At 63.2% G+C, this 52,312-nt stretch carries 41 protein-coding genes, 1 tRNA gene and 1 pseudogene; 14 read left to right on the forward strand and 29 right to left on the reverse strand.

Features of this window, described 5'->3' with window-relative positions; translation table 11 throughout:
- The first annotated feature begins 93 nt into the window (after positions 1-93).
- Together J7E24_RS02610 and J7E24_RS02615 are read left to right on the forward strand one after the other, a co-directional pair.
- Complete coding sequence (locus tag J7E24_RS02610) at positions 94-1,122, forward strand: asparaginase (protein WP_251046988.1); 1,029 nt, start codon at positions 94-96, stop codon at positions 1,120-1,122.
- A 382-nt stretch (positions 1,123-1,504) separates the two neighbouring features.
- A tRNA-Ser gene (locus tag J7E24_RS02615) sits at positions 1,505-1,591 on the forward strand.
- A 93-nt stretch (positions 1,592-1,684) separates the two neighbouring features.
- Here J7E24_RS02615 and J7E24_RS17820 read toward each other — a convergent pair.
- Positions 1,685-5,164 carry a class I SAM-dependent DNA methyltransferase gene (locus tag J7E24_RS17820; RefSeq protein ID WP_215134842.1) on the reverse strand — a complete coding sequence of 1,160 codons (3,480 nt, stop codon included), beginning with the start codon at positions 5,162-5,164 and terminating at the stop codon, positions 1,685-1,687.
- Between the two features lie 404 nt (positions 5,165-5,568).
- Here J7E24_RS17820 and J7E24_RS02625 point away from each other — a divergent pair, with 404 nt between their 5' ends.
- Positions 5,569-6,042, forward strand: a complete 474-nt coding sequence (locus tag J7E24_RS02625) for a transposase (protein WP_215134844.1) — start codon at positions 5,569-5,571, stop codon at positions 6,040-6,042.
- A 357-nt stretch (positions 6,043-6,399) separates the two neighbouring features.
- Here J7E24_RS02625 and J7E24_RS02630 read toward each other — a convergent pair whose 3' ends face one another.
- The 3 genes from J7E24_RS02630 to J7E24_RS02640 form a co-directional block, all read right to left on the reverse strand.
- Positions 6,400-8,619 (reverse strand): tetratricopeptide repeat protein, encoded by a 2,220-nt coding sequence (locus J7E24_RS02630; RefSeq protein ID WP_215134845.1) that lies wholly within the window; start codon positions 8,617-8,619, stop codon positions 6,400-6,402.
- 131 nt (positions 8,620-8,750) lie between these two features.
- Positions 8,751-9,221: a hypothetical protein gene (locus J7E24_RS02635; protein ID WP_215134847.1), complete on the reverse strand. Its 471-nt coding sequence runs from the start codon at positions 9,219-9,221 to the stop codon at positions 8,751-8,753.
- Between the two features lie 325 nt (positions 9,222-9,546).
- The gene (locus J7E24_RS02640) at positions 9,547-9,987 is read right to left on the reverse strand and encodes a hypothetical protein (RefSeq protein ID WP_215134849.1); all 441 of its coding nucleotides are present in this window, start codon (positions 9,985-9,987) and stop codon (positions 9,547-9,549) included.
- A gap of 428 nt (positions 9,988-10,415) precedes the next feature.
- Between J7E24_RS02640 and J7E24_RS02645 the strand changes: the two genes are divergently transcribed.
- From J7E24_RS02645 to J7E24_RS02675, 7 genes are all read left to right on the forward strand, one after another.
- Positions 10,416-11,036 carry a (2Fe-2S)-binding protein gene (locus J7E24_RS02645; RefSeq protein WP_251046989.1) on the forward strand — a complete coding sequence of 207 codons (621 nt, stop codon included), beginning with the start codon at positions 10,416-10,418 and terminating at the stop codon, positions 11,034-11,036.
- A gap of 235 nt (positions 11,037-11,271) precedes the next feature.
- Entirely contained in the window at positions 11,272-12,258 is a 987-nt protein-coding gene (locus J7E24_RS02650; RefSeq protein ID WP_215134851.1) for an FAD binding domain-containing protein, read from the forward strand.
- Positions 12,259-12,390: 132 nt separating this feature from the next.
- On the forward strand, positions 12,391-14,715 hold the full coding sequence (locus tag J7E24_RS02655) for a xanthine dehydrogenase family protein molybdopterin-binding subunit (protein WP_215134853.1): 2,325 nt from the start codon (positions 12,391-12,393) through the stop codon (positions 14,713-14,715).
- Between the two features lie 212 nt (positions 14,716-14,927).
- The gene (locus J7E24_RS02660; RefSeq protein WP_215134855.1) at positions 14,928-16,121 is read left to right on the forward strand and encodes an XdhC family protein; all 1,194 of its coding nucleotides are present in this window, start codon (positions 14,928-14,930) and stop codon (positions 16,119-16,121) included.
- A gap of 33 nt (positions 16,122-16,154) precedes the next feature.
- Positions 16,155-16,760, forward strand: a complete 606-nt coding sequence (locus J7E24_RS02665; protein WP_215134857.1) for an NTP transferase domain-containing protein — start codon at positions 16,155-16,157, stop codon at positions 16,758-16,760.
- Between the two features lie 76 nt (positions 16,761-16,836).
- Positions 16,837-18,282 carry an MFS transporter gene (locus tag J7E24_RS02670; RefSeq protein ID WP_215134859.1) on the forward strand — a complete coding sequence of 482 codons (1,446 nt, stop codon included), beginning with the start codon at positions 16,837-16,839 and terminating at the stop codon, positions 18,280-18,282.
- 212 nt (positions 18,283-18,494) lie between these two features.
- Positions 18,495-19,010, forward strand: a complete 516-nt coding sequence (locus J7E24_RS02675) for a DinB family protein (RefSeq protein ID WP_215134861.1) — start codon at positions 18,495-18,497, stop codon at positions 19,008-19,010.
- Positions 19,011-19,089: 79 nt separating this feature from the next.
- Here J7E24_RS02675 and J7E24_RS02680 read toward each other — a convergent pair whose 3' ends face one another.
- Positions 19,090-20,751: an amidohydrolase gene (locus J7E24_RS02680; protein WP_215134863.1), complete on the reverse strand. Its 1,662-nt coding sequence runs from the start codon at positions 20,749-20,751 to the stop codon at positions 19,090-19,092.
- 203 nt (positions 20,752-20,954) lie between these two features.
- On the reverse strand, positions 20,955-21,728 hold the full coding sequence (locus J7E24_RS02685) for an AMP nucleosidase (protein WP_215134865.1): 774 nt from the start codon (positions 21,726-21,728) through the stop codon (positions 20,955-20,957).
- 254 nt (positions 21,729-21,982) lie between these two features.
- Between J7E24_RS02685 and J7E24_RS02690 the strand changes: the two genes are divergently transcribed.
- On the forward strand, positions 21,983-22,360 hold the full coding sequence (locus J7E24_RS02690) for a type I restriction enzyme HsdR N-terminal domain-containing protein (RefSeq protein ID WP_317195611.1): 378 nt from the start codon (positions 21,983-21,985) through the stop codon (positions 22,358-22,360).
- A gap of 145 nt (positions 22,361-22,505) precedes the next feature.
- On the opposite strand, the gene J7E24_RS02695 is transcribed toward J7E24_RS02690, so the two are convergent.
- The 12 genes from J7E24_RS02695 to J7E24_RS02750 all read right to left on the reverse strand — a co-directional run bounded on the left by J7E24_RS02695 (position 22,506) and on the right by J7E24_RS02750 (position 32,480).
- Complete coding sequence (locus tag J7E24_RS02695; protein ID WP_215134869.1) at positions 22,506-23,645, reverse strand: aminotransferase class I/II-fold pyridoxal phosphate-dependent enzyme; 1,140 nt, start codon at positions 23,643-23,645, stop codon at positions 22,506-22,508.
- 73 nt (positions 23,646-23,718) lie between these two features.
- Entirely contained in the window at positions 23,719-23,982 is a 264-nt protein-coding gene (locus J7E24_RS02700; RefSeq protein ID WP_215134871.1) for a hypothetical protein, read from the reverse strand.
- A 195-nt stretch (positions 23,983-24,177) separates the two neighbouring features.
- Entirely contained in the window at positions 24,178-25,191 is a 1,014-nt protein-coding gene (gene bioB / locus J7E24_RS02705; protein WP_215134873.1) for a biotin synthase BioB, read from the reverse strand.
- 160 nt (positions 25,192-25,351) lie between these two features.
- On the reverse strand, positions 25,352-25,789 hold the full coding sequence (gene yiaA / locus J7E24_RS02710) for an inner membrane protein YiaA (RefSeq protein WP_215134875.1): 438 nt from the start codon (positions 25,787-25,789) through the stop codon (positions 25,352-25,354).
- A gap of 371 nt (positions 25,790-26,160) precedes the next feature.
- A complete protein-coding gene (rluF, locus tag J7E24_RS02715; protein ID WP_215134877.1) occupies positions 26,161-27,288 on the reverse strand; it encodes a 23S rRNA pseudouridine(2604) synthase RluF in 1,128 nt (375 codons plus the stop codon).
- 160 nt (positions 27,289-27,448) lie between these two features.
- Positions 27,449-27,787, reverse strand: coding sequence for a hypothetical protein (locus J7E24_RS02720; protein ID WP_215134879.1), 339 nt, complete (start codon positions 27,785-27,787; stop codon positions 27,449-27,451).
- 20 nt (positions 27,788-27,807) lie between these two features.
- On the reverse strand, positions 27,808-28,206 hold the full coding sequence (locus J7E24_RS02725; protein WP_215134882.1) for a hypothetical protein: 399 nt from the start codon (positions 28,204-28,206) through the stop codon (positions 27,808-27,810).
- Between the two features lie 43 nt (positions 28,207-28,249).
- The gene (locus J7E24_RS02730; protein WP_215134884.1) at positions 28,250-29,314 is read right to left on the reverse strand and encodes a proline iminopeptidase-family hydrolase; all 1,065 of its coding nucleotides are present in this window, start codon (positions 29,312-29,314) and stop codon (positions 28,250-28,252) included.
- Positions 29,315-29,404: 90 nt separating this feature from the next.
- Complete coding sequence (locus tag J7E24_RS02735) at positions 29,405-30,466, reverse strand: serine hydrolase domain-containing protein (RefSeq protein ID WP_215134886.1); 1,062 nt, start codon at positions 30,464-30,466, stop codon at positions 29,405-29,407.
- A 184-nt stretch (positions 30,467-30,650) separates the two neighbouring features.
- Positions 30,651-31,385 carry a YebC/PmpR family DNA-binding transcriptional regulator gene (locus tag J7E24_RS02740; protein WP_215134888.1) on the reverse strand — a complete coding sequence of 245 codons (735 nt, stop codon included), beginning with the start codon at positions 31,383-31,385 and terminating at the stop codon, positions 30,651-30,653.
- A gap of 165 nt (positions 31,386-31,550) precedes the next feature.
- Positions 31,551-32,006, reverse strand: coding sequence for a hypothetical protein (locus tag J7E24_RS02745; protein ID WP_215134889.1), 456 nt, complete (start codon positions 32,004-32,006; stop codon positions 31,551-31,553).
- 57 nt (positions 32,007-32,063) lie between these two features.
- A complete protein-coding gene (locus tag J7E24_RS02750; protein ID WP_215134891.1) occupies positions 32,064-32,480 on the reverse strand; it encodes an STAS/SEC14 domain-containing protein in 417 nt (138 codons plus the stop codon).
- A 180-nt stretch (positions 32,481-32,660) separates the two neighbouring features.
- Here J7E24_RS02750 and J7E24_RS02755 point away from each other — a divergent pair, with 180 nt between their 5' ends.
- Both J7E24_RS02755 and J7E24_RS02760 read left to right on the forward strand, forming a co-directional pair.
- Positions 32,661-33,575 (forward strand): arginase family protein, encoded by a 915-nt coding sequence (locus J7E24_RS02755; protein WP_215134893.1) that lies wholly within the window; start codon positions 32,661-32,663, stop codon positions 33,573-33,575.
- A gap of 48 nt (positions 33,576-33,623) precedes the next feature.
- Positions 33,624-34,535, forward strand: coding sequence for a DUF4097 family beta strand repeat-containing protein (locus tag J7E24_RS02760; protein WP_215134895.1), 912 nt, complete (start codon positions 33,624-33,626; stop codon positions 34,533-34,535).
- A 323-nt stretch (positions 34,536-34,858) separates the two neighbouring features.
- Here J7E24_RS02760 and J7E24_RS02765 read toward each other — a convergent pair whose 3' ends face one another.
- Positions 34,859-35,848, reverse strand: coding sequence for an MBL fold metallo-hydrolase (locus J7E24_RS02765; RefSeq protein WP_215134897.1), 990 nt, complete (start codon positions 35,846-35,848; stop codon positions 34,859-34,861).
- 168 nt (positions 35,849-36,016) lie between these two features.
- On the opposite strand from J7E24_RS02765, the gene J7E24_RS02770 reads away from it, so the two are divergent.
- Positions 36,017-36,520, forward strand: coding sequence for a phosphoheptose isomerase (locus tag J7E24_RS02770; protein WP_215134899.1), 504 nt, complete (start codon positions 36,017-36,019; stop codon positions 36,518-36,520).
- Positions 36,521-36,843: 323 nt separating this feature from the next.
- Here the strand turns inward: J7E24_RS02770 and J7E24_RS02775 are convergent, their stop codons facing one another.
- From J7E24_RS02775 to J7E24_RS02815, 10 genes and pseudogenes are all read right to left on the reverse strand, one after another.
- Complete coding sequence (locus J7E24_RS02775; protein WP_215134901.1) at positions 36,844-39,819, reverse strand: M16 family metallopeptidase; 2,976 nt, start codon at positions 39,817-39,819, stop codon at positions 36,844-36,846.
- Positions 39,820-39,907: 88 nt separating this feature from the next.
- Positions 39,908-40,978 carry a PLP-dependent cysteine synthase family protein gene (locus J7E24_RS02780; RefSeq protein WP_215134903.1) on the reverse strand — a complete coding sequence of 357 codons (1,071 nt, stop codon included), beginning with the start codon at positions 40,976-40,978 and terminating at the stop codon, positions 39,908-39,910.
- Between the two features lie 55 nt (positions 40,979-41,033).
- On the reverse strand, positions 41,034-43,274 hold the full coding sequence (locus J7E24_RS02785; protein ID WP_215134905.1) for a protein-disulfide reductase DsbD family protein: 2,241 nt from the start codon (positions 43,272-43,274) through the stop codon (positions 41,034-41,036).
- Positions 43,275-43,444: 170 nt separating this feature from the next.
- Positions 43,445-44,635 (reverse strand): TlpA disulfide reductase family protein, encoded by a 1,191-nt coding sequence (locus J7E24_RS02790; protein ID WP_215134907.1) that lies wholly within the window; start codon positions 44,633-44,635, stop codon positions 43,445-43,447.
- A gap of 156 nt (positions 44,636-44,791) precedes the next feature.
- Positions 44,792-46,120, reverse strand: a complete 1,329-nt coding sequence (locus J7E24_RS02795; protein ID WP_215134909.1) for a RagB/SusD family nutrient uptake outer membrane protein — start codon at positions 46,118-46,120, stop codon at positions 44,792-44,794.
- A gap of 12 nt (positions 46,121-46,132) precedes the next feature.
- On the reverse strand, positions 46,133-49,249 hold the full coding sequence (locus J7E24_RS02800; RefSeq protein WP_215134911.1) for a SusC/RagA family TonB-linked outer membrane protein: 3,117 nt from the start codon (positions 49,247-49,249) through the stop codon (positions 46,133-46,135).
- Positions 49,250-49,427: 178 nt separating this feature from the next.
- Positions 49,428-49,880 (reverse strand): annotated as a pseudogene (locus tag J7E24_RS17530) (STN domain-containing protein); the annotation flags it as partial.
- A gap of 29 nt (positions 49,881-49,909) precedes the next feature.
- Positions 49,910-51,178, reverse strand: a complete 1,269-nt coding sequence (locus J7E24_RS02805) for a FecR family protein (protein WP_215134913.1) — start codon at positions 51,176-51,178, stop codon at positions 49,910-49,912.
- A gap of 168 nt (positions 51,179-51,346) precedes the next feature.
- Entirely contained in the window at positions 51,347-51,940 is a 594-nt protein-coding gene (locus J7E24_RS02810; RefSeq protein ID WP_215134915.1) for an RNA polymerase sigma-70 factor, read from the reverse strand.
- Between the two features lie 127 nt (positions 51,941-52,067).
- Positions 52,068-52,312, reverse strand: a 245-nt coding sequence (locus J7E24_RS02815) for a hypothetical protein (protein ID WP_215134917.1), incomplete at its 5' end; no start/stop codon positions are given.

Consider the following 52,312-nt stretch of genomic DNA (forward strand, 5'->3'; position numbering starts at 1 on the left):
GGACAAGCCCCGCCCCTACAACGTGCTTACAGCGCCGTACTGGCCGCATCGTTCCCTTCCCCTCACCTCCCACCTTCCCACCCAATCCCCTCCTTGGAAACCTCCATTCTTGTCATCTACACCGGCGGGACGGCCGGCATGGCCTACAACAAGCGCGGCGAGCTGGTGCCGATGAAATTTGAGCAGATCCGGCGCAAGATGCCCGAGCTGCGCCAGCTAAACATGGCGGTGGACGTGGTGAACCTGGGCGAGCCCATTGATTCGAGCAACGTGGCGCCCGCCGACTGGCTGCGCATGGCCGCCCTCATTGCCGAGAAATACGACCTCTACGACGGTTTCGTGGTGCTGCACGGCACCGATACCATGGCCTATTCGGCGGCGGCGCTCAGCTTCCTGCTCGAAAACCTGGGCAAAACGGTGGTGTTCACCGGGGCGCAGGTACCCGTGGGCGGCATCCGGACGGATGCGCGGCGCAACCTGGTAACGGCACTGGAAATGGCCGCCGCCCGCCACCCCGTGGGCAACGCGGTGCGCGTGCCCGAGGTATGCCTGTTTTTCAACGACCTGCTGATTCGGGGCAACCGGGCCAAGAAGGTGGAAAGCCAGCAGTACGACGCTTTCCGCAGCGAAAACTACCCGCCCCTGGCCCAGGCCGGCATCGAGCTCATGTTCCACGACCGGCACATACGGCCGCTGCCGGCCGGCCGGCTGCACGTTCATCAGCGCCTCGATGAGCGGGTGGCCCTCATCCGGCTGTTTCCGGGCCTGAGCGAGCGGGTGCTGCGGGCCCAGCTGGAGCTCGACGATTTGCGCGGCTGCGTGCTCGAAACCTACGGCTCGGGCAACGCGCCCACCACCCCCTGGTTTTTGCAGTGCCTGCGCGAGGCTTCCGACCGGGGCGTGCTGCTGTTCAATGTCAGCCAGTGCGAGGAGGGCCGGGTGCTGCAGGGCCGCTACGAAACCAGCGCCTACCTCTCCGACATTGGCCTGGTGGGTGGCGACGATATTACGGTGGAAGCCGCCATTACCAAGCTCATGTTTGTGCTCGGGCTGGAGCTGGCACCCGCGCAGGCCCGCCGCCTGATGGCCCAGGACCTGCGCGGCGAAATAACGCTGCTTTAGCGCCATTAGAACAAGCACGCCCGAACGGCCACGCCCGAACGGCCACGTCCGAACGGCCACACCCGCACGGTGTAGGGGCGGGGCTTGTCCCCGCCCGCCGTTGAACGATTGTCGGTAAACGATTCCCGTTCGCGCCGCTACAACGGTTTTGTTCAATGGGAGTCGTTCAACGGCGGGCGGGGACAAGCCCCGCCCCTACACCGTGCGGGTGTTCCTGTTCGGGTGGTGTCGTTCAACGGCGGGCGCAGCTAAGCCCCGCCCCTACGTCGTTCGGCCGTGTCCGTTCGGGCGTGGCTGTGGCACTACTGGCGCATCTAAAGCGGCGGGGGCTTGCGTTTCCGGAAAATCGGGTGTTATTTTGCGCCACCAAACCGCATCACCCAGAGAGGTGTCCGAGTGGTTGAAGGAGCACGCCTGGAAAGTGTGTATGGGTGCAAGCTCATCGTGGGTTCGAATCCCATCCTCTCTGCAAAAAGCCCCGTTTCTGTCTCAGAAACGGGGCTTTTTTCGTTTGTTGCGGTACGTGCTTTTACTACTGGGGCTGGCTTTCGGCCTTCGTGCCCTACCCGGCGTACAGCCCCTCCTCCGTTTCGCGGAGCAGGCTGAGGGCGACCAGCGTGGCCAGCAGGGGCTGCACTTTGGCGGCGGGCGTGCGGCGGAAGCGGGCCGCGACCTGGGCGGCGCTCAGGGGCTGGCCGGCCTGTTGCACGGCGTCGCGGAGGGCCTGCATTTGGGCGGCCAGCTCCGGGGGCCAGGGCTGGAGGCTGGTAGCGGCGGTGGCGGCGGGGGCTTTGGCGGCGCTGCCGGGCAGGGCCAGCGCCTGCTGCTGCAGCTCGGGGGCCTGGTAGGCGGGGCGCAGGTACCGTACGTGGCCGTGCTGCTCCTCGCGGGCGCGCTCGTGGTTGAGAGCCACGAGGCGGGCCAGCAGCTCGGGCTCGGGCAGGGTGGCGGGCCAGTTGTAGGCGGCCGCTACGGCGACATCGAGCTGCTGGTGCAGGCTGAGCACCACCGAGGCCAGGCCCTGCTGGTTAACGGTGTGCTCCTTGGGGGTGGTGAGGGGCTGGCCGGCGCGCAGCTTCTCCACCACGTTGTAGAGGTCGGTGAGGGTGAGGGTGGGGTGCAGGGCCTGCTGGCGCTTGCGGTGGGCGTCGAGCTGTTCGGCCAGCTCCCGGATGCGCGCCTGCTGCTCCGCCGTGGCCTCGGGGAAAGGAAATGGGTCGAAGGTGCGAGACTTGGCATAAACCGAATCATTCCCAACGCCTAAACGGCTACCTGCTGCCATTGCCCAAGCTACGTGAATTCGGCTTGAAAGAACACCCAAATGATAAGCATCATCCAAAGCAATTGCAACTAGCTTATTGTCCGGCAAAACATCTGCTGTGACAAATTGAAGAACACGATGCTTCGCAGTTTCAGCAGTGGCAATATACCGGTCAAGTCCTTTCAATGCAGGTCGAAAATTGGCTCGTGGCTCTCCAAAGAACCACCAATTATTCTTGTAGGAAGCTCTGTTATTTTGGTCGCGTTCTGGCTTGACATTTTCCAGAAGGTGTTGATAGGCTGCCGGGAATCGGGCCAGCACTTCGTCTGCCTTCAAACCGAAGAAATCAATGACCATGACACCACGCGGCTTATCGGTAAGGTCGCGGCCGTTCCGATAAGGGCGAATGTGCTTATCTAAACCTTCTACGGAGTCCAAGCCAAGCTCCTCAGCTCTTTCAGGCGAAACGATAAACCCTGCTCCCATCAACTGAACGCCTCGATTAGCCAAACCTGAATTGGCCTTGAGAATATCAGCGCTATCCAACGCGGCCCCAATTGACAAATCCGGCAGAATCCTTCCTTGCTGTTCTGTAAAAGTTACATCAGCCGCATCGTCGCCTTCCGCGGCGGCTTCGGTTTTCAGCGTCCATAGCAAGCCGGGGGCGGGCGTGGCCGGGGTGCGTTCGGCGACGGTCATGGCAATGCGCACGGCGGCTCCTTCGGCGGCATCCACCCAGGGGTGGTCGGGCACGGCGAAGGTGAGGGTGAGCGGGGCCGGGTCGCCTTCGAGGAAGGGCTGCATGACCCGGCGGTTGAAGGTTTGTTTGAGGCTGTTGGTGGTGATGAAGCCGAAGCGCTCCGAGTCGCCCCGCTGCACGGCGGCGGCGGCGTTGTACCACCAGTACATCACGAGGTCGGCCGAGTCGGGTACCTTGCCTTTGTAGGCTTTGCGCAGGGCTTCGGTGTAGCCGTCGCCGAGGGCGTCGCGCATGCGGGCCGGCCCCACAAACGGCGGGTTGCCCACAATGAAATCGGCCTGGGGCCACTCGGCGGGCCGGGGGTTGGGGTAGTCGAAAACGGGCGTGCGGGCGGTTTCGTCGGGCACGGGCTGGCCGGTGGCGGGGTGCAGGCGGGTGGTGCCGTCCCAGCGCGTTACGGGCTGGCCCTGGGCATCGAGGCGGGGCTGGGGCGCATCGTGCTGGAGGGCGGCATCCTGCTGGCGGATGTTCTGGTACTCATCGAGCAGGGGCTCGCGCAGCTCGGAGGGGCCGTAGGTGCGCAGGTGCCATTGCAGGTAGCCGATGCGCAGCACCACGTCGGCAATGGCGGCGGCGCGCGGGTTCAGCTCCAGGCCCAGCAGCTGCTGGGGGCTCACGGTGGTGCCGCCGCCCAGCTCCAGCAGGCCCGTCTGGCCGTAGCTGTTGATGGCGGCCAGCACCTCGCCTTCGAGCCGCTTGAGGTGTTCGAGCGTGACGTACAGAAAGTTGCCCGAGCCGCAGGCCGGGTCCAGAATGCGCAAACTGGTGAGGCGTTGCAGGAAGCGCACCAGCTCGGCGCGGGCTTCTTTGGGCTGGTTTTCGTCGAGGCGGCGGGCGGCGGCGGCCTGGGCGGCGCTCCACTCGCGGCGCAGCGGCTCGAGCACCGTGGGCAGCACCAGCCGCTCGACGTAGCGGCGCGGGGTGTAGTGGGCGCCCAGGCTGTGCCGCTCGCGGGGGTCGAGGGCGCGCTCGAGCAGGGTACCAAAAATAGCGGGCTCCACCTCCGTCCAGTCGGCGCGGGCCGATTGCAGCAGCAGCTCGGCCTGGGCCGCGCTCAGGGGCAGCGTGCTGGCCTCATGAAACAGGCGGCCATTGAAGCGGCGCAGGCGGGCCTTGAGGTCGGAGGAGTAGCCGCCGGCGTCCATGGTGCGCCACAGGTTGCCCAGGGCGTCGGGCAGAAACTCGAGCAGCTCGGGGCTGCCGTAGGCCTCCAGCATGCCGGTAAAGCTGCGCTTGGGTATCAGGCCGGTATCCTCGGAAAACATGGTAAACAGGCAGCGCATCAGAAACTGGGCCACCACTTCGGGGGTGTGGCCGGCCGCTTCCAGCTGCTCCGAGAGCCGGGCCAGCCGGCCGGCCAGCTCGCGCGTAACGCGGGCGGCGCGGCGGCTGGCATCGAGCTCGCGCGGGGCCAGCCAGATGCTGCGCAGCAGGGCCCGGGTGTTTTCGTCGGCCAGCGCCTCCAGCCGGATGCGGTAGCGGGTCTGGTCGGGGAAGGGCACAAACGAGTCGCCGACGCCGGCAAAGTTGCTGTACACATCGAGGCAGTAGCCCACGTCGGCCACCAGCACAAACAGGGGCCGGGGCTCGTGCGGGGGCAAGGCGCGCACGTAGCCGAGGGCCTGCTGGCGGGCGGCCTGCATCATTTCGGCCCATTTGGCGGTGTTGCGCACGGCGTGGCCCCGGCGGCGCCTGGCGGGCTCCAGGCCCAGCTCGGCGCGCTGCTGCTTTAGCTGCTGGTCGGGCGTATCGGTGCCCTGCTTGGTTTCGAGCACGAAGCAGCCGCGCTTGTACAGGTCGATGCGGCCGGTGCTGGTTTTGGAGCCGCTGCTGCCGCCACTACTGCCGGGGAATTGCACGGCGCGTTCCAGCACGTAGGCATCCTGGGCGGGGTCGTCGGTGGTGGGGTCGGGGCGGGGCACGCCCAGCAGGTCGCAGAGGTCTTGCAGAAACAGGCCGTAGTTGGCCCGCTCGGCGCCGCCGGAGTTCTTCCAGCGGGCTTCAAATTCGGGGTACGTCACGCGGGGGGTAGGATAACAGGATAATGGGGTGGGGAAGATAGGGAGTTTGCCGCGGTAGGGGCCACACCGGGAATGTGGGAACGGGAACGTAGGGACGATGTAGGGGCGGGGCTTGTCCCCGCCCGCCGTTCGCGCCGCTGCACCGGGAATCGTGCAATGGTAATCGTTCAACGGCGGGCGGGGACAAGCCCCGCCCCTACGTCGTGCGGGCGTGGTCGTTCAACGGTAATCGTGCTATGGTAACCGTTCAACGGCGGGTGGGGACAAGCCCCGCCCCTACGTCGTGCGGGTGGTTCCGTGCGGGTAGTACCGTTCAACGGCGGGCGGGGACAAGCCCCGCCCCTACATCGTGCGGGCGTTCCTGTTTTGAGGGGTATTTTGTATACTTATTCAACTGTATCCCTATGGAACCACTTCCCGAACGGCGCAGCATCCGCTACGCTGGCTACGACTACAACATGGCGGGCTACTATTCCCTGACGCTTTGTGCCCAGGGAAAGGCCCACCTGTTTGGTACGCTGCCACCCGATGCACCATTGCAGCCATCGGCGCTGGGAGAAACGGTTGTGGCCGAGCTACTGGCCCTGGCCGATTACTACCCCACCATTCGGCTCGATACCTGGGTGCTCATGCCCAATCATGTGCATCTGCTGCTGGCACTCACGCGCAACCGGGTAGTGGCCTTGAGCCAGCTGGTCGGGCGCTTTAAGTCGCGCTGCTATCAGGAGTGGCGCCGGGCATTGCTGGCCGCCGGACACACTGCCCCACCGTCCTGCTGGCAGCGCAATTACTACGAGCGTATCATTCGCTCGCCCGGTGAGCTGGAAGCCCACCGCCGCTACATTCTCGATAACCCCAGCCGTTGGAACTCCATGTAGGGGTAGGGCTTACTGCGCCGGTGAACAGAAACACCCGCACGATGTAGGGGCGGGGCTTGTCCCCGCCCGCCGTTGAACGACACCACCCGAACGCCCCCCGCACGGTGTAGGGGCGGGGCTTGTCCCCGCCCGCCGTTCGCGCCGCTGCCACGGAAATCGTGCAATGGTAATCGTGCAATGGTAATCGTGCAATGGTAACCGTGCAATGGTAACCGTGCAATGGTAATCGTGCAATGGTAATCGTGCAATGATGACCGTTCAACGGCGGGCGGGGACAAGCCCCGCCCCTACATCGTGCGGGTGTGTTCGTTCGGGCGTATCCGTCCATCCGTTACCGTTCTGGTGCCAGCCGCTGCATTACGCCGCAGTGGCAACCGGCTGCGGGGCGGGCAGCAGTTCGGCGGGGTGAGCCAGGGCCAGCGGCAGGCATACCACAAACTCCGTGTATTCGCCCTCGCGGCTTTCCACGCTCAGGGTGCCCCGGTGTCCCTTGGTCACAATGTCGTAGCTCAACGACAGGCCCAAGCCGGTGCCTTCGCCGGCGGGCTTGGTGGTGAAGAAGGGCTCGAACACATGCTGGCATACGGCCGGCGTCATGCCAATGCCGTTGTCGCGCACAACAATACGCACGCTGGTGGGCGTCTGCTGGGTGCGCAGGCACACTTCGGGCTGGAAGCTGGCCCCCAGCAGCCGCTGCTTTTCGCGGAGGGCGTAAAACACATTGGCCAGCAGATTGAGCAGCACCCGGCACACATCCTGGGGCACTACCCGCAGCCGGGGCAGCCGGGGGGCCAGGTGCAGGCTGAAGTGCGCGCTGAATCCCGGGTGCTCGGTGCGCCAGCTTTCATAGGCCCGGTGCAGGCAGTCTTCGGTCAGGGCATTGAGGTCGGTTTCCTGCACCTGGCCGCTGCTGGCGCGCGAGTGCTCCAGCATGCTTTTCACAATGCGGGCCGCGCGGTGGCCGTGTTGGTTGATGCGCACCTGGTCTTCGCGCAGCTCGGCCAGCAGCTCCGCGCTCAGGGCCCGGCCGCTGGCCGAGAGGGGCTCCTTGTCCAGCCCGGCCGCCAGCTCGTCGAGCAGCTCCAGGCTCAGGTCGGAGAAGTTGTTGATGAAGTTGAGCGGGTTCTGCATCTCGTGGGCCACGCCCGCCGTCAGCTCGCCCAGCGAGGCAAGCTTCTCGTGTTGCACCAGCTGCGCCTGGGTGGCCTGCAGCTCGGTCAGGGTTTGATCGAGGTGGTCGCGCTGGGCGGCAATCTGGTCGTTTTTTTCCTGCAGGCGGCGGTTGCTAGCCTGCTTGAGGTAGATGTTGCGCATCAGCAGCGCCGTTAGCAGCAGTACGCCCCCCAGGCCCGCCAGCAGGCCGTACACATGCTGGCGCTGGCGGTCGGCTTTTTGGGTCTGGAGCTGGCGGGTTTTGGTAAGCAGCACAATCTGGTTGCGCCGCTTGTCCAGCTCGTAGCCGTAGCGCAGGGCGCTGGTGCGGCGCTGCGTATCCTCCCCCGAAAGCGTATCGTCGTAGGCCAGCTGCAGCGTCCGGAAGCGGTAGGCCGCCCCGAATTTGCGCTGGCTGGCGTAGGTTTCGGCCAGCAGCTGGGCGGCCTCGCGGCTGATTCTGGTGTTGCTGTTGCTGCTGCGCTGGCTGAGTGCCAGGGCCGAATGCGCCAGCGCCAGCGTGCTGTCGGGCTGTTGCCGAAGCTGGTAGGCGCGAGCCAGCGCCAGCTGCAGGCCCGGAATGTTGTAACCGTCGTGGTGGGTGCGCACCAGCTGGCGGGCGCGCTGGCCGTGGGCCAGGGCCTCCAGGGGGTTGCCCAGTCGGCTGTACACTTCGGCCAGGCTTATCTCGGAACTGGCCTCGCCCTGCTGGTCGCCCTGCTGCCGGTTCAGGCGTAGCGCCTGCTGGTAGCAGCGTAGCGCCCGGGGCCAGTCGTGCAGCATCTGGTACGAGTCGCCGAGCGTACTCAGGGCCGTCAGCACCATTTGGTGGTCGGCGAGCTGGCGGCCGATGCGCAGCGTGGCTTTCAGGGCGGGCACGGCTTCGTCGTAATTGCTGGTCTGGTAGTACGTGGTCCCGATTACCAGCTTCAGGCGGTTCTGGGTTTGCAGGTCGTGGGCGCGCTCGGCCAGGGGCAGGCCGCGCAGGGCCGCTTCCAGCGTTTCAATGGGGTTAGACTGCACCATGGCCAGGGTGCTGAGCTCCAGCCAGGCCCGGCTTTCGCCCCGGTAGTGCCCCAGCCGGGCAAACAGCGGCTGCGCCTGCCGGGCATAGCGGTGGGCCATCGTAAACTGGTTCTGGCGTCGGTACAGGTTGCTGAGCGCCAGCATCGCCTCGCCCTGCCCCACCGAATCGGACAGGGCCCGGGCCAGCCGCAGGGCCTGGTGGCTTACCTGGATGGCCTGTTCGGCATCGGTGGTTTTCAGGAAATGGGACAGGGCCTGCAGCCGCCGCACGCGCAGGGTATCGGGCCGGCGCTGGGTGCGCAGCAGCTGCCGCAGGCTATCGGGGCCGGCCAGTTGGCCGAACACGGGCGGCACTGTTGCCAGCAGGCTTAGCAGCAGGGCAATCAGGAGGGGTTTCATGGCAGTAAGCTCAGGTATTCAGAACGGCGCGGGGCCGGCCACTGCCAGCCCCCAGGCCCCTGAAAAACGGCTGCTGCCGGTTACCTGTCGTCACCCGGGGCCTGAGTGGCGGTTTGGCCGGCCGGTTTGGCCTACCAGTTGGGGTTATGGATAACCCCAACGGTCGTATCGTCGGATGTAAGCTGTTGGTGTGTCTGGAACCGAATGATGCTCATGGTTATCATGGCCTGGTAACCATCCTGTGCTGAGAGGGGAAGCGCCCAGACAAGGGTTGGAGGAAGAACTAGTTTCGCACCCTGACTTGTGGCATAGCTAACGGCCGCTGTTACCAAATCGGGCTTGGCCAATGGTAAGTGCCAAATAGTTCGGGTGGCCTGAGTAGTAAGAAGCTTCGGGTCATCGGTTTTAATGATATATAATTCGACCCCTACGGCTAGCTGGAATATAGCTATAGGCGGCCCTGCCTGCTTGAATGATGCTGGTAAAATATGATTGTAAAAGCTGACGACTTGCATCCAGGTCGCTGGAGAGGTATATACCTCCCTGATATAGCCGTCGGCAGATTTTGAGTCGTGGGTAGAGAAGTCAGCGGGGGTGTCCATAACGTAGGGAGCAAATTGGCGGGGGGAAGTATTTTCGTTAGGGAATATAAGTTATTTTAAATTATAGTTAAATAAATTATAAATAAAGTTATATTTATGGGAATTCGTTATACATAGACCACAGCAGGGCTGTAGCGCGAAGCTCCCGCTTCGCGCATCGTTGCTGACTACCGGACAATTTGACTGCCGGACGATTCCGTTCGACGAAGCGCGAAGCGGGAGCTTTGCGCTACAGCACCAGTCGCAAACCTTCGTTTAGTGCCGCTGCTTGTGGCTGAATAGTGTGGAGCAGTACCATGCCGGGTGCCCAGCCTGCTGGCTTAAGCTAACGCGCGGCCCACTCGGCCAGGAGCGCGGGCACCTGGGGGGCGTCGTCGGTGAGCCAGTAAAGGGCCGTTTCGGGGTCGTCGAAATACTGCGAGTCGAAGCCGATGGCAGGCTGCACCAGGTCGTGGAGGGCATCGATGGCCAGCTGGTGGTAGGTCTGGTGGCTGCCAACAATAAGCACCAGCCGTTCGAGCGGCATAGCCAGCAGGGCAGGCATGAAGTGCGCACCCAGCCACAGCTCGTCGTACACTGTCAGTAAGGGCACAGTGCGCATATCGATGAGCAGGCGGCGAACGGTATGCGCGCGGGCCAGTGCCAGCAGGGCCGTTACATCGGGGCGGCGCAGTGCCGGTTCGGTACTCACCCGGTATTCTACCCGCAACAAGCCCGATTCCGCATCGGTTTGCAGGCAGAAAGCAGGAATATACTGATGTAGCATGCGTCGGGATTTTTCAGAAGCAGCCCGCAAGTGGCCCGTAAAACCGATAGCAAAGGCCGGCTACCTGCAAAGCAGCAAGTTAGGCGCGTAGCAAGCTAACTGAAAGAACTGGTTCTGGCCCGATGCAGGCAACATAGCGACGAAACCCGGGTTTTACCGATTAAACCAGCAATAGCTACCCGCATGGCGAACACACATCCGGCCGGTTACGTATGCCGGTAGTGCCCTGGCTTGCCCCGGTATAGCGGGTTTGCGAACGATGTACCCATTGTGCTGTAGAGACGCAGTATTTCGCGTTTCCTTGTTGAACGGCCGTGCCGCATACCAACCGTTAGCCACGACGCGACGCAGACTATTGCGTTTCTGCAACAGGGCATACCCTTCGCCAAACCGCCACAGTACACCTTCTTCTCCTTCGTTTCTGCCCTATGCCTGGCCCTACTACTCCTGCGCCGCTCAATCCCGACGGTTCGCGCCGCACCTTTATGAAACAGGCCGGCGGCTTTCTGGGGCTGGCCCTGGCCCCGCCCTTCCTCAGCCAGGCCGAGCGCCTGACGGCCCTCTCGAAGAAGGTGGAAGGCGTATCGACCATCAGCCTGAAAGTAAACGGCACCGTGCGCGCCATCCGGGCCGAGCCCCGCGTAACGCTGCTCGACGCCCTGCGCGAGTACCTGGACCTGACGGGCTCCAAAAAAGGCTGCGACCATGGCCAGTGCGGCGCCTGCACCGTGCTCGTAGATGGCCGCCGCGTAAACAGCTGCCTCACGCTGGCCGTGATGAGCCAGGGCAAGGAAATAACCACCATTGAGGGGCTGGCTAAAGAGGGCGGCGAGCTGCACCCCATGCAGGCCGCCTTCCTCAAGCACGACGGTTTCCAATGCGGCTACTGCACCCCGGGCCAGATTATGTCGGCCGTGGCCTGCGTGCAGGAGGGCCACGCCGGCTCCGAAGCCGAAGTACGCGAGTGGATGAGTGGCAACCTGTGCCGCTGCAGCGCCTACCCCAACATCACAGCCGCCATTCTGGAGGCCAAGGGCCAGATGGGGTAGGGGAGGACTATTTTCAGCAGTGTAAAAGAACGTCATGCTGAGCGAAGGCGCAGCCGCAGTCGAAGCATCTCTACCGCTTCGTTGCCACACCAACATTCACGTCAGGAGTAGCGCTGCGGTAGAGATGCTTCGACTGCGCTCCGCTTCGCTCAGCATGACAGTTCTTTTACGCTGCTAAAACCAGCCACCACCACCCGCCTACCCCTCATCCAACCCTCCCCCAGACCCTACTACCATGAATAACTTCTCCTATATCCAGGCCGATAAAGCCAAGGAGGCCACGGCCGCCAAGCGCGACGATAAGTCGGCGGCCTTTATTGCCGGCGGCACCACGCTGCTCGATTTGATGAAGCTCAATGTGGAAAACCACGGCCAGCTGATTGACGTGAATATGCTGCCCTTCCGGGGTATTGAAATGACCAAAGACGGCCTGCGCATCGGGGCGCTGGAACGCATGAGCGAGGTGGGCGCGCATCCGCTGGTGAAGGAGAACTTCCCGGCCGTGTCGGAGTCGCTGCTGCTGGCGGCTTCTGCCCAGCTGCGCAACATGGCCAGCATTGGGGGCAACGTGCTGCAGCGCACCCGCTGCGGCTACTTCCGCGACACGGCGTTTCCGTGCAACAAGCGCGAGCCCGGCACCGGCTGTCCGGCCCTGGAAGGCGACAACCGCAACCTGGCTATCCTGGGCACCAGCGAAACCTGCATTGCCACCAGCTACCCCGGCGACCTGGCAGTAGCTCTCATTGCCCTCGATGCCGTGCTGACGCTGGAAAATGCCAAAGGCAAGCAGCGGCAGGTGCCCATCACGAAGTTTTACCTGCTACCCGGCACCACGCCCCAGCGCGAAACTGTGCTCGAAGCCGACGAGCTGATTGTGGCCGTAACCATTCCGCAGACCGCGGCGGCGCGCAAGTCGAAGTACCTGAAAGTGCGCGACCGGTCGTCGTATGCCTATGCGCTGGTATCGGCGGCGGTGGGGCTGGAAGTGCAGGGCGGTACCGTTCGGGCGGCCCGCGTGGCGCTGGGCGCAGTAGGCGCCCAACCCTGGCGCTGCTTCGAGGTCGAAAAGGCCCTGGTAGGCCAGCCGGCCACCGAGGCCACGTTCAGGGCCGCGGCCGAGCTGGCGTTACGCGGCGCCAAGCCGCGCGAGCACAACGCCTACAAGATAGAAATGGCGAAGAATACGCTGGTACGGGCCTTAAGCGAGGTAGCGTCGGTGTAGGGGCGGGGCTTAGCCCCACCCGCCGGTGAACAGAATCGTTGAAGCGGCGCGAACGGCGGGCGGGGACAAGCCCCGCCCCTACGTCGCCCTGACATCCTCCGCGCTCCTCTGCGGGAAACCAATCTGAATCAAATGGAAACCAACCAGAAAGAAAACGCGCCCACCAACGTAGTCGGTAAACCCCTGGACCGCGTAGACGGCCCGGCCAAGGTAACCGGCGCGGCCCGCTACTCGGCCGAAATAAGCGTGCCCGGCACCGTGCATGGAGTGCTTAAAACCAGCACCATCGCCAAGGGCCGCATCACCGGCATCGATACTTCGCGGGCCGCCAAGGAGCCGGGCATACTCAACATATTCACTCACGAAAACCTGCCCAAGCCGGCCAAAACGCCCAAGCAGATTGAGAAGTGGCGGGCAGCCCAGAGCTACCTGCCCATGCAGGACAACCAGATTCAGTATGCCGGCCAGCCGGTGGCGCTGGTGGTGGCCACCACGCTGGAAGCAGCTACCCAGGCGGCGGCCCTCATCCGGGTAACCTACCAGGCCGAAACGCCCATCGACTCCTACCACGACCCCAAGGCCGAGCTGTTCGACCCCCAGAAAATCCAGCAGGGCAAGAAGGACGGCCACGTGGTGCGCGGCAACCCGCAGCAGGCCTACAACGGCGCGGCCGTGAAGCATGAGGCCACCTACGTACACGCCATCAACCACCACAGCCCCATGGAGCCGGCCGCCACGCTGGCTGTGTGGGAGGGGGCCGATAAGCTGACGGTGTACGAGGCCAGCCAGAACGTAACCATGCACCAGGGCAACCTGGCCGAGCTGCTGGGCATGCCCCGCGAGCAGATTCGGGTGGTGACCAAGTACATCGGGGGCGGTTTCGGCTGCAAGGGCTCGTTTTGGCCCCACACCATTCTCACGGTGCTGGCGGCCCGGGCCGTAAACCGGCCGGTGAAACTGGCTCTTACACGCCAGCAGATGTTTACCGGCGTTGGCCACCGCGAAGATCAGGAGCAAACCCTGAAGATGGGCGCTACGGCCGAAGGCAAGCTGGTATCGATAGTACACACAAAGAAAGCCACCACCTCGCCCTGGGACAACTACACCGAGTCGAATGGCAAGGTGATGGACATGCTGTATGCCTGCGAGAATTACTCGACGGTGTACGAGCTGGCGCGGGCCAACGTGATGACGTCGGTGTGGATGCGTGCCCCCGGCGAGGCGCCCGGTTCGTTCGCGCTGGAGTCGTCGATGGATGATCTGGCCAACCAGCTCAACCTCGACCCGCTCGAAATCAGGCTGCGCAACTACGCCGACTACGACCACAGCAACGGCAAGCCCTGGAGCAGCAAGAGCCTGAAGCAGTGCTACACTCGCGGCGCCGAGCTGTTTGGCTGGAGCAAGCGCAACCCCAAGCCCGGCCAGACGCGCCGGGGCAAGCTGCTAGTGGGCCACGGCATGGCCTCGGCTACTTACCCGGTGCACAGCTCGCAGGGCACGGCTCGCGTACGGCTATTCGCCGATGGCCACGCCGTAGTGGAAGCCGGCGCCACCGACCTGGGCACCGGTACCTACACCGTCATGACACAGGTTTCGGCCGACGCGCTGGGCTTGCCGCCCGAAAAAATCCGCTTCGAGCTGGGCGATACGCGCCTGCCTACGGCTCCTGGCTCGGGCGGTTCGGTGGCGGCCGGCACAGTGGCTTCCTCCATTATGGCCGCCGCTGAAGACGTGTGGGATAAGGTGGTAAAAATGGCGGTGGCCGATAAAAAGTCGCCGCTGTACAAGGCCAAACCCACCGATGTGAAAGTAGAGCTGGGCCGTATGTTCCTCAGCAAAGACCCCAAGAAGGGCGAGACGCTGCTGGCGGCTCTGGGCCGTAGCGGCCAGCCCGATATCGAGGGCAGCGGTACCGGTAAGTACGGGGCTGGCTACGAGGAAAAGAACTTCGGCCAGAACGGAGCCAACCAGAACGACGACAAGCAAAAGCCAGGCGGCCATTCCATGCACTCGTTCGGGGCGCACTTCTGCGAAGTAGAAGTTGACCCCGACTTGGGCACGATTCGCGTGACGCGCTGGGTGGGCGTGCACGGCGCAGGCACCGTGCTCAACCTGAAAACTGCTACCAGCCAGATGACCGGCGGCGCCATCTACGGCATCGGGGCGGCCCTGATGGAGGATACGTTCCGCGACCCCAACTTCGCCCGCTACACCAACGCCGACCTGGCCGGCTACCACGTTCCCGTCAACGCCGATATTCCTAACATTCAGGTGGAATTTGTGCCCGAAACGGACCCCTACATCAACTATCTGGGCGTAAAAGGTATTGGCGAGCTGGGCATGGTAGGAGTGGCCGCCGCTGTGGCCAATGCCGTGTTCAACGCCACCGGCCGCCGCCTGCGCAGCCTCCCGATGACGCCCGATAAGGTACTGGAAGCCCTGCGGCTGCCAGCGTAGCCTATGCTGAAGAGCAAATATATCAGCCCGACGTAGGGGCGGGGCTTGTCCCCGCCCGCCGTTCGCGCCACTGCCACGGTACTCGTTCAACGACAACCGTTCAACGGCGGGCGGGGGCAACCGCAGGACAGCGCAGCTAAGCCCCGCCCCTACACCGTGCTTGTAACTTGAGTTATCCTAACGAAAAGCTAACAGCCAACAGCTCAAAAGACATGACTGAACTCGAACGCCTGCTCCATGCCTACGACCAGCACCGCGCCGCGGGGCGGGCCTGCGCGCTGGCCTCGGTGGTGGATGTAGCCGGCTCGGCCTACCGCCGCCCCGGAGCCCGGATGCTGGTAACCGACGAAGGCCAGCTGACCGGGGCCATCAGTGGGGGCTGCCTCGAAGGTGACGCCCGCCGCCGGGCCCGCCGCACCATCCGCCAGGGCCGCCCCGCCTTGGTCACCTACGACTCGACCGACCCCGACGACGACCTGCAGTTCGGGGCCGCGCTGGGTTGCCAAGGCATTGTGCAGATTCTGCTCGAACCCCTCGACTTTACCGACCCCGACAACCCGCTGGAACTGCTGCGGCGTTGGGCCGAGGCCACTGCCCACAACCCGGCCGTAGTAGCCACCGTGTTTGCCGGAGTAGGCCCCGAAGAGGAAGTACAGGTTGGGCAGCGCCTGCTGCTGCTGGCCAACGGCCGCGTCGAAAGCACCCTGCCTGCCACAGCTGCCTTCCGGGCGTCGCTGCTAACCGACGCCCGCGCCGCACTGGCCTCCGGCCGACCCGCCACTCGCCACTATCCGGCCGGCTCGGGAGCCGTGCGCGTCAGCCTGGAAATCCTGCGCCCACCCGTGCGCCTGACCGTGTATGGCGCCGGCAACGATGTGCAGCCGCTGGTGCGTCTGGCGGCCGGACTGGGCTGGCGCGTAACAGTAGTCGATGGCCGGCCGGCCCAGGTGCAGCCAGGCTGCTTCCCCGAGGCCCACGCCGTGCGGGTGCTGCCGCTGGAAAAGGTAGCAGAGCAGCCTTATGATGGGAGCTTCGCGTTGCTGCTGACGCACAACTACTACTACGACTTGGCGGTGCTGCGCCACTTGCTGCCCGATGCCACCACGCCCTACATCGGGCTGCTGGGCCCGCGCAAAAAGTACGAGCGGCTGCTGCAGGATTTGGTAAAGGAAACGCCCGATGCCGCCGCGCAGCTGCACAGCCGCCTACACAGCCCCATCGGCCTGAACCTGGGCGGCGAAACGCCCGAGGAAATTGCCCTTTCTATCGTGGCCGAAATCCAGGCGGTGCTCACGGGCCGCCCCGCCGGTTTCCTGCGCGACTCGCCGCACCCCATCCACCCCACCCTGCACGCCGATGCCCCGTTGGTGCCCGAGGGCAGAGTAGAAGCGGTCTGCGAGCTGTAGCAACCCATTTCTACCTAGCTCAATTCCCACCACATGCCTGCCATCATTTTATTGGCGGCTGGTGCCTCCAGCCGCTTGGGCCGCCCCAAGCAGCTACTTGCGTACCAGGGCCAGACGCTGCTGCGGCGGGCCGCCGAAACGGCTGTGGCTGCCGGCGCGCCGGTAGTGGTGGTAACCGGGGCGCAACACGAGGCCCTGCTACCCGAGTTGGCCGGCCTGCCGGTGCAGGTAGTGCGGTGCCCCGATTGGGCTGCGGGCATGGGTGCTTCCATAAAATGTGGCCTACAGCAGCTTGAAAGCCTAAGGGCTGATTTTACGACGCTGACGGTCATGCTCTGCGACCAGCCCCACGTAACGTCCGCGCTGCTGGGGCAGCTGGCCGAAACCCATGCTGCCAGCGGCCGACCTATAGTGGCAAGCCAGTACGGCGACACGCTGGGCGTGCCGGTGCTGTTCGGCTCCGAGGCCCTTCCGCTGCTCCGGCAGCTACCCGATTCGGCCGGGGCGGGGCAGCTGCTTAAGCAGCACCCGGCGCTGGTAGCCGCCGTGCCTTTCCCGGCGGGGGCCGTTGATGTGGATACGGAGGCCCAGTATGCGGCGCTGCTGGCGAGTGAGTCGGGGCGTGCTGCCGGAACGTAACCGTTGCCGGGCTTCCACAACCACAGCCGTGAAATCCCGTTATCTTGCCCGCACTACTGCCCAAGCCCCTGCCTGTATGAGCGACGCTACCGCCGCCGTTACGTCCGCCGAACCCGGCGTGCAAACCATTCCCAAAGACGACAAGCGCATCACCCGCGGCTGGACGTTCTACGACTGGGCCAACTCGGTTTATCCGTTGGTTATTACCAGCTCCATCTTCCCCATTTACTGGGGCTCGGTGGTGAAAAGCCTCACGGGCACTGATAGCGGCAAAACGCCCGTCGAGTTCCTGGGCATGAGTGTTCCGGGTACTTCGCTCCAGAACTATTCGGTGTCAGCGGCCTTCCTCATCATTGCCCTCATCAGCCCGGTACTCACGGCCCTGGCCGACTATTCGGGCCGGCGGAAGCTGTTTCTGCAGATTTTCTGCTACCTCGGGGCGGCCTCGTGCGCGGGGCTGTATTTCTTCGAGGCCAGCACGTTCACGATGGGGGTGTTCATCTTCATCATGGCCACGGTGGGCTTCTCGGGCTCCATTGTGTTCTACAACTCCTACCTGCCCGATATTTCGTCGGAGGAGCAGTTCGATTCGCTCTCGGCCCGCGGATTTTCCATGGGCTACATCGGCTCGGTGCTGCTGCTCATTCTTTGCTTGGTACTCATTCAGGGGCCCACGCTGTCGGGTACGCCGCTGTTTGGGCTGACCACCGAAAAGGCAACCCGCCTGAGCTTCCTGCTCACGGGCATCTGGTGGGCCGGCTTTGCCCAGATTCCCTTCGCCACCCTACCCGCCGACCCCGGCCGGCCGGCCGGCGCAACCAACGATTCGGGCTGGCTGCTCAACGGTTTCCGCGAGCTGGGCAAAGTCTGGGAAGAGACCAAGCAACAGCCCAACCTCAAGCGGTTTCTGCTGGCCTACTTCACCTACAACATGGGCGTGCAAACGGTGATGTACGTGGCCACACTCTTCGGTGATGAGGAGCTCAAGCTCGATACGACTTCGCTCATCATCACCATTCTGCTGCTGCAGCTAGTGGGTATTCTGGGGGCCTACCTGTTCTCCAAGCTCTCGGAGCGTATCGGCAACACCCGCGCCCTCAGCTGGGCCGTGTTCATCTGGATGCTGATTTGTATTGCCGGCTACTTTGTGCAGGCCGGCTGGAGCTTCTACGCGCTGGCCTCCGTTATCGGCCTCACGATGGGCGCCGTGCAGAGCCTCTCGCGCTCCACATATTCCAAAATCATCCCCGAGAACACGCCCAACCCGGCCGCTTACTTCAGCTTCTTCGACGTGACCGAGAAGGTGGGCATCGTTATCGGTCTGCTGGTGTTTGGCGGCATCTCCCAGCTAACGGGCGGCAACATGCGCTACAGCATCCTGGCGCTCATCGTGTTCTTCATTCTGGGCCTCATTTTCCTGCTCCAGCTGCGCGGCCGCAAGCTCCGCGAAGACTCACCCACCGGCCCCGATACGTTTCCCGGCCCTCCGCCCGCCTCGCCCACGGCCAGTACGCCGCTGTAGGAAGTCAGAAGAATCATAAGCGAAAGTGAAAACGGCCTTAAAGCAGGCCGTCATGCTGAGCTTGCCGAAGCATCTCTACCGCAACAGTAAACCCAATGATAGGATTACCATTGCGGTAGAGATGTTTCGGCAAGCTCAGCATGATGGGCTAATAGTCCGCTTCATTTCCGCACGGCTGTCCTAACGATTAATTTTTAATAGCTACTTCCTTCATGCATACCTCTTCGTTGCAACAAAACATCCTGGCCGAACTCGACCATGAACTGGCTACTACTCGCAAGCTGCTGGCGCTGGTGCCTTTTGAGCAGGCCGATTACCAGCCTCACCCCAAGAGTATGAAGCTGGGGCAGTTGGCTACGCACATTGTGAACCTGCTCGCCTTCAAGCAGCTGTTTGTGCAACATCCGAGCCGCGACTTCCTCGACCCCAACGGCCCCAAGCCCGGTCCTTCGCCCACCAACCACGAGGAGCTGATGGCCCGTTTCGAGGAATACAGCGCCAGCCTGCGGGCGGCTTTGCAGCAGGCTACCGACGAGGAGTTAACCCACAGCTTCCGCCTACACCGCGGCGAGCAGACGCTGCTGGAGTACCCCAAAGCCACGGCCATCCGCATCATGGGCCTCAACCACAGCATCCACCACCGGGGCCAGCTTAGTGTGTACCTGCGCCTGCTCGATGTTCCGATTCCCGCCATGTACGGTCCCTCAGCCGACGAACCTGGCTGGTAGAGTAAAGGCAGTAAAAAAGCCGCCCGTCATTCAGCGCAACATGTGCTGAATGACGGGCGGCTTTTTTACTGCCCTGCGTCTATTTCACTGAAAACACTTTCTCACCCGCAATCCAAGTTTGCTGCACTTTGGCGCCCCGCAGCTTCTCGTTGGGCGCTTTCAGCAGGTCGGTATCCAGCACCACGAAGTCGGCGGCCATACCGGGGCGGATGCTGCCCTTCTGCTTGTCCTCGAAGGCGGCGTGGGCGGCCCAGGTGGTCATACCGCGCAAAGCGTCGGGGCGCGAAAGCGCGTTTTCGGGCTGGAAACCACCGGCCGGGTAGTTCTTGGCATCCTGTCGGGCCACGGCCGAGTGGAAGCCGAACAGCGGGTTGATGTCCTCCACCGGGAAGTCGGAACCAATGGCCACCTGCCCGTACTGCTTGCGCAGCTGCTCGTAGGCGTAAGCCGTTTTCAGGCGCTCGGCTCCCAGCCGCTCGCCGGCCCAGTACATATCGGAGGCGGCGTGGGTGGGCTGCACCGAAGGCACTATGCCGAACTGCCCGAACTTGCCCATATCGGCCGGCGTTACCACCTGGGCATGCTCAATGCGCCAGCGCCGGTCCTTCTGGCCCTTCAGCACTTCACCGTAAATGTTGAGGATAAGCCGGTTGGCCGAGTCGCCGATGGCGTGGGTGTTCATCTGAAACTTGCTGGCCGCCAATAGCTTAGCCAGCTCCCGAAACTCCTTTTCGGTGGAAAGCAGGAAGCCCGTTTCCTTAGGTTTGTCGGCGTATGGGTCAACCAGGCACGCCCCGCGCGAGCCCAGCGCCCCGTCGGCGTACACCTTAAACGAGCTGACGGTAAGCCGGTCTTTGAGCACTGGCCCGTTTTTGAGGTAGAAATCCTTGTTCTCCTTGGTAGGAGCGAGCATGGCGTGCAGGCGTACTTTGAGCTTGCCAGCCTCCTGCAGCTGGTCGAGGCGGTCGACCTGGGCTTTTTCCAAACCGGCGTCGGCCATGCTGGTCAGGCCCACGGCCAGGCAGCGCTGCTGCGCGTCGAGCAGGGCCGCTTCGGCTTCGGCCGCGCCGGGCGCCGGTATCTTGGCCGATACCAGGTCCACGGCATTATCTACCAGCAAGCCCGTGAGCTTGCCCTGAGAATCCTTGGCAATGCTGCCCCCGCTGATGGGCGTGCGGGCCGTTATGCCGGCCAGGTCCAGCGCCTTTTGGTTGACAAGGGCCGCGTGCCCATCCACCCGGATGATGAATACCGGCGTGTTCGGAAACAGCGCGTCGAGCGTGTCTTTGGTTGGGAACTGCTTGTTGGGCCAGTCGTTCTGGTCCCAGCCGCGGCCCGTAAGCCAGGCCGCCTGCGGGTACTGCTGCCGCTGTTGGCTCAGCTTGGCCACCACGGCCGGCCACGACTCAGTTCCGCCCAAATCAGCATCGCGCAGGCCCAGTCCGTAGCGGTAAAAGTGACAGTGCGCGTCGTAGAAACCAGGGTAGATGAACTGCCCTTTCGCGTCCACTTCTTCTTTCGCTTCGAACTGCCCGCGTAGTTCCTCGGCCGTGCCCACGCCCACAAATTTGCCATCCTTCACGGCAAACGCCTGCGCCGAGCTGAACGCCGAATCGACGGTGTACGCCGTGGCATTGTACACGAGCAAATCGGCGGGTTGGCGGTTACCAGAACTGCCTGACTGGCACGCCGCTACGCCGAGCGGAAGAAGAGAAAGCAGCAAGCGGAAATGTGGGCGCATAGAGGCGGGAGTAGATTTGGAAACGGGGAAGTCGGGGAAAAGCCGCTGGGAAAGATAACAGCGAAAAAAAGAACGTGTCATCCTGAGCGGAGCGAAGGATCTTATCACGCTCGAACGACCGTAACAACGACTCGTTCAAGCGTGATAAGATCCTTTGCTCCGCTCAGGATGACACGTTCTTCTCGGCTTTTAAAAAGCCGTGTTTAGTCGAAGCGCATGTGCTTCACCGACTCGCCGGAGTTCTTCAATTCCAGCAACGACTCGATGCCGATTTTCAGGTGGTTCAGCACGTAGCCGGCAGTTACTTTCTTGTCGCTCTCCGACGTTTTCACGCCTTCGGGTGTCATCGGGTTGTCGCTCACCAGCAGCAGGGCGCCGTGCGGAATGCCATTCACGAAGCCCACGGTGAAGATGGTAGCCGTTTCCATGTCCACGGCCATGGCCCTCACCTGGCGCAGGTACTCCTTGAATGCCTCGTCGTGCTCCCAAACGCGGCGGTTGGTGGTGTACACCGTGCCGGTCCAGTAGTCCATCTCGTACTTCTTGATCATGCTGCTCACGGCGCGCTGCAGGCGGAAGGAGGGCAGGGCCGGAATTTCGGCCGGCAGGTAGTCGTCCGACGTACCCTCGCCCCGAATAGCGGCGATGGGCAGAATCATGTCGCCGAGCTTGGTGTTGGACTTCAGGCCGCCACACTTGCCCAAAAACAGGGCTGCCTTGGGCTCAATAGCCGAAAGCAAGTCCATGACGGTGGCCGCCATCGGGGAACCCATGCCGAAGTTGATGATGGTGATGCCGTTGGCCGTGGCCGTTTGCATAGGCTTATCGAGGCCGCGCACCTCGGTGCCGAACTGCTCGGCAAACATGGACACGTAGTTGGCAAAGTTGGTCAGCAGGATGTACTGGCCGAATTCCTCTAATTCGACTCCGGTATAGCGCGGGAGCCAGTTTTTAACAATGTCAGCTTTCGTCTTCATACGAAGGGGTTAGGGTTGCGAAAGATACGGTTACACCAAAACCGGCAGCAGCCTAAAGCCGCGGCCAGCGCAGTCGGCCGGAAAAGGGTAGGTACAAAAAAGCCGTCGGTGCCCGGAAGGGGGAATCGACGGCACGGAATGAAAAGCGGGAGAGATACCCCGGGGCCGTACCTTTGTAGGTGATGCAAGAGTTGAATCTGCCGCCTTTCGAAGCCAAAGTTACACAAAGCGGCGAAAAGTTGCTAATCTGGGACGTGCTCCGCCGCCGTCATGTGGTGCTCACGCCCGAGGAGTGGGTGCGCCAGCATTTGGTGCATTACCTCATCAACCACCGCGGCTACCCCAAGGGCCTGCTGAGCCTGGAGCGCGGCCACCAGTACAACCAGCGCCAGAAACGCACCGACCTGCTGGCCCTCGATGCCACCGGCCAGCCCCTGTTGCTGGTTGAGTGCAAGCGTCCCACCGTGCCCATTACGCCGGCCGTTGCCCACCAGATTGCCACCTACAACCTCACCGTTGGCGCGCCCCTGCTGCTACTCAGCAACGGCCTGGAGCACTACTGCTGGCGCGTAGATGCCGCAAACCGCACCAACGAACGACTGAGCGAGGTACCCGAGTATAGGAGTTATTGACTCGTAGCTAACCCAAGTTGTGGAGGGCGGCGTAGGGGCGGGGCTTGTCCCCGCCCGCCGTATGCAACATTGAACAGAATCGTAGCAGCGGCGCGCACGGCGGGCGGGGACAAGCCCCGCCCCTACGCCGCCCACCGCATTTAGTTTAGCTGACAGCCTCTGCCAACACTGCCGCCAACGCGTCAATTTCTGCTTCGGTGTTGAAGGAATGTACAATAAGCCGGAGCCGCTCGGTACCGGCGGGCACGGTGGGCGCCACAATGGCGCGCACATCGAAGCCGGCGGCCTGGGCGGCGGCAGCTACGGCACGCACAGCGGCGGGGCCGGGGTTTTGGGTGAAGAAAACCGGGTGAATAATGTGGCTGGTGGCCGGCACGTGCAGGCCCGGCACGGCGTTGAGCGTGGCTTTCAGATAATCGGAAAACCGGAAAAGCTGCTCGCGGGCCGGCTGCAGCTCCGGCAGCAGTTGGTAGGCTGCCGTGAGGCCCGCCACAGTGGCCGGGGGCAGGGCCGTGGTGTAGATGAAGGGCCGGCTGAAATTGAGCAGATAGTCGCGCAGCAAAGCCGAGCCGGCCACCGCCGCGCCCTGGCTGCCCAGCGCCTTGCCAAAGGTGAGGATGCGGGCAAATACGGCCTCCTGCAGCCCCAGCGCCGCTACCAGCCCTTCGCCCCGCGGGCCGTATAGGCCGTTGGTATGCGCTTCATCGACCACCAGATGCAAACCCAGGCGCTGGCAAACGGCCACCAGCTCGGCCAGCGGGGCTACGTCGCCATCCATGGAATACAGCGCCTCCACGGCCACGAACACCGCGCCGGTGGCCCGCGCCGCCTTGCGCTCCAGGTCGGCCAAGTCGTGGTGGCGGAAGCTCCAGGCGGTGGCCGGCGTGGCCCGGATGCCATCCTTGACCGAGGCGTGGCTGGCCTCATCGTAAAGGATGGTGTCGCCGCGCCGGGGTACGGCCCCAAAAAAGCCCAGGTTGGCCGCGTAGCCCGAATTGAAGAGTAGCGCCGCCTCGGCCCCGTGGAACTGCGCCAGGTGGGTTTCGAGGGCCTCGGCAGCTTGCGAGTTGCCGGTGAGAAGCCGCGAGCCAGTGCTGCCGGCCGGCAGCCGGGCCGCCTGCTGCATTGCAGCCAGCACCTGTGGGTGCCGGCTCAGCCCCAGGTAGTCGTTGGAGCTGAAATTGGTGAGGTTGGGCGCGGGCGGGGCGGGCAGGCGACGGCGGGTGCCGGCGGCCTCGCGCCGGGCCAGCTCGGCGGCCAGGCGCTGGTGCAGGGAAGTAGGCATAGGAGCGCGAAAAACTGTCTGTTATCCTTCGTCGCCGTTCAATTGGCGGAATGCTCAGGATGACACGAAAACCTCAGCCTGCAAACGGGCCTACCGAGAGCCACACACTGCCATCCTGCCCGAAAGTGCGGGCGCTGATAACCAACCATTCCGAATCCACTTCTACCCGGTCGCCGACGGCGGGCAGTACGCCGTGGCGCTGCATCACCAGCCCCAGGGCCGAGCCAACCTTGTCTTCCAGCTCCGAAATCAGGTCGTGGGCCTCGCGGGCCTCGTGCTGCTGCCGGATGCTTTCGGCGTAGGCATGGTCGAGGTTAAGGTCGAAGGGAATTTCCATAAACAGAGGGGTAGTGAGGGAGAGGCGTGGGGAAGAAAAAAAAGCGTCATGCTGAGCGAAGGCGGAGCCGTAGTCGAAGCATCTCTACCGCAATGCTAATCCTGATAATGGATTTACTTGTTGCAGTAGAGATGCTTCGACTACGGCTCCACCTTCGCTCAGCATGACACGGCTCTGGAGTGCTAAAGGCCCAGACTACGCCTCCACCGCTACCGGGGCCTTGCCGCGGCCCATCAGCACGGCGCCTTCGGGCACATCTTTAAACGATTTGCGGGGCTTGAGGCCGAGCAGGGCAAACATCTGCTGGTCGGCATCGAAGTCGGGGTTGGGGGTGGTCAGCAGCTTCTCGCCCGAGAAAATGGAGTTGGCACCGGCCAGAAAGCACAATGCCTGCTCGGTAACGGGCATTTCCTGGCGGCCAGCCGAGAGGCGCACCATCGTGTTGGGCATCAGAATGCGGGCCGTGGCAATCATGCGCAGCATTTCCCACACGCTCACGCGGGGCTGCTCGGCCAGGGGCGTGCCCTCCACGGGTACCAGGGCATTTACCGGTACGCTTTCGGGGTGAGCCTCCAGGGTAGCCAGCGTGTGCAGCATGGCTACGCGGTCCTCGTCGGTTTCGCCCAGGCCAATGATGCCGCCCGAGCACACCGAAATACCGGCCTTACGAACGTGCTCCAGCGTGTTCAGCCGGTCGTCGTAGGTGCGCGTAGTGATGATGTCGTCGTACTTCTCGCGGCTGGTATCGAGGTTGTGGTTGTAGGCGTAGAGGCCGGCTTCTTTCAGGCGCTCGGCCTGGTACTCGTTCAGCATGCCCAGCGTGCAGCACACCTCCAGCCCGAGGCCGTTTACCTGCTCTACCATGCCCAATACGCGGTCAAAGTCCTTGTTGTCGCGGATTTCGCGCCAGGCGGCGCCCATGCAGAAGCGGGTGGAGCCGGCGTCGCGGGCGCGCTGGGCCGAGGCCAGCACTTCGGCGTCGGGCAGCAGCTTATGGGCCTGCACGCCCGTGTGGTAGCGGGCGGCCTGGGGGCAGTAGGCGCAATCTTCGGGGCAGCCGCCGGTTTTCACGCTCAGCAGCGTGCACACCTGCACTTCGCCGGTGGCCTGGGTTACGGCATGGATGGCGGCCGCCTGCGAAACAAGTTCCAGCACGGGCTGGTGGTAAATGGCGGTTACTTCGGCAAGGGTCCAGTCGGTGCGGAGCATTGTTGGAGCTGTTAGCTGTTAGCTGATGGCTGTTAGCTTTTGTGGCAGTGCTGTCAGGCGGGAAGCCAACAGCCAATAGCCAACAGCTAACAGCTAAAATGTAGCCGCAAGATACTCAGCGGGGCCAGAGTATCCGCGCCTCCTCTCACCGGAGGGCTGCCTAATTTTCGGGGTACTGGTTTTGCGGCTTCGGCTCGGCAGGCTGCTCGGCGCGGGCGTCGCGGGTGTTTTTCTGCACGGCAATAGCCGCGAACAGGCTCAGCAGAAACGACATGGCATAGAAGCCTTTTTCGCTGAGCGTGAGTGTGGCGTTCCACAAGCCCACCGTGAGCAGGGCAATGGAAAGGATAGTGGAAAACCAGCTCAGGCCGTAGTAAATGCTGGTTACCGGAATACCGTCGAGCTGGTCGCGTACTGATTTTTGCAGCGAAATAGCCGAAAACAGCCCATACATCAGTACAGTGAAATAGTAGCCCTTCTCGTTAAGTAACATCTGCGCATTCCAGAGGCCAATAATGAAGGCGGCCATGCCGGCCAGCAGGGCAAACCAGGAGGCGGCAACAAAGGCATTGGAGGGCTTGGCGAGCGGAGCGTTCATGGCAATGAGGGTGAATTGGTGAAAAAAGCGCCGGCGGCAACGCGTCCGACATGTCAAACATACGCGCCCACTGCCGACCGGTAGCTCCAGAATTTCGCGCATTCAGACTTTAGCCAGCCACCCTTGCTCCGAGTGAAAACGCCTACTGCGCAGACATGAAAAGACTGCCTGAGAGCAAAAACGGCCATTTCAATGCTGCATCTACCCTGAATATACTGGCACAGCCGGCTCACTATCCGACTTCCTGACGGGCGTGTTTCAGCAGGAACAAACCCTGTTGCGGGTCGGAAACGAACGGAGAAGCTGCCGAAAAACAGCAGCCCCCGACCTGTAGAAAGATCGGGGGCTGCTGAAATTGCGTTCGGGTGGTACTACCGGCTGCGGCTGGAACCGCGGCTGCCGCGGCTGCTGCTTTGGCCTTTAGCCGGGCCGCCACTGCCTTTCGCCGGGCGTTTGCTGGCTCCTTTGGGGCCGCTTTTCGGGCCGCCAGCTTTGCCGGGGCGGGGGCCGGCTTTGTCGGTGGGGCGGCCCGAGCCGGCGGTGCGGCCGGCCGTTACCAGCCGCTTGGGCTTGGCTCCCGGGCGCACCGAGTCTTTGTCGAGCCAGGTGCCGGCCGGCAGGGCTTTGGCTTTGCGCGGGGCCTCGTCGCCCATCGAGGGGTCGGAAGGGAGGCGCACAATGTCGGGGCGGGTGGTGGCGCGGCGGGCGGTTTTGCGGCCCGGCTGGTCGCCCCACTGTTCGGCCGTCGATACCACTTTGCGGCGGCGTGGCGTGCGGCCGTCATCGGTGCCGCTCGAGTTTTCGATCATCTCAAACAGCACCTTCAGCTCCTTGTCGCGCAGCTCGCGCCACTCGCCGGGGCCCAGGCCCTTGATGCTGATGTTCATGATGCGGATGCGCTCCAGCTGCACCACTTCGTAGCCGAAATGCTCGCACATGCGCCGGATCTGGCGGTTCATGCCCTGCACCAGCGTCAGCCGGAAAATGTAGGGCGTTTCCTTCACCACCTTGCATTTCTGGGTCATCACGCCCAAAATGGGCACCCCGTTCTGCATGGCCTCGATGAAATCGTCCTTGATGGGCTTGTCCACCATCACGATGTACTCCTTCTCGTGCTGGTTGCCGGCGCGCAGGATTTTGTTCACGATGTCGCCGTTGCTCGTCATCAGCAGCAGGCCCTGCGACTCCTTGTCGAGCCGACCGATGGGGAAGATGCGCACTGTGTGCTTGATGGCGCGGATAACGTTGTCCTTTACGCCCAAGTCGGTGGTCGTGACGATGCCGGGAGGCTTGTTGTAGGCCAAATACACCGCCTCTTCCTCGGGCCGGGGTTCGATGTGGGCACCGTTCACCACCACCCGGTCGCGGCTGGTTACCTGGTCGCCAACGGCGGCGCGCTTGCCGTTCACCGTTACGTTGCCCTGCTCGATGTGGCGGTCGGCTTCGCGGCGCGAGCACACGCCACTTTCGCTGATGTATTTATTGAGTCGGGTTGCCATAAGAGGAGTAATGCTTAGTGCGGAGTGCCGGGTGCTTGGGCCACCAAAAAAGAAGCTGCCGGCCCGAGGTGGGTCGGCAGCCTGCAAAGGTACGCCGTATTCAGGACAGGGGTGGTATTCCGGCTGATAACCAGCGGGCAGGCTTGTACTCGAACAGAGCCTAAGCGAAAAACGCGAACAGCGCCGTTTCCAGCTCGGCGGGCAGCGTGGGCGGCGTGATGGTGCGCAAGTTCAACGCCTGGGTACCATCAGTAGGCGAAAAGATGCCCTCGGTAGCGTTGAAACGCAGCTGGCCCTGCGTGAACTCGCGCAGGTGCTCACCAGCTTCCGTGCGCATATCCACGAAATCGAGCTGGCTGAGTTGGCCGCTGGCCTTATCGAAGTGCAGCCAGAAGTACAGGTGACTGGGGTTCTTGCTCTGGATGTCGAGGCGCTTTATTTCGAAAACGGTGGCCATGTCGGCTTCAAACAGAAACAGGGAGCGGTAGGGGAAATGCATAGGAGCAGAGAAAAGAGGGCTTACAGCGCGTACACAAGCAGCCCAAGCAGGGGCGCAAAAATCAGCAGGCACAGCAGCAGCGGCCGCCAGATGCTGCGGGCCGGGTGGTCCTTTTTGTTCAGGATAAACGAATCGGCGTATGTATTGAGGCCATAGCCGCCGGCCAGCCCGATGCCCGCAATATAGGCCCCGTAGGCAGAGATATTAGGCAGAAAGGACACCAATACCCCCATCAGGACCATGTACACCACACTCGCCCAGATAACCTTGCGCGCTTGGTCGGGACGGCCTATTGTCCGCAAATTGCTGGCCGTAAGCGCGCTGCCCGCAATGGTGGTGAAGGCAAGCGAAAACAGTCGGATACTCCGCTGAGAATACAGAGAAACAGGAGGCGCGGGGTCGGAGGCAGAAGCAGGCATCAGGGGAAACGGGGCGTTGGCCGGAAAATAAGCGGCGTTCGGACTACAATTTTACCTCTTTTTCGCCCTTATCCACCCCTTTCAGCCACGTTATCAGGCCGCGCATATAGGTTTGCTGGTCGTCGTAGAAGCTCATGTGGGAGCCTTTGGGACAGATGAGGGCGGTGCCGTGCTGCACTTTTTGGGCCACCATGCGCATGTGCTCGGGGTCCATGGTGTCGTGTTTGCCACCGATGCTGAGCACGGGCATGGCCAGCTTGGGCAGGTCGGGCACACGGTTCCAGTTCAGCAGTTTGCCCGATACGCCGAACTCGCTCGGGCCCTGCATCGTCACGTACAGCGACTGGTTCATTTTGGCAAACGAGCGGTTCACCGGCTCGGGCCACTGCTCCAGGGGGCGGCGCAGAATGTGCTGAGTGTAGAAATTGGGCAGCAGCAGCTCCATGTAGCGCGGGTTTTGGAAGTCCTTGCGCGCCTCAATTTCCCGGATTTCCTTCAGCACTTCGGGCTTGAACTGGGGCGCCAGTACTTCTTCGGCGTACTTGCCGTAAGCCGGAATGCTCATCATCATGTTGCTGATGACGAGCCCTTTGAGGTGCTGCTGGTACTTGAGCGCGTACTCGGCGGCCAGAATGCCACCCCAGCTGTGGCCCAGCAAATAGAAGTTGCTGCTGTCGAGCTGGAGGGCCTGCCGCACCTGCTCCACTTCCTCCACGTAGCGCGGCAGGCTCCACATGCTGGTGTCCTGGGGGTTGTCGGAGTTGCCGCAGCCGAGTTGGTCGTAGTAGATGAACTCGATGCCCTCGCGGGGCAGGAAGCTTTCCATGCACTCAAAGTATTCGTGCGTGGCGCCCGGCCCGCCGTTTAGCAGCAGCAGCTTGATACGCGGGTTGCTCCCAAACCGCTTGGTCCAGACCTTAAACGTGCCCTTGGGCGTCGTAATAGGCACCATTTTCACGCCGCCATCGGCCAGCGCAGCCGTATCGGGAGCCGGGAAGTAGGCCGTGAGGGCCGGCGCGGCAGCAGCATCGGGCGCTTCGGTAGCGGAAGGGGAACAGGCGGCGGCCGTCAGGGCCAGCAGGGTAGGAGCGAGGAGGCGTTTCAGCATCCGGCAATATATTCAGTTGTCAGTTGTCAGTTGTCAGTTGTGAAGGGCGATGTAGGGGCGAAGCTAAGCCCCGCCCCTACATCGTTCCGTTTATTCCGCCAGCCATTGGCTGGCCCGGTACTCGCCGGGGCCGATGAACAGGCGCAGCAGCTCGTCGGTGAGAAGCAGGCCGTTGGCGCTGTTGGTGAAGAAGAGCAGGCTTTCGCGGCGGTTGGGTAGCACCATGAAGAAACCCTGAAAGTCGCCGTTGTCGCCCCAGTGCCAAAGGGTGGAACCGGCGCTGGTGCGGGCCACGCCCACGCCCACAGCCCAGGCCACGAATGGGTCGGTGGGGGCGGTGGGCCGGCCACAGCGGTTGGCTTCGTTGGCGGCCAGCCGCAGCAGCTGGGCCGTGGTGGGTTTCAGGCCGCGGCCGGTGCGCAGGGCCTGCAGGAAGCGGTTGTAGTCGGGGGCAGTGGCAAGTAGGGAGTAAGCAGCGTAGGGCTCCGCGAAACGGCGAACCTGGGTGGGCTGGCCGGCTTTGTCGTGGCCGGTGGCGGCATTGGCTGAAAACCGGGGCTGCCACCGAAAGCTGCTGCGGCGCATCTTCAGCGGCCCAAATACCTCCCGCTGGGCCAGGGTTTCCAGCGGCTCGCCAGTTAGCTGCTCCAGCGTGTGTTGTAGCCACACAAACCCTTCGCCCGAGTAATTCCAGCAGCTGTCGGGCGCAAACCGAAAGACCAGGGGCGAGGCGGCCCAGGTGGGCCCCAGCGGGTTATCGGCCCAGTTGGGCAGGCCGGTGGTATGAGTAAGCACCATGCGGGCCGTTACGCGGGCGGCCCGGGGCTGGCCCTGCACCCGCAGATACGGCGCGTAGCGCAGCAGCGGCTGGTCAAGGTCGAGCCGGCCCTGGTCGTGGAGCCGCAGGGTGAGGTAGGCCAGTACCACTTTGCCCAGCGAGGCCGCCTGAAACACGGTTTCGGCCGTTACGGCCGCGGCCGAATCCTGCCGCAGCCTTCCTGCGGTATAAGTCGTAGCCTTGCCTCGTTTAGTATGCACCAGTTGCAGCCCCGGCACGTTTTGCTGGCCCAGCAGGGCCGTTAGCTCGGCTTGCTGAGCGGGGGCAAGCAGGCTGAGCAATAGTATGGCCAGCAGCAGGAGCAGCAGTTTCATGGGACTCAGGAAGGCCGGACGCAGGGTTGCGGCTGGGGCGGATGCTGCGGTAGATGTGGGGGCTAAGGCCGGCAGTTGTCCCAACAAAAAGTAAAACGGGCCGCCCCAACTGGAGCAGCCCATCAAACCAGCAAAATCGGCTACGAAATCCGTGAAATCCGCTAAAATTCGTGCTAATCCGTGATCAGCCAAGCGTGTGGTACACGGCCTGTACGTCGTCGTCCTCTTCGAACTTCTCAATCAGGTTCATCACTTCTTCCAGCTCGTCGCCTTCGAGGTGTACGGTGGTGTTGGGCACGCGCTGCAGCTGGGCCGATACCACGTTGAGCTGCTTTTCCTCCAGCGCCTTCTGCATCTGGCCGAAGTCGGTGAAGGCGGTTTCCACCACGATAAAGTCGGTGGTCTGGCCCTGCTCGTCCTCTTCCTGGTCGGCGTACACGTCCTCGGCGCCGGCATCAATCAGCTCCAGCTCCAGTTCCTCCAACTCCAGGCCCTCGGCGGCCAGCTTGAACACGCCCTTGCGGGTGAAGGTGTAGTCGGAGGAACCGGCGGTGCCCAGCGCGCCGTTGCCCCGGTTGAAGTACATGCGCACGTTGGCCACGGTGCGGGTAGGGTTGTCGGTGGCAGTTTCAATCACTACGGCCACACCGTGGGGCGCATAGCCCTCATATACTACCTCTTGGTAGTCCTTTTCCTCGCGCGAGGAAGCCCGCTTGATGGCGGCTTCCACCCGGTCTTTGGGCATGTTCACACCCTTGCCGTTCTGGATGGCCGTGCGCAGGCGCGAGTTGGTATCGGGGTTGGGGCCGGCCTCCTTCACGGCCATCACAATTTCGCGGCCGATGCGGGTAAAGTCTTTCGACATCTGGTCCCAGCGCTTCATTTTGCGGCCTTTGCGGAATTCAAACGCGCGTCCCATCTATAGTGATTTGGTGAAATGGTAAGGAGTAAGTTGTCGTGCGGCCCCGAGGGGGCGGAACGGGCCGCAAGTTAGCAGAAAGCCGGCCGGGGCGCAACGGCTGGCTCCTCCGGTGCTGCGTGCCCATGCCGCCACCCGGCAACGGAGGTGCGGCCCCGCCCGCTGCTACTGCCGTTGCAGCGTGTAGGTGCTCTGGTTGCCTACCGGAAAGCCTGCCACTACAATAATGAGCTGGTCTTTTGCCAGCCGGAAAGTGCCTTCATCGGTGCGCGGGCGGCCGTTTTTGTCGGTGTGCGTGAAGCGGATGCGGCCGGACGTGAACGTGTAGCGGCCGTCTTGGTCGAAGCGCATGAGGCCGCCGTTGGCCGTCAGGGTCAGGCGTTTCTGGTAGGTGCCGTCGGGGCGCAGCGTAAGGGTGCCGCCCACGCCCTGCGCCGGCAGGGGCTCGGGGCTGCTTTCCCGGTCGAGGATGGTATAGGACAGGTAGGCGTAGGTGCCGAAAAATGGCGCAGGCGCAACCGGCCGGGGCAATGGCAGCGCGCGGGCAGGCTGTCGGGCCGCCAGTGGCAGCGCCGCCAGCAGCAGATAAAGCAGGGGCAACAAGGAGCGAAGCAGGTTCATGCCGAAAGTTAGGCGTCCTGAGGCAGATAGTTTTGGCGGCAGTACCCCGGTCAATGTTCAGGCCTCGATGCTTAACACCCAGGCCAGCGCGGCATCTGCCTCATCAAAATCGAAGGTTTTAATAGGCAGCTTCTGCGTAAGCGAAACAGTGCAGGCCACCGCTTCGCGGGAAGGCCAGTCCATGGCATTTATCCAGGCTACGGCCCGCACGCCACGGGCGGCCAGCGCGGGCGCCAGCACTTCTCCAATCCAGTTGCCGGCTTCCAGCCACTCGCCAAATACTTCACTGCTGTCATTCACCATGCGGTGCACGGGCTGCGTGGGGGGCAGGCTGGCAAGCATCAGCTGGCACTGCTGCTGAGCCAACTCCGCATCGAAGCGGCCTCGCCACTGCGCCTGTATCAACTTGTGCCGGCTGCTGTAGCTCACCAGCAGCGTGGGTGTGTCAAGCAGGATTTGGTCGAAGTAAACCATGCTTCTCAAGAGTAGGGGCGAGGGTGCAGAGGGCCGCCGCCGGTCGGCAGCCTGTAGGTACATACGGCGCCTGGCGCCTAAAAGTAAGGGCTGCCGGAATATTCATTCGGATAAGCTAGCGCAGAGCTAGATGTAATAAGCTCGACTGTTCGTTTGGCCGCCAATCTGTTACTTTGGGCTATGGCTGATTTTCTGCGTGAACTGATTCGCCCGGCCGCCGAGCTGCCCGTCGCCGACGTGTGTCTGGTGGGGCTGCCGCTCGACTTCGGAACGGTGCTGGAAGGCGGACGGGGTGGGGCTGCCCATGCCCCGAACGCCATCAGAAGCGAGTTGCGGCGCTACCACAAAACCTACAACCTCGAACACCACGCCACCCTGCGCCAGCTGCGCATAGCCGACGCCGGCAACCTGCCGCTGCGCGCCGCCCGCCACACCGACAACCACGAAACTATTGCCACCGAACTGGCCCGGCTGCTGGCGCAATACCCGCGCGTGGTGGTGCTGGGCGGCTCGCACGATGGCACCTACAGCACCGTGCGCGGCCTGCACGCCGCCACCGGCGGGCAGCCTCTGGGCGGCATCAACCTCGATGCCCACGCCGATGTAAAAGACCGTCCTGGCCTGCTTAGCAGCGGCACACCGTTCGGAAAGCTGCTGCGCGAAGGCTTGTTAGCCGGGGCGCGCTTCACGGAAATCGGGCTGCACTCCAACCTCAACATGCAGGCCGATATTGATTTTCTGCACCAACAGCAGGCTCATGTAGTGCCGCTGGCCCAGGTGCAGGCCAGAGGGATGCCTGAGGCTATGAGCCGGGCCCTGGCGCGGGCTACAGCGGCTGGCCCGGCCTTCGTGAGCTTCGATATTGACTGTTGCGCCCAAGCCCATGCCCCAGGGGTAAGCGCGCCCAGCGCCGATGGCCTGACGCCTCGCCAAGCCACGGAGGCCGCGTGGCTAGCGGGCTGCAGCGCCGGCGTACGCCTGTTTGAGGTAATGGAGCTTAACCCGCTCTTCGACCGCGACCAGCAGACGGCACGGCTGGCCGCTACCGTTGTGGCGGCGTATCTTACCGGAGTGGCCGCCGCGTCAGGCCATTAGTACTCACTGCCCCGGTTTCCCTGCTGCCTCTTTCTGCTCTGCTCTTCTATGAAAACGACTCTGTTACTTCTGCTGCTGGCTGCCGGCCCGGCTGTGGCTCAGAAAATGACTCCATCCAAAGCCCCGGCCGCCAAAAAGACCACTCCCGCAGCAAAACCCCGCCCAACTGGGCCGGCTCCCGTATTCTCGCTCGATTGCGCCACCAACCCGCCACCCGCGGGCCCGCTGCAGAAAATGCATTGCGAAATTCGCCACCTGACGCTGCCCACGCCCCCCGCCGACATACCCCTGACGGTGGATGCGTGCACCAACGGCAGCATTAGCGTACGGGCCTGGACCGGGACCGATGTGCGGGTGCGGGCGCGAATTACGGGCACGGGCGCCACTGCCGAAACGGCCCGGGCTCTGGCTACCGCCGTGCGCTTCAGTACCACCGCCCACACGGTGCGGGCTGCGCTGGCCAACGGCTCGGTAGAGGGCTGGGCCGTGAGCTACGAGGTGCTGGTGCCAGCCCAAACCAACCTGGTGCTGACGGCCGTGAACGGGGCGCTAACGCTGGAAAACGTGCGGGGCCAGCTGCGCCTGACCACCACCAACGGGCCGCTTGTGTTGCGTGGCGTATCCGGCGACGTGCGCGCCCAAACCACCAACGGCCGCATCGACCTGAGTCTGAGCGGCGACACCTGGACCGGCCCGGGGCTGGACGTGAGCACCGTGAATGGGGACATCAGCTGGGAGCTGCCAGCCGATTACACTGCTACGCTGCTGGCCCGCGCCACCCGGGGCCGGGTGGCCGCCGAACTAAATACCAAGCGCCTCAACCTGCTGCCCCACAACCTGGCCGCTACCCTGGGCAAAGGCGGGGCGCAGCTGAAAGTCAGCACCGTAAACGGCAACGTGCGGGTAACGCCGCCCCAACCCGCTCCCGCCGCCGCCCCCGATTCTCTCGACGCGGAATAGCCCCTTTGGGCTGGCCCCAACGGAGCCGCCCAAAGAGGCAGACTATTGCGCTTCGCCGCTCATGATCTGAACGTGGCTGAGCACCGCTATCAGCGTAATGCCATTAGTGTTGTTGCCCCGCCGGCCCCGCCCACAGCCGCCAAGCTGAATATCTTCAACGGAAGTGTAATAATGTGGCTGAAGTGCGCGAGGCTCACCGAATACGTCATCAGGCCAATGGCTCACACCCGGACTAAGTTGCTGGTCTTCGTTGGTGGCAGCCTGGTTAGCCTGCCATATAACGCGCAGGCTAACAGATCAGCAACAGTACGGTAGTCCAATGTTCAGCGGGCTACTTCCTCGGTGCGGAAGCGCTTGGGTTCACCGGCTTTAGGGCGCGGGTATTGGTTCTGCTGCTTTTTCTGATACGATTTCACGAGCCATGCTGCGCCCACCAGCGCCCCCAGCGCCGCGGCCGCTAGGCCAAACTTGGCCCGAATTGGGTCGTGGGGCGCGGGGGGCAGATAGGCTACGCCATTGGCATCGAGGCGGGCGGGATGTTGCACGTAGCGACCATGAGCTGGTATGCGGAACTCGTCGGCCAGTTGGCGCAGGCCGGTGCCGGCACCGGGCCCTGGCATGGCCGGACCGTGGCCGCAGCCAATAGCCTCGGGGCGCAGGTCGGCCAATTGTCGGATGGATTCGCCCACCTGCTGCCAGTCGTAGTTGAACGGAGCCCCCGCGATACTAATGTCTTCCAGTTGCAGGAGCACTGCCGGCACCGACTCGTGGTTGCAGGTGGCAAACGCATCGGCTCCCAGTAGCGTACGGTCTTTCTCGCGGAACAGCGCAACCTGGCCCGGAGCATGGCCGGGTACGTGGTGCCACTGCCAGTCGGGCAGAAAGGGCGGGTCGAGGTCGTTGGCGGGCAACTGTTGCACGTAGTCGGAGAGCTGAAACGACTGGGGCGGGAAAAACCGGGCTACGAAGGCCAGCGAGCCACCGCCAGCCACCGTTGGGTCGGCGGGCGGATACACGGCCCGGGCTGTGAGGAAGGGCAGCTCCAATGCGTGCGCTAATACCGGTACCTTCCAGTGTTCAGCCAGCGCCTGTGCCGAGCCGGAGTGGTCGAGGTGGCCGTGGGTGAGGATGATGGCCTCGGGGTGGGTGCCAGGATAAAACAGCTCGTCGGCGGCCGCGACTATGGCCTGTGCCGAGCCCGGTAGGCCGGTATCCACCAGCACCCACTCGCCGGGCCGGCCGGTTTCAATAAAATAGACATTTACAAAGCGTTGGATAGTAAGCTGATGAACGCCGGGAGCTACTTGTTTCATAGGAAGGCAGTGAAGTAGAAGGATGCCAATAGTACGTGCCTGCCCCCATTTTGATTTGCCTTGCTGCGTTGGCAAGCGAGTCTGCATAATGATTCAAATCAGACAATCCGCTACTTTAGCGCCTTCACCCGGCCGCCAGAACTTCACATTGGCGGCTTTAAGGCATCTATGGTTACCAGCTCCGACAAAATTGCCCGCTTTCTGGAAACCCGCCAGCAGCTGGAAATTGATGGTTTCCGAATCAGGCACGAGGACCTGGCCCGGCCCTGGGGCGGTTTCTTTGTGCTCGATGACGCGCAGACTCAGCGGTTTGCCAACCAGTACTTTGCTGGCTTGGCGATAGACGAACTGCGGATTGCCGGCCAGCTAAGCCCCAAAATTCTGCTGGTAGCTCCGCAGCAGCGCCTTTCGTGGCAGTACCACCACCGCCGGGCCGAAATCTGGCGTGTGGTCAGTGGCCCGGTGGGCATCGTCATCAGCGACACCGACCAGGAAGGGGAACTGAGAACCTACAATGCCGGCGAGCAGATTACGCTCCGGCAGGGCGAGCGACACCGCCTCGTCGGGCTGGGCAACTGGGGTATCGTGGCCGAAATATGGCAGCACACCGATGCCGCCCACCCCTCTGATGAGGACGACATCGTGCGCGTGCAGGACGATTTCAACCGTTAACACCACAGCGGCGGCCAGCCACCTAGACCAATAAGGCAGCACGCAAGAGCGCCCCGGCTACTACAGCCGGGGCGCTTTTGTATGGTAGTAGCAGACACCGCCGGCCCCACCTGTTTTGGCCAGGTAGCGCGCCACACTAAATGGGGTGCGCAAATGCTGGCAGGCACTTATTGCACCTTGCCAGGATGTAGTAACCCCCAAGGCAGTGCGACACGGAAGATGCACTGCCGGTAGAGCTGCCACGTATGGCAGAAGTGGCTGCTGAACTGCTGCTTTGGGTTTTTATGAGGCAGACATTTGTCGGCAGGAGTTCAGCAGCAAGCTTACTTTTTGCGCTTTTTCTTCTGTTTGCCAACAGGCGCTTCTGCCGGAGCAGCGGCGTCAGGAGCCACCGCCGCAGAAGCCGTTGCGGTCAGCGGTTCGCCTTCCCCATTCAGCTCAACTACCTCATAGCCCAGGGCCTGCAGGGCAGGGAGTTGCGCCTTATCGCCAACCACCACATAATAGAGGTTTTCGGGCAGGTATTGCTGGGCCGCAGCCTGCACATCGGCCTGGGTAAGGCTTTTGAGAATAGCGGCCTGCTGGGTTACGTAGTTGGGCGGCAGGTTATAGTCGAGCAAGCGGTTGAGAAACAGGGCTTTTTGCAGGCCGGTTTCATACTTGAGCGCGTCACTCTGGCCTACCGAAGTTTTCAGGCGCGCCAGCTCCTCGGGCGTAATGCCCTTGCGGAAATTCCGGATTTCCTCTACCATCTCCTGCAGGGCCGGGGCAGTAGCATCGGCCCGCACGCTGGCGTAGGCCGTAAATGGGCCCGGGGCGTGCGTGCTCTGGAAAGAGGAAAACGCCCCGTAAGTGTAGCCCTTCTTTTCGCGCAGGTTGGAATTGAGACGCGAGTTGAAGGCTCCGCCCAGCGGGTAATTGGCCAGGAAAGCGCGGTAGTAAGGGCCGGTGGCATCGTAGGGCAGTGCGGATAGGTAGCCAACCCGAATTTCTGACTGCGGCGCGCCGGGCTTCTCAACGAAGTAAAGGCGCGCCTTATCGGGCTGGGGTAGCGCGGCCGGAGCCGGCGGCATGGCCACCTGCTGGCGCGGCCAGGCCTTCAGGAAGGCCAGCTGAGGTAATATCTGCTCCTCAGTTACGTCGCCCACAATCACGAGCGCACCCACATTAGGGGCGTAGCTCTGCTGATAAAAGCGTTTCACATCATCCAGGGTCAGGCTGGCCACGGAAGCCGCCGTGCCCGAAGTAAATACACTCATGATGCTGGCCGGACCGTAGAGCAGGCGGCCATACAGCTTATCGGCAATGGTGCCAGGCTGGGTGGTTTGGTCGGCAATCTGCTGCAGCGTCTGCTGCTTTATGCGGTCAAAATCGACTGGGGCGAAGCGCGGGTGCAGCAGCAGCTCTTGCAGAAGGGCCAGCGTAGCGGGCAGGTTTTTGGTCAGCGACTTCACGTAAATCAGCGTGTTGTCGTCGTTGGCGCTGGCCGAAACGGTGCTGCCCATGCGCTTGAGCATAGCGCTGAACTCTTCCCCGCTATACTGCCGGGTGCCCTCGTTCAGCATGCGGGCCGTGAGGCTGGCCAGGCCTGCCTGGGCCAGGTTGCCCTGCTGAAGCCGATGGCCCCCGCGCAAAGTCAGCAGCAGCGTAACCGACGGAATTTCGGTGTTGCGGGTGCCGATGATTTTAAGGCCGTTGGCCAGCGTATCCTGCCACAGCGCCGGCACCTGTACCACCGGGTTGGGGCCCGGCTGGGGCTGCCGGCTCCGGTCGAATGTGTCGCGGGCCTTTTGGTAGCTCAGGCCCGCGTACTCGTCTTTGGGTGCGCGGTAGCCGGTAGGGTCCACGGTGTAATTATCGGCGCGGGCCACCAGCTCGGGCTTGGTTTTGGGCACTACGCTCAGAACCACGGCGGGCTTGCCCTGCACGTATTTGGCAAATACCCGCTGCACATCGGCCGCCGTAAGGGCCTGCAGGCGCTGCTGCTCTACCCCCAAATAGTTGGCGTTGCCCGTAAACGTTTGGTTGGCGGCCAGCCGGCTCACCTTGCCACTCACGCTGGCCAGGCTGCCCACTAGCTGTGCCTCGCGGCTGGCCTTAAAGCGCCGGATGGCTTCCTGGCTGGGGCCGGTGCGGGCAAACTCGGCCAGCGTCCGGCGCAGGCGTGCGTCGGTGCTGTCGAGGCGCTGGCCTTCGGGCGCCAAGGCGAGCAGGGTGAATTCGCCGGCCAGCTCCGAGGAGCTATTGTAGGCCGTTGCCTCGACGGCCAGCTGGGGCTTTTCCAGGTTTTTGTAGAGCAGGGAGTTGTTGCCCTGGCCAATGATTTCGGCCAGCGCCTCCAGGGCCAGCTCGTCGGGGTGGTTGCTGGGCACGCTCGGAAATACCATTTGCAGCATCGGGTACAGCACCTCATCGGGGTAGCTCACATACCGGTCCTGGGCCAGCACCGGCTCGGCTACCTTCATGTTCTGTACGGCGGGGCCCTTGTGAATAGTGCCGAAGTACTTCTCCACCAGCTTCACCACCTGGGCCGTCTGCACGTCGCCGCCTATTGTCAGAGTAGCGTTGTTGGGGCCGTACCAGCGCAGAAAGAAATCCTTGAGGTCATTTACGTCGGAGTTATCCAGGTCTTTGAGGTAGCCGATAGTGGGCCAGGAGTAGGGGTGGCCGTAGGGATAGAGCGCCCGGTCCAGATACTCGCTGGCCTGGCCGTAGGGCTGGTTGTCGATGTTCTGGCCCCGCTCGTTCTTGACGGTAGCGCGCTGAATCTCAAATTTTTCCTGGGTAACCGCATCGAGCAGAAAGCCCATACGGTCGGCCTCCAGCCACAGCACCATCTCCAGCTGGTTGCTGGGAATGGTTTCGTAATAGTTGGTCCGGTCGCGGGTAGTAGAGCCGTTGAGCGTACCGCCGGAGCCGAAAATCAGCCGGTCGAACGTGCCCTCTGGCGCGTTATCAGAGCCCTCAAACATCATGTGCTCAAAGAAGTGCGCGAAGCCCGACTTGCCGATCTGCTCCCGCGCCGACCCCACGTGGTAGGTTATATCCACGTGCACCAGCGGGTCGGAGTGGTCTTCCGTAACGATGAGCGTGAGGCCGTTAGGCAGCACATACTTGCTGTACGGAATCAGTAGCTGGCCGGGATTGGCCGAAATGCGCTCCACGAGCCGGGCACCCATAACGGGGCCGGGCGTGGCTTTGGCGCTGCGGCCGGCCGGCTTTTTGGCCTGGGCCACCACCGACAATGGAGTGGCCAGCAGCGCGCCGGCTACGAGCACGAAAGAGAAGGTACGAAGCATACGAGTGGGAAAGTAACGCCCGGCACGCCGGACTTTTAACGTGAAATGAGAGCAGGGTTGAAGCAAGGTTGAAGCAGAAGCAGGGCTGCTAGGCTGGCCCACCGGCAGCCGCCAGCCGGTCGATGGGCTGGTAATGCAGCCAGGTAAGCTCGGGAGCCAGATAACCGGGCCGCACGGGCTCTTCGCGCAGCAGGTCGGTACTGAGGTACTTTTTGTTGCTGTCGCAGAGCAGCGTTACTACGGTTGCCGCGGGGCCCAGCCTGGCCGCCAGCCGGATAGCCCCAATCACGTTGGCGCCCGACGAAATGCCGACGGCCAGCCCCAGCTGCCGGGCCAGCTGCTGGGCCACCAGAATAGCATCGCCATCGGAGGCCTGTACCACCTCATCGAGCTCATCGAGCTGCACAATGGCCGGGATAAACTCGTCGCTGATGCCCTGGATGCGGTGGGAGCCTACCTTATACCCGGTGGTGAGCGTAGGCGATTCGGCCGGTTCGAGCGGATGAATATGTACCTGAGGGAAGTGCGTACGCAGGTAGCGCCCGACGCCCATAACGGTACCGCCCGTGCCCACGCCGGCCACGAAAGCCGTGGGCTGCCGGCCGACGCTGGCCAGCTGGGCCGCAATTTCGGGCCCGGTGGTGCGGGCGTGGGCCTCGGCGTTGTAGCAGTTCTCAAACTGGCGTGTCAGAAACACGCGCGGGTCGGCGGCCGCCATGTCCTCTGCCAGTTCAATGCTGCCCAAAAAGCCCCCCTGGGCCTTGCTGACGAGTGTAACCTCGGCCCCCAACGAGCGAATGATGTCGCTTCGCTCCCGGCTCAGCCAGTCGGGCATGATAATGCGGACCGGGTGGCCCAGCGCCCGACCAATGGCCGCAAAGGCAATGCCGGTGTTGCCGCTGGTGGCCTCCACAATGGTGTCGCCGGGCCGGATCTGGCCCAGCGCGTAGGCCTTCTGCAGAATGTAGAGAGCCATACGGTCCTTGAGGCTGCCCGTCAGGTTGTAGTGCTCGCACTTGGCATAGATGGTGCCCGCCTCGCCTTGGTAGCGGTAGTGCAGCGCCACCATGGGCGTGTTGCCCACCAGCAGCCAAAACCGGTCAAAAGTGGTCTGTAACTCCGGTGCCAGAGTGGCAGCGGCAGTAAGTTGGGTCCACATAGAATGGAGAGCTTAACGCTTGGTGCTTAGTGGTTAGGGCGTGGGCGGGGATGGCTTATTTACCGAAAGCCCGCAGGCCGCTGTCGAGAAAGTTCACGAAGTTGTCGGCGTCGTAGTTGGCGCCCTGGGGCGGGGTGAGCACCTTTTCGGTGGCCGGGTCGAGCAGCACGTAGTAGGGCTGCGAGTTGGCCTGGTAGCGGCTGGCCTGGAAGTCGCTCCACTTGTTGGCAATGGTGCGGATGGGCTTGCCGCTGAACGCCGACGTGGTGTGCTCGGCCACGGGCAGCTCCGTTTTGTCGTCCACGTACAGCTGCACCAGCACGTAATCCTGGCGCAGGCGCTGGAGCACGCGCGGGTCGGGCCACACCGTGGCTTCCATCTTGCGGCAGTTCACGCAGGCGTGGCCGGTGAAGTCAATCAGCAGCGGCTTGCCGGCGGCCTGGGCAGCGGCGCGGGCTTCATCGTAGTCGAAGTAGGCATCGAGGCCCAGCGGCGAGTGGAACAGGTCGGCGTACTTGTGGGCCGGGCGCGGCGTGGCGGGGCCGGCCGAAACCGGGCCGCCGCCGAGCGAGGGCGTGTAGAGGTCGAAATCCTGGGTGTGCTGGGGCGGCAGGAAGGCGGCCACGGCCTTGAGCGGCGCGCCCCACAAACCCGGCACCAGGTACATGGTGAACGAGAGCGTGAGCACGGCCAGCAGCAGCCGCGTCACCGACAGGCCACCGGCCGGCGCGCTGCCGTCGTGGGCCAGCGGCAATTTGCCCAGCAGATAAAAGCCCAGCAGCCCGAAAATGATAATCCACAGCGCCAGGAATACCTCACGGTCGAACCACTCCCAATGGTAGGCTAAATCGACATTGGAGAGGAACTTAAGGGCCAGCGCCAGCTCCAGAAAGCCCAGCACCACCTTCACCGAGTTCAGCCAGCCGCCCGATTTGGGCAGCGCCTTCAGCCAGGTCGGGAACAAAGCAAACAGCGTGAAGGGCAGCGCCAGCGCCAGCGAGAAGCCCAGCATGCCGATGGCCGGCCCCAGGTACTGCCCGGTAGTAGCAGCCTGCACCAGCAGCGTCCCGATGATGGGGCCGGTGCACGAAAACGACACCAGCGCCAGCGTGGCGGCCATAAAGAACAGGCCCGTCAGGCCGCCCTGGTCGGCGCGGGCATCGGCCTTGTTCACCCAGGAGCTGGGCAGCGTCAGCTCGAAAGCGCCCAGGAACGAGGCGGCAAACACGAGCAGCAAGGCAAAAAACAGGAAGTTGAAGATGCCGTTGGTGGCCAGCTCGTTCAGCGCATCGGCCCCGAACAGCACCGTAATCAAGAGCCCCAGGGCCACGTAAATGACGATGATGCTGAGCCCGTAGATGGCGGCCCGGCCCACGGATTTGCTGCGCGAGTGGTCCTGCTTGGTGAAGTAGCTAACCGTAAACGGCAGCAGCGGGAAGATGCAGGGCATCAGCAGGGCCGCCAGTCCGCCCACAAAACCCGCCAGGAAAATCGCCCACAACGACGAAGGCGCCTCCTCCGCTACCGGCGCCCCGGCCGGTAACGTGGCATCGGCGGCCGGCGCCACCGTAGCTCCGGCTACCTCCGACGCCCCCGTTGCAGCGGCGGTATCGGTGGCAGCCGGAGCGGTTGCAGCACCAGACGTTGGTACCACCTGGGCCTGGGCCGGCGCGGTAACGGCTGCGGCTGCAGTGGCTGGCGTGGTGCTGGTAGTGGGGGCCGCCGACGAAGCGGCCGGCGTGGTTTTGGCCGGCGTGGCCGTAGCAGGGGCAGCAGCGGTGGTTTTGGGCTCGGCCGCTTTCGGTTCGGCAGCCGTGGCGGGCGCCTCGGTGAGGGCGCTGGCCGGTACCGAAACGGTGATGCTGAATGGTACGTCCTCGGGCGGCAGGCAGCGCTGGTCGTCGCAGACCATGTAGGTGAGCGTGCCCTTGATGGTGGCCGTGGGGGCCGTCAGGCGCACGGTTTGGGTGAAGGTGGCCTGCTCCTCGAACGAGGAGATTTCCATGCCGAACATTTCCTCGTAGGCCGTGTGCGGCTTGGTGGCTTCCTTGGGCTTGCCAGTCAGCACATAGCCCGCGCCCTTCTCAAACTCGAACGAAGTAGCCACCGGCCCGCCCGGCTTCACATTCAGCGAGTAAATATGCCAGTTGGGGTCGATGTTGGCCGTGAAGCTCAGCGTGGCGCTGGCGCCGCCGGTGACCTTGGCCCCGAAGCTCCACTTCACCGGCCGCAGAATCTGGGCTTGGGTAAGCCCGGCGGTGAGGAGCAGGCAGAGCAGCAAAAACAGTTTTTTCATGCGGAAGGGAGGGTAGACGGGCAGGTAAGGTAATCAGGCACGTTGTCATGCTGAGCTTGTCGAAGCATCTCGCGTGCAGTAGTAACTTCTGACATTTAATTAGCCTTGCACGCGAGATGCTTCGGCTTCGCTGTGCTGCGCTCAGCATGACAACGTATGGGCGTTTCAACTCAGATTTTCAAATCCTGCAGGGTGGCGTCGAGGTAGGCGCCGCGCATTTCCACGCGCATGATGCGGCCTTGCTTGTCGAGCATCAGGCTGAAGGGAATGCCCAGGATGCCGTAAGCTTTGGCAATGTCGCCCTCGAAACCCCGGGTGTCCACCAGCTGGGGCCACACCATGCCTTCCTCCTTCATGGCCTTGCGCCAGTCGGCATCCTTTTCATCAAACGAGATGCTCACAATCTGGAAGTTCTTGCCCTTGGTTTCGTACACGTTGCGCAGGTGCGGAATTTCGGCCCGGCAGGGGCCGCACCACGAGGCCCAGAACTCCAGCAGCGTGTACTTGTCCTTGGGCACGTAGCTCGACAGCTTCACCGCCTTGCCCTCGGGCGTGGTCAGGGTGAAATCCTGGTACTTGGTGCCGATGGCAGTGCGCTTGGCTTTCTCGGCCTTCTCGTTGAAGGCGGCCAGGCGCGGCGTGCCGGCCCAGCCCTTCGCCACGGCGGCCTGCAGCTCCTCAATCTGCTTCACGGTCATATCCACGAACATGCCGCTCAAAAAGTAGTTGGCCTGGTCGTAGGCCACCACCGATTTAGGGTTGGCCTTAATAAAGGCCATTTTCCGCTCGCGCAGCTGGTCGTTGAGCGCCCACTCCTGCTTCGCCAGCTTGATGCCCACCGGGGTGTTAAACTTGCCCTCCATCGCGGGGATGTGGAACTCGTCGGTGTACTGCTTATTCACGGCGGTCAGTTGCTTGCCCAGCGGGGCCAGCGACTCGCGCAGGGCCGCAGCCTGGTTTTCGGTGGCCGAGCCGGTAATGCGGGGCTGGGCCACTACCCGGTCGCGCTTGTAGTAGAAGGTGGGCAGGCTGTCGAGGTTGCCGGCGTAGCTGATGGGCGAGTTCTCCAAGTAGAAGCTCGACATCAGCCAGTTACGCTGGGAGGTCTTTTCTCCCTTCGGCGTTTTGTCGATAATAATGCGGTGCAAATCGGGGCCGGCCAGCTTGCCCTTGAACATAAAGCGGCCGTTTTGAATAACGGTGCTGTCGACCATGTGCGGGTCGGGCCATTGGGTGTCCTGCAGGTATACCTTCAGCCCGTCGGGGGCGTTGGCCACCCGGCCGTCGATGGTGTACTGGTTCTGGGCCACGGCCGAGCACGAGGCCAGCAGGAGGGAAGAAAGGAAAAGCAGGTTTTTCATGTCAGGGAAAAGGATGAGTAGGAATGGATGGGAAACCGCCTGTCATCCTGAGCGGAGCGAAGGACCTCATCACACCTGAGCGGTCATAGCAGGTCTTTCAAGCCTAATAAGGTCCTTCGCTTCGCTCAGGATGACAAGGGGGGGGCAAACAACTGGCTACGGGTGGTTGCGCACCATGCCGGGGTTGAAGCGCAGCACCCGCGCCGGAATTTCGAAGGTGTAGCGCGGGCTGCGGGGCGGCAGCGTTTCCAGCACCTGGCCTTCGGGGTCGAGGCGCTGGCCCGCGCCGGGCATGCGGCCCTGCTCGTCGAGGCGCTTCATGTCCTGCCAGCGGGTGCCGCGGAAGGGCAGCTCGCGGCGGCGCTCCAGCAGCACGGTGGCCAGGGCCTCGGGGCCGGTGCCCACTTCCAGCGGCTCGTAGCTGCCGGCATCGATGCGCTTTGCGCGCAGCTCTTCCAGCACCGCCAGCGCCTGGGCGGCCTGCCCGGCGCGGGCCAGTGCCTCGGCCCGAATCAGCAGCATTTCGGCGAAGCTAATGCCGTGAATGCCGTAGTCAAACCGCCCATACACGAAGCCCGTCCCGATATCGAACGCCAGCAGCTGGGCCCGCAAGTCGTCGGGCTCGTAGAGGGCCAGCAGGTCAGGCGAGTAGTTCAGGAAGAAAAGGCCGCCAATATCATCGGCCTGCCGCAGCCACAGAATTTCGGGGTCCTCCGAGTCGACGGGGATATTGAACTCGTTGTAGTCGTTGAGCTGGTGGGGGGCTTGCAGGGCGTTTTCGGCGTAGGTTTTGGCGCCGGCGTAGTCCTGCATGTACAGGCTGATGCGCGCCAGCATCCCGTAGGCCACGTACTTGGTTACGCGGGCCCGATTCACGTTGGTGGGCGGCAGCACGGCGGCGGCGCGCAGCAGGTTCTGGCGCAGCGTGTCGAGCATTGTTTGCACCGGCATGCGCGGGGGCGTAGCGTCCGTCACGTCGATGCTCGTTACGAAGGGCACGCCGGGGTCGGTGGCGGCGGTGGCCGGGTTGTAGGCCTTGGCAAACACCGTGAGCAGGTTGAAATACAGGTCGGCGCGCATCACCAGGGCCTCGCCCAGCACCTGCTGACGCTTTTGGGCCGTGCCGTCGGTAGCATCAAGCACCTGGCTGATGATGACGTTGGCGTTGTAAATGGACCGGTAGGCCGGGCCCCACACCAGCGGGCTCGATTCCTGCTCCACATCGAGGTTGGGGTTCCAGAAGTAGGCGTTGGCCAGGCTCGTGCCGGCCTGCTTGGTCAGGCTGGGCTCCTGCACGTCGTCACTCATATAGAGCATGGCCAGCGGGAAGGTCTGGTTCAGGGCCGGCGAGTTGAGTAGCAGCTCGTAGTCGGCTACCTGCTGGGGAATCACCAGGCCCTTGGGCTTCACGTCGAGGTACTTCTCGCAGCCCGTCAGGGCCAGGGCCGCCAGGGGCAATGCGGCCAGTAAACGAAGGTTTTTCATGGTCGGGCGGGCTTAGAAGTTGGCGTAGAGCGACAGGCTGTAGAAGGGCTTGGGCCGCAGCAGGCGGGTACCGTCGCGCCGGTCGATGGCGTCGGGGTCGATGTCGTTGCCGCTGAACGTGTAGTTGAACGCGTTCTGCACCTGGCCCCGCAGCTGGGTGCGCTCCAGGCCCAGGTTGGTAAAGAAGGCCGACTTGAGGTTGTAGCTCAGCACGATGTCGCGCAGGCGGATATTGTCGGCTTTGCGCACGAAGTCGCCGGCGAAACCGTAGGCCGAGCGGGTGTAGTCGTCGAAGTAGCCGGGCTCGCCCAGGCCGGGCGAGAAGCCGGGCACGCGGGTCGTCTGCTCGTCGCCGGGCTGCTGCCAGTAGTCAGTAGCGCCCTGCTGCACGCGGCCGGCGCCGCCGATTCCCTGCACCTGTAGCGGGTCGGGGGCCTCCACGCGCATCACGTAGCCGCCGTAGTACATGAACAGGAAGTACAGGTCGAAATTCTTGTAGCTCAGCTGGTTGTTCAGGCCCAGCACGTAGCGCGGCGTGGTGCTGCCCTTGTACTCCAGGTCGGCCAGCGTGATGCTTTCCGAGCCGGTGCCCGACAGCGTCAGCAGGCGCCGGGTGCCGTCCTGCCCAAAAATTTCGGGCTGGCCCAGCGCGTTCAGGCCGGCGTAGCGGTAGGCAAACAGCGCATTCACCGGGTAGCCCTGCTGCAGGCTGAGCACCGAAATCAGCGGGGCGCCATCGGGGTCGCCGGTCACGGTTTTCACCTTCGTTACCTCGTTTTTGTTGAACGAAGCCGTCAGCTGGGTGCGCCACGAGAAGTCCTGGGCCCGCAGGTTCAGGCTGTTCACGCTAAACTCGAGGCCCCGGTTGCGGATGGCGGCCGTGTTGGCGCGGTACTCATTGAAGCCCAGCGTGGGGTCGGCGGCGTACTGCCCGAAAATGTCGTCCGAGTTCTTCAGGTAGTAATCCACCGCCCCGTACAGGCGGCCGCCGAACAGCGCGTAGTCGAGGCCGGCGTTGTAGTTCTTGGTCTTCTCCCAGCGAATCGACTGGTTGCGGGGCGCCAGCACGTCGTAGTACTGCTGCACCGGGTCGAGGTAGTAGTTGAGGTCCGACGTAAGCACCAGGAACCGGCCGCTGTTGCTGGTGGGCACGTTGCCGTTCAGGCCGTAGGCTAGGCGCAGCTTCAGCTCATCCACCCATTCGGTGTCGTGCAGGAAATTCTCCTGCTTCATGCGCCAGTTGGCGCCCACCGAGTAAAACGGGTTGTTGCGGTACTCGGGGTCGGTCCCGAACAGGTTCGACTTATCGAGCCGGATGCTGCCGGTGAGCGTGTAGCGGTCGAAGTAGGTGTAGGCCGCGTTGCCGTAGAACGACACGAAGCGCTGGTCGTTGTAGCGCTCGTTGAAGTAGCTGCTGAACGGGAACGTGGCCGGGCTTGCGGTGGGCAGCGTTTTAAACACCGGCGCCCGGTACGAGGTCAGGTTCACCTGGTTGATGGGCTTGGCAATCAGCGTCTGCCCGTCATAGCCGAAGAAGGTGTTGGTGAAGTCGGAGTTCGTGATTTTGCGCACCTCCATGCCCGCCAGGCCCGTGATGGTGTGCTTGAGGTTTTCGCTGCTGTGGTTTGCGTTCAGCTGGCCGCGCAGCGTGTAGCTCTTGGTCTGCCCGTTCACGCGGGTCAGGAACGAGCCGCGGGGTAGGTCCGAAAACACCGGCACGCCGGTTACCGGGTCTTTGCCGGCCTTGTAGTTGAGCAGCCTCCGCACCACCAGCGCGTCCTCGGTCAGCAGCCGCGACTGGGTGCTGGGCTGGTCTTCGTACACGCCGCCCAAATCCAGGTTCAGCCAGTTGGTCAGGTCGGCCCGCAGCCGCCCCTGCAGGCGCAGCGTGGTCGAATTAAGCTTGCTGGTGCTGGCCGTCAGTTCCTGGTACGGGAAGTAGCGGCCGTCGTAGAGGCCCAGGGCCAGGTTTTGCTCGTTGAAGTCGTTGTTGATGCCCGTGTTGGGGTTGAGGCCCGGCCCCAGCGCCACGGGCAGGGCCCGGCCGTTCTCATCCACCAGCCGCTCATATGGCAGGAAATTGTTCAGGTACTCGCCCGAAAGGCCGCTGGCCGATTGGAAAGGGCTTTTGGTGGTGGTGTTGGCGTAGCGCCCCCGGAACTCGAAGCTCAGGCGGTTCGTGAAACGGTGGGTGCTGGCCAGGTTCAGCAGAATCCGCTCGTTGCCGGTGCGCACCTGCTGGTCTTCCTCGCCCAGGTAGTTGAGGCCGATGAGGTAGGTGTTCTTCTCGCCGCCGCCGCTCATGTCGAAATCCACCTGCCGGGCCTGGCGGGCCCGGTAAAACAGCCGCTCGTACTCCTTCAGGTTGTCGTAGGCGCCAATCTGGGCCACCCGCTGGTCGAGCACGCCCCGGTCAATCTTGCCTTCCTTGAAATCGAACACCGCGTCCTGCACCGGCGACGTGCCCACGCCGGCCCGCAGCCCCGCCCGCGTGGCGTCGGTCGAGAGCAGGTAGTCGCGCTGCAGGTTGGCGTAGTCGGCGGCGCTGGCGTAGTTGAGGTAGCCGAAGTCGGAGCGCGGCTGCACGCCGTAGGTGGCGCGCAAGCTGAACACCGGCGCACCCGATTTGCCGCTCTTGGTTTCAATCACAATCACGCCGTTCGAGGCGCGGGTGCCGTAAATTGAGGCCGCCGCGGCGTCCTTCAGCACGTTCACCGACACGATGTCGTTGGGGTTGATGCTGCGGATGTCGATTTCGGTGGGGAAGCCGTTGAGCACAATCAGCGGCTGGCGCACGGCATCAAACGTCGACACGCCCCGGATGGCCAGCTCGCCGGTCTGGCTGTTATACAGCAGGCCGGGCACCTTGCCCTCCAGGCTCTCCAAAAAGTTGCCCGTTACAGCCACCCGCTGGTCGTACTGCTCGCGGTTCAGCGAGGCCACCGAGCCCGTGAGGCGCTCCTTTTCAATCTCCTGGTAGCCGGTGGCCACCACCTGCACCTCGTCCATCTGGTTGCTGGTGGGCTGCAGCGGAATATTGAGCGTCGTGCGGCCCGCCACCACCTGAATTTCCTGGGTGATGTAGCCGATGTAGCTGAAGACCAGGATTTCGCCCGCTTCGGCCTGCACCGTAAACCGACCGCTGGCATCGATCGGTGGTGCTGCCCCGGGTGGTGCCCTTCACGGCCACGGTAGCGCCCTCCAGCGGCTTCTGGTCGCTGGTGCTGCTCACTACGCCGCTGATGGTTTGCTGGCCCTGCTGCACCGAGGTTGTCGGGGCGGCGGCCGTCTCGCGGGGCTTCACCACAATCGTGTTGTCGGTGATGACGTAGGTCAGCGGCTGGTCGGCGAAGCACGCGGCCAGCACCTGCTCCAGCGGCTGCTGCCGGGCCGACACCGTGACGGGCCGGGCCTTGCGCAGCAGCTCCTCATTATAAATGAAGAGGTAGCGGCTCTGGCGATTGATTTCCTTGAACACCTGCGACAGCGGCGCGTTGCGCACCTCCAGGTTGATGTTCTGCGAATAAGCCAGCGCGTGCACCTGCAAACAGGCGGCCAGCGAAATCAGCACTGTGGTGCGGGCCACCCGACCAGCCCGGCCCGGGCTGCCGGTGGTGGCGGGCGCCAAGTAGCGTAGAGGGAACTTCATAAGCGAGGGGAAGCAGTTGAAGTGAGGAATGTGAAGGGAATGTGCGGAATGTGGGAAATGTGCAGAATGTGGCAGATGGGGTGACAGTAGGGTGCGGGGCCTGAAACTCATTCCGTCCGTGCTTCACAGTTGCCCACCTTTTATTTTTTTGGTTCGACGCGCACCGTGCGGCCGCTTTGCTCGAAGCGCACGTCGCCGGTCAGCGTGAGCATCTCCAGCACCTTGGGCAGCGTGCTGCGGCGCGAAATGAGGCCGCTGTAGTGGCTTTCGGGCAGCTGGCTGGCGTACTGCACGTCCACGTTGTACCAGCGGCTGAGCTGGCGCATTACCTCGGGCAGCGAGTGGCCCCGGAAGGAGAATAAATCCTGTTTCCAGGCCACGGCGGCCTCCATATCGGCCGCCCCGATTACGATGTCGGAGCTGCCCAACGCGCACACTGCCTGCTGGCCCGGCCGCAGCCGCGCCGTGCGGCCGCGCCGCTCAATGTTCACCGAGCCTTCGAGCAGGGTGGTGCGCACGCCTGGCTCGTCGGGGTAGGCCATCACGTCGAAGTGCGTGCCCAGCACCTGTACCGTGGTACCGCCGGCCTGCACCCGAAACGGCTGCCGCTTGTTGGGCGCCACCTCAAAATAGGCCTGCCCCGTCAGCTCCACCCGGCGCTGGCTGCCCACGAAAGCCGTGGGGAAGCGCAACGACGAGGCTGCGTTCAGCCATACCCGGCTGCCATCGGGCAGCACCAGCTGGTAGCGGCTGCCGCGCGGGGCCGCCAGCGTGTGGTAAGCCACTGCCGAGCCGGCTGGTACCTTGCCCACGACCTCATACTGTACTACCCCGTCCTGCTGCGACACCCGGATGCCGCCACCGGTCCAGACACTGCCATTGCGCAGCTCATGGAGGTTGAGCACTTTGCCATTGGCCAGCTTGAGCTGGGCGCGGGCACTCGCCGGCGCGCTGGTAGCAGGGGCGGCCGGCACCGGGGCCACAGCTACTGTGGAGGCCGTAGGGCGGTGGGTTATTTCGTAGGTAGCGGTGCCCAGGCCCAGCAGCAGCGCGGCGGCAGCGGCCACGCGCCAGGCCGTGCGTTGCCACCAAGCGGGCGCGTTTTCATCGGTCGTAGGCAGGTCGTCGGCTTCTTCAGGCGCATTGGGTGGGGGCAGCAGGGGGCGCACGGTGGGCTGGCTGGTTTGCTGGGCCACATGCTGCCAGGCGGCGCCAGGGTCGAGACGGGCAAAAAAGGCCAGCTCATCGCGCAGGGCCTCGGCGTCCTGCAGCGAGTCGAGCAGGGCCGCGTTGCGCGGGTCGGCGGCCAGCCACTGCCCGAAGGCCTGGGCCTCGGCGGCCGTCAGCTCGCCGCGCAGGTAGCGGCCGAGCAGCTGGGCGGCGTCGAGGGCTTGTTGAGTTGGTTTCATAAGGGAGAGGGGGTATTCTTCCTTAAGAAACCTAAGCCGACAAAACGGGTGAAAAGAGGGTGAAAAAAAGCTAACTTTTTTTCGGGGCGGCGTAGTTGGCCACTCCCGCACTTCAGGCCGGCCGGTTTATCGGTTCCCGTGCAGCGCCTGCTGTTTCGCCCACCGGCGTTACCCGGTTGTGCGGACGAGCAGCAGCAGGGCCAGCAGGGTTTCGGGCCGTAGGCGCAGGCGTAGCAGCTGCAGCCCGCGCTGCTTCTGGGTTTTTACTGTATTCACCGATATGCCCAACTCGGCGGCTATTTCGTGGTTTTTCTTGTTTTCGAGGTAGCCCAACCGCATAATGGTGCGGCAGCCGGCCGGCAGTGTCTCCAGCGCTTCATAAATTTCGGCCACTACCTCGGCCTTAATCAGTGTCCGCATTACATCGGGCTCTGCCTCCGGCGCTACCGGAGCGGCCTGCGCCTTATCCTGGTGCAGTTGCACGACCTTGGCGTGGCGTACGGCGTTGAGGCTGGCGTTTCTGACGGTGCTGTATAAGTACGCCTTTATGGCCGCTTCCGAAGCCGCTACTTCCTCGCGCTGGTGCCAGTACGTGATGAATGCCTCCTGGGCAATGTCTTCGGCCGTCGTCTGCTGTCCGGTTATCTGGTACGAGAAGTAAACCAGCCGGGAGTAATAGTGCGCAAAAAGCTGCTCCAGTGGCTGGGGCTGCCCGGCAGGTACTTCCGGAATACCATCTGGCGGGAAGGAGCTGGCGCCCATAATCTTAACTGGCAGGACAGAGCAGAAGCAAAAAAACGAAGCGGAAGCAGTATTTCTGACCCAAGTTGTGCAAATAATCAGTCTGCACGGTATTGGGGGCGGAACTGCGCTTCGCAACCTGGGTTATTCACAGCCCAAAATCAGCCATGTTCGGGAAAATCTTAAACCAAGATAGAGCTTTAAATACGGGTTGTATTACAGCCGTTTCGTGAAGCTGTGCAAAAATGCGCCGCTGCAGCCTGAGTGTACAACGCTCAATCCACCAGAGGCTACCACACAAAAGCGCCCCGGCTATAGTAGCCGGGGCGCTTTTGTGTGGTAAGTAGTGTTGCATAAGTAAACGGGTGGTACGTATGGGCGTATCTTTGGGCC

This window comes from Hymenobacter sp. ISL-91 (genome assembly GCF_018613725.1).
In the GTDB taxonomy this organism is placed as follows: domain Bacteria; phylum Bacteroidota; class Bacteroidia; order Cytophagales; family Hymenobacteraceae; genus Hymenobacter.

What these genes read in the sequence shown, in the direction of transcription:
- J7E24_RS02625 (WP_215134844.1), top strand. Translation starts at nt 5,569, where the DNA reads ATGGAACCACTTCCCGAACGGCGCAGCATCCGCTACGCTGGCTACGAC.
- J7E24_RS02630 (WP_215134845.1), bottom strand. Translation starts at nt 8,619, where the DNA reads ATGAAACCCCTCCTGATTGCCCTGCTGCTAAGCCTGCTGGCAACAGTG.
- J7E24_RS02635 (WP_215134847.1), bottom strand. Translation starts at nt 9,221, where the DNA reads ATGGACACCCCCGCTGACTTCTCTACCCACGACTCAAAATCTGCCGAC.
- J7E24_RS02640 (WP_215134849.1), bottom strand. Translation starts at nt 9,987, where the DNA reads ATGCTACATCAGTATATTCCTGCTTTCTGCCTGCAAACCGATGCGGAA.
- J7E24_RS02645 (WP_251046989.1), top strand. Translation starts at nt 10,416, where the DNA reads ATGCCTGGCCCTACTACTCCTGCGCCGCTCAATCCCGACGGTTCGCGC.
- J7E24_RS02650 (WP_215134851.1), top strand. Translation starts at nt 11,272, where the DNA reads ATGAATAACTTCTCCTATATCCAGGCCGATAAAGCCAAGGAGGCCACG.
- J7E24_RS02655 (WP_215134853.1), top strand. Translation starts at nt 12,391, where the DNA reads ATGGAAACCAACCAGAAAGAAAACGCGCCCACCAACGTAGTCGGTAAA.
- J7E24_RS02660 (WP_215134855.1), top strand. Translation starts at nt 14,928, where the DNA reads ATGACTGAACTCGAACGCCTGCTCCATGCCTACGACCAGCACCGCGCC.
- J7E24_RS02665 (WP_215134857.1), top strand. Translation starts at nt 16,155, where the DNA reads ATGCCTGCCATCATTTTATTGGCGGCTGGTGCCTCCAGCCGCTTGGGC.
- J7E24_RS02670 (WP_215134859.1), top strand. Translation starts at nt 16,837, where the DNA reads ATGAGCGACGCTACCGCCGCCGTTACGTCCGCCGAACCCGGCGTGCAA.
- J7E24_RS02675 (WP_215134861.1), top strand. Translation starts at nt 18,495, where the DNA reads ATGCATACCTCTTCGTTGCAACAAAACATCCTGGCCGAACTCGACCAT.
- J7E24_RS02680 (WP_215134863.1), bottom strand. Translation starts at nt 20,751, where the DNA reads ATGCGCCCACATTTCCGCTTGCTGCTTTCTCTTCTTCCGCTCGGCGTA.
- J7E24_RS02685 (WP_215134865.1), bottom strand. Translation starts at nt 21,728, where the DNA reads ATGAAGACGAAAGCTGACATTGTTAAAAACTGGCTCCCGCGCTATACC.
- J7E24_RS02695 (WP_215134869.1), bottom strand. Translation starts at nt 23,645, where the DNA reads ATGCCTACTTCCCTGCACCAGCGCCTGGCCGCCGAGCTGGCCCGGCGC.
- J7E24_RS02700 (WP_215134871.1), bottom strand. Translation starts at nt 23,982, where the DNA reads ATGGAAATTCCCTTCGACCTTAACCTCGACCATGCCTACGCCGAAAGC.
- bioB (WP_215134873.1), bottom strand. Translation starts at nt 25,191, where the DNA reads ATGCTCCGCACCGACTGGACCCTTGCCGAAGTAACCGCCATTTACCAC.
- yiaA (WP_215134875.1), bottom strand. Translation starts at nt 25,789, where the DNA reads ATGAACGCTCCGCTCGCCAAGCCCTCCAATGCCTTTGTTGCCGCCTCC.
- rluF (WP_215134877.1), bottom strand. Translation starts at nt 27,288, where the DNA reads ATGGCAACCCGACTCAATAAATACATCAGCGAAAGTGGCGTGTGCTCG.
- J7E24_RS02720 (WP_215134879.1), bottom strand. Translation starts at nt 27,787, where the DNA reads ATGCATTTCCCCTACCGCTCCCTGTTTCTGTTTGAAGCCGACATGGCC.
- J7E24_RS02725 (WP_215134882.1), bottom strand. Translation starts at nt 28,206, where the DNA reads ATGCCTGCTTCTGCCTCCGACCCCGCGCCTCCTGTTTCTCTGTATTCT.
- J7E24_RS02730 (WP_215134884.1), bottom strand. Translation starts at nt 29,314, where the DNA reads ATGCTGAAACGCCTCCTCGCTCCTACCCTGCTGGCCCTGACGGCCGCC.
- J7E24_RS02735 (WP_215134886.1), bottom strand. Translation starts at nt 30,466, where the DNA reads ATGAAACTGCTGCTCCTGCTGCTGGCCATACTATTGCTCAGCCTGCTT.
- J7E24_RS02740 (WP_215134888.1), bottom strand. Translation starts at nt 31,385, where the DNA reads ATGGGACGCGCGTTTGAATTCCGCAAAGGCCGCAAAATGAAGCGCTGG.
- J7E24_RS02745 (WP_215134889.1), bottom strand. Translation starts at nt 32,006, where the DNA reads ATGAACCTGCTTCGCTCCTTGTTGCCCCTGCTTTATCTGCTGCTGGCG.
- J7E24_RS02750 (WP_215134891.1), bottom strand. Translation starts at nt 32,480, where the DNA reads ATGGTTTACTTCGACCAAATCCTGCTTGACACACCCACGCTGCTGGTG.
- J7E24_RS02755 (WP_215134893.1), top strand. Translation starts at nt 32,661, where the DNA reads ATGGCTGATTTTCTGCGTGAACTGATTCGCCCGGCCGCCGAGCTGCCC.
- J7E24_RS02760 (WP_215134895.1), top strand. Translation starts at nt 33,624, where the DNA reads ATGAAAACGACTCTGTTACTTCTGCTGCTGGCTGCCGGCCCGGCTGTG.
- J7E24_RS02765 (WP_215134897.1), bottom strand. Translation starts at nt 35,848, where the DNA reads ATGAAACAAGTAGCTCCCGGCGTTCATCAGCTTACTATCCAACGCTTT.
- J7E24_RS02770 (WP_215134899.1), top strand. Translation starts at nt 36,017, where the DNA reads ATGGTTACCAGCTCCGACAAAATTGCCCGCTTTCTGGAAACCCGCCAG.
- J7E24_RS02775 (WP_215134901.1), bottom strand. Translation starts at nt 39,819, where the DNA reads ATGCTTCGTACCTTCTCTTTCGTGCTCGTAGCCGGCGCGCTGCTGGCC.
- J7E24_RS02780 (WP_215134903.1), bottom strand. Translation starts at nt 40,978, where the DNA reads ATGTGGACCCAACTTACTGCCGCTGCCACTCTGGCACCGGAGTTACAG.
- J7E24_RS02785 (WP_215134905.1), bottom strand. Translation starts at nt 43,274, where the DNA reads ATGAAAAAACTGTTTTTGCTGCTCTGCCTGCTCCTCACCGCCGGGCTT.
- J7E24_RS02790 (WP_215134907.1), bottom strand. Translation starts at nt 44,635, where the DNA reads ATGAAAAACCTGCTTTTCCTTTCTTCCCTCCTGCTGGCCTCGTGCTCG.
- J7E24_RS02795 (WP_215134909.1), bottom strand. Translation starts at nt 46,120, where the DNA reads ATGAAAAACCTTCGTTTACTGGCCGCATTGCCCCTGGCGGCCCTGGCC.
- J7E24_RS02805 (WP_215134913.1), bottom strand. Translation starts at nt 51,178, where the DNA reads ATGAAACCAACTCAACAAGCCCTCGACGCCGCCCAGCTGCTCGGCCGC.
- J7E24_RS02810 (WP_215134915.1), bottom strand. Translation starts at nt 51,940, where the DNA reads ATGGGCGCCAGCTCCTTCCCGCCAGATGGTATTCCGGAAGTACCTGCC.